Raw genomic sequence first — 57,671 nt, 5'->3', positions numbered from 1 at the left:
GTGCTGGCCGACCTTGGCGAAGATGGCGTCGCGCAATTCGGAGAACAGCAGCGACAGCACCCGGGCCGCGCCATAGCCCAGGATGATGCCCAGCGGCACCGTGATCAGCCCATTGGGCTGCGGGCCGCCCAGGTGGTCGACGGCGTGCTTGTACAGGATGGGCACGTAGGCCTGGGCGATCTGCGCGCCCAGCAGGGCGAGCACGGCCGCCACGACGCGCCAGCGCAGGTCCTTGCGGCCCTTGGGCCACAGATAGGGCAGCAGGGGTTTCAGGGTGGCGAGGCGGCCTTGCGGGGCGGAATTGTCGGATTTGCTCATGACTGTTTCAAGGGGCGTGACAAGCCCGTGAGGCCGATGCGGCACGCATTATGCTATACAGGCCTGTCATCCTGCCGGATGGCGCCATCATCCGATGACGCCGTCCCGCATGGCATTCATCAGACTCTCGCGCAGAACGTCCGGGCCGGCAATGAGCGCTCTTGCGGCCCTGGCGCCGTTCTCGATGCGGCAACACGATTTTCAGGGAGGTTGTATGGCGCAAGTCCCCGTATTCAAGTTGAACGATGGCAACGCGATGCCCCAGTTGGGGTTCGGCGTCTGGCAGGTGCCGAACGACCAGGCCAGCGCTGCCGTCCAGGAGGCCCTGGCGGCGGGCTACCGCTCGATCGACACCGCGGCCATCTACGGCAACGAACCGGGCGTGGGCGAGGGGCTGCGCGCCGCGCGCGTGGGCCGCAAAGACCTGTTCGTCACCACCAAGCTGTGGAACGACAAGCACGGCTACGACGACGCGCAGCGCGCGATGGACGAAAGCCTGCAGAAGCTCGGCCTGGCTTACGTCGACTTGTACCTGATCCACTGGCCGGTTGCCGGCAGCGACCGTTTCGTCGATGCCTGGCGCGCCATGGTGGCCATGAAGGAAGACGGCCGCGCGCGTTCGATCGGCGTGTCCAACTTCACGAAGGCCAATCTGCAGCGCCTGATCGACGAAACCGGCGTGGTGCCCGCCGTGAACCAGATCGAGCTGCATCCTGGCTTCAACCAGCGCGAACTGCGCGCCTTCCACGCCGAGCACGGCATCGCTACCGAGTCCTGGAGTCCGCTGGGCCAGGGCGGCACGCTGCACGACGAGACCATCGCCGGCATCGCGCGCAAGCATGGCAAGACGCCCGCCCAGGTCACGCTGCGCTGGCACGTGCAGAACGGCCTGATCGCGATTCCGAAGTCGGTGACGCCGGAACGCATCCGCGCCAATCTCGACGTGTTCGGTTTCGAGCTGTCGGCCGATGAGATGGCTGCCATCGACGGCATTCCCGACAGCGGCCGCCTGGGGCCGGATCCGGAAAGCTTCAAGTAAAGCGTCGGGCCGTAAAGACATCGCCGCCCACGGAACCGCTCGAAGCGGTCTCGTGGGCGGCGATGTGTTTTGGGCGTACGCCGGGTGGTCGTGGGCAGGCTTATTCGCGTTCGCGGCGCACCGGACGCAGCCAGTAGCGGGCGATCACCACCAGCAGCCAGGCCAGCGACAGCCACGAGGCCCAGTGCCAGATGCCGGTGCCCAGCAGGGCGGCCAAGAGGCCGAAGGTGCTGAGAATGCCCAACAGGATGGGCATGCCCCACACGAACATGAAATGCGAGCGCGCGGCGGTCATGCCGGGCTCCGTTGCGGTTGCGCGGCGGCCTGGTGGCGGCGCACCAGCTCGGCGATACGGGCATCGGTGGCCTTGCGGCGTGCCAGCCACAGGTACAGTCCGCTGCCCAGCACGACGATGGTGATCAGGTCGAGCAGGGCCCAGAGGATCTTCAGGGGCATGCCGGCGTAGTCGCCGAAGTGCAGCGGACGGGAAAGTTCCAGCGCCGTCAGGTACCAGGGCATCTGCGCGACCTTGGTCAGGTCGCCGGTGACGGCATCGACCAGGACCGGGGTGTTGAGCTTGGACGTCAGGGGCGTGCTGCCGCGCAGCCAGACCAGGTAATGGTGCGGACTGCCGTAGGCGTTGCCGGGGAACACGACGCTGGTCAGTTCGCGGCCGGGCACGGCCTTCAGGGCCGTGTCGGCGGCGGCCTGTGGCGAGGCCAGCTCGGTCGGCACGGGCTTGCCCTGGTACGGTTCGAGCAGTGGCGGCAGTTCGGACGACTGCCACAGCGCGAACATGGGCGTGGACAGTTCGTTGATGACGCCGGTGACGCCCACCACCATACCCCACACCAGCGTGACGATGCCCAGCAGGTTGTGCAGGTCCAGCCACTTGACGCGGTTGGAGCGCCCGGCGCGCACGGTGCCGAAATCCAGCTTCTTCATGAAGGGGCCGTACAGCACGACGCCCGACACGATGGCCACGACGAACAGCAGGCCCATGAAGCCCAGGAACAGTTCGCCGGCCAGGCCCGCGTACAGGTCGGTGTGCAGCGCCAGCATGATGCCCATGAAGCTGAACTTGTCCTCGGCATACAGCGGGCCGTCTTCGAGCACGTCGGCGGTGCGGGCGTCCAGTTGCACGGCGTGGCCCTGGGCGACGCCGTCGCCCAGCTTGGGCGTCATGCCGACGTAGACCTTCGGGTCGTGGTCGTCCATGTAGACGTAGTCCACGAATTCCTTGGGATACAGGGACTTGGCGCGGGCGACGTAGCTATCGACGGAGGCGTTCGGCGTGCCCGCTGGCAGTTCCGCGACAGGCTTGCCGTCGCTGAGCAGGTCTTCGATCTCGTGGTGGAAGACCAGCGGCAAGCCGGTGATACAGATGATCAACAGGAAGACGGTGCAGACCAGGCTGGTCCACTTGTGAACCAGATACCAGGTCTTGATCTTGGAGGCGGTGCTCATGGGACGGCCTTGCAGGCGAGGGGGCGCGAAAAATAGCAAGAATAATAGTTATTCTCAGCCCAGCGCGCAAATGCTGACGGGAAGCTGATCCGCTTCCCGCTGGGGTATTTCAGGCCAGCCTTGGCGGCTGTTGCACAAGGCCTACAGCGGCTGGGGCGATAGTGAACCGGCCGTGTCGACGGGGCGGGTGCGCATGGCGCCGTCGGGCAAGCGGGCGGGCCCCGAGGCCGACAGGGATGTGGCGGGCGTACCGGCGACGGGCATCGCCGATCCGGCGGCCGCCGTGGCGTTCACCGGGAAGCGCATCTCGGGCGTGCCCAGGTCGGCGCTGGGCACCGGAATGGGCGGAATCGGCACGCGGTCGCCCGACGACGAGGAGGGTTGGCCGGGTTGCGCCGGCGGCACCTGGTAGCCCGGCTGGTTCGGCACCTGGTATTGCGGCTGGCCGGGTTGCTGCGCGGGCTGCTGGCCCGGCTGCAGGACGCGGCTGGGCGAGTCGTCGCTGGGGCGGTAGTTGTTCAGGAAGTCCTGCAACTGGTCGCCCGTGGAGAGGTCCACGGCGGCGACCGCCTGCCCCGGCGGGAACTCGGAGAAGTAGTAGTCGCCGTCGGCCACGATCAGGCCCTGCGGGCGCGGCGCCTGCGGCGATTGCGGGATGCCCTTGAGCGCCGGTTGCGAATAGTCGAGCCAGGTCGACAGGGCCAGGCCGCTGCCGAACTCGTTGGTGCCCAGCGAGCGCGGCTGGTCGAAGCCCATCCATACGGTGGTGGCCAGCTTGGGCGTGTAGCCCGAGAACCAGACGTCGACCGCGCCGTTGGTGGTGCCGGTCTTGCCGCCCACGTCGTTGCGGCCCAGCACCTTGTGCGCACGCGCGCTGGTGCCCTGCACGGTGGCGCCGCGCAGGATGTCGTCCATGACCCAGGCGGTGCGCGGGTCGATGGCGCGCACGGTCTCGTCGCCGGCCTGCGGCGGTTGCGCTTGCATCAGCACCTTGCCCGCGCGGTCGGTGACGTGGTCGATCAGGTAGGGCGTGACGCGGAAGCCGCCGTTGGCGAACACCGAGTAGGCGCTGGCGACCTGCAGCGGCGTGGCGCTGCCCGCGCCCAGCGCCATCGGCAGCACGGCGGGCCAACGGTCTTTCTCGAAGCCGAAGCGCGTCAGGTATTGCTGGCCATACTGCGGGGTGATGGCCTGCAGGATGCGGATCGACACCATGTTCTTGGACTTGTACAGGCCCTGGCGCAGCGTCAGCATGGGTTCGTAGCGGTCGCCGTCGTTCTTGGGGCTCCAGTCGCGCGAGCCGGTCTGCGCGGCGCTCAGGAAGAACGGTTGGTCGGAGATCTGCGTGCCGGGCGTCATGCCGCGCTCCAGCGCGGCGGCGTAGATGAACGGCTTGATGTTCGAGCCCGGCTGGCGCCAGGCCTGCACCACGCGATTGAAGGAGCCGCGATAGAAATCGAAGCCGCCGATCATGGCGCGGATGGCGCCGTCCTGCGGGGCCAGGGAGACCAGCGCGGCCTGCAGGGCCGGCATGTTGATGACTTCCCAGTTGTCGCCGTTCTTGCGCACGTAGACCACCGAGCCGCGCTTGATGCGCACCTCGGGCTTGGCGCGGTCGCCCAGCGCGCGGGCCACCACGGCCAGCGCCTTCTTGTCGTCGATGGTGATGATCTGGCGGGCGCTGCGCGCCACCTTGATCTCGGTCGGACTGGCCGACAGCACCACGCCGGACAGCAGGTCGTCGCTGTCGGGGGCGTTTTCCTGCACGCCATCGAGCACTTCGTCCAGGGCGGCGCTGTCGCTCTCGATGCCGTCGGGCAGTTCGATCTGGTCTTCGGGGCCGGGGTAGGGCGCGCGGCGCGTGTAGTCGAGCACGCCGTCGCGCACGGCCTGGTAGGCGGCCTGCTGGTCTTTCGAGTCGATCGTCGTGTAGACGTCGATGCCCTGCGTGTAGGCGTTTTCCTGGAAGACGCCGTACATCAGCTGGCGCACCATCTCGGCGGGGTATTCGCCGTGCACCGAGAAACCGCGCGCCGGGCCGCCTTCGGAGCCGCGCACCACCAGCGGCTGCGCCATCGCTTCCTGCACCTGCTCGGGCGTGAGCTTGCCCAGCGCCTGCATGCGGGCCAGCACGTAGTGCTGGCGGGTGCGGGCGCGCTCGAGGTTGGTGATGGGGTTGGCGCGCGACGGCGCCTTCGGAATGCCGGCCAGCACGGCGGCTTCGGCCGGCGTGATCTCGGACAGCGGCTTGCCGAAGTAGGTGCGCGAGGCGGCCGCGAAGCCGTAGGCGCGGTGCCCCAGGTAGATCTGGTTCATGTACAGCTCGAGGATCTGGTCCTTCGAGAGCTGCGATTCGATCTTGAACGTGAGCAGCAGTTCGTAGAACTTGCGCGAGTACGTCTTATCGGACGACAGGTAGAAGTTGCGCGCCACCTGCATGGTGATGGTGCTGGCGCCCTGCGACTTGCGCATGTTGACCAGATTGGTCAGGCCCGCGCGGATGACGCCGGTCCAGTCGATGCCGCCGTGCTGGTAGAAGCGGTCGTCCTCGGCGGCGAGGATCGCGTCCTTCATCACCTGCGGGATTTCGTCGAAGCGCAGCACGTTGCGGTGTTCTTCGCCGAACTCGCCGATGAGGACTTTATCGGCGGTGTAGACCCGCAGGGGCACACGCGGCCGGTAATCGGTCATCGCGTGCAGTTCGGGCAGGTTGGGCCAGGTCAGCCCGATGGCCAGGCCGCCCAGCAGGACGCCGCACAGGCCCAGTCCGGCGACGGCGACGCCGGCCTTGATGAGCAGGCCGCGCAGCCGGGTGCGCCGGGATTCTTTTGAGGTTTCGGAATTCTTCATTGCAGGCGATTTTAGGGGAGACTTCCCCTGGCCGGAGATAGACATCGTCACGGCGATAAGGTTTCCGTAACTAAATTTGGCTGGGTTGCGGGTCGATCGCAGATTTGAGGGGAGTTGGTGGCGAATCTGGTTCTTTAGGCGCGGGGTGCGTACCTGCGAAGTCTCGTCCTCGCACTTTCGTGCTCCGGGCGCGACTTCTCCGGCACGCACCCCGCTCCCAGTATCTTTATGCGTCGATCAAAACCCGTTCTGTTGCCGCGTTTACGCAGTTCCGCAGCGAATGGGGCACGATCGGCATGTCGCGCGGCAGTGTGCGCTTTGTTGCGATGTCATCGCGCAACGTGGGGCGGAGAGTGTCTCAATAATGGGAAATCGTGCCATTCCGAGCAGCGTAGAACACTCGTTCAGTGGCGATCGGCATCAACGATGCGGCGGCCTGTAAGGCGTGATGATGTGTTCAGTATCCAGACAGTTTTAGCGGGAGCGTGTTGTCTTGCGACCGTGGTCTGTCGTTGCCGTGAGCCAGGGGCATGACGGAGAACTTGCGCCCGCAGCGCGAGAGCGCGAGGACGTAAGTACGCAGTCATGCCCCTGGCGCCAGAAGAACACTGAAAACGTCCCAGGCGCCCACCCATCAGACGCAAAAAAGCCGGGCATCCTTCACAGGACAACCCGGCCGATGAGATAAGCAGGAAGCCTGAAATCAGGGCTTCAAATGCTCGGTGAAGAACTTTTCCATCGCCGCATAGAACTCGAACTTGTTCTCGTCGTTGTGGAAGCCGTGGCCCTCGTTTTCCTTCACCATGTACTCGACTTCGACGCCCCGTTTCCGTAAGGCTTCCACCACCTGGTCGCTTTCGGCCTTGTTCACGCGCGGGTCTTTCGCGCCCTGGGCGATGAACAGCGGCGTGGTGATGCGGTCCACGTGCAGCGCCGGCGACGTAGCCGTCAGGCGGTCGCGGTCGCGTTCCGGGTCGCCCACCATGTCGTGCATCTTGTCCAGCAGGGGCTTCCAGTAGGGCGGGATCGTGTTCATGAAGGTGAACAGGTTCGACACGCCCACGTAGTCCACGGCCGCCGCGTACAGGTCGGGCGTGAACGTGACGCCGGCCAGCGTGGCGTAGCCGCCGTAGCTGCCGCCGTAGATGCCCACGCGCTCGGGATCGGCGATGCCCTGGTCGATCAGCCACTTCACGCCGTCGGTGATGTCGTCCTGCATCTTCAGGCCCCACTGGCCGAAGCCGGCTTCCCAGAACTTGCGCCCGTAGCCGGTGGAACCGCGGAAGTTCATCTGCAGCACGCAGAAGCCGCGGTTGGCCAGGAACTGGGCCTCGGCGTTGTAGCCCCAGCCGTCGCGCGCCCACGGGCCGCCGTGCGGGTTGACGATGCACGCCAGGTTGCGCGGATCGCGGCCCACGGGCAGGGTCAGGTAGCCGTGGATGGTCAGGCCGTCGCGGCTGGTGTAGCTGATCGGCTTGACTTGCGCCATGTCCTTTTCAGGCAAGGCGGGGTTGATGTCGGCCAGCTTGTGCAGCGTGTCGGCGCGCTGGCTGTACAGGTAGCGCGAGCCGGGCGTGCGGTCGTTGTAGGCGGCCACGATGAAGGTGTCTTCCTCGCGGTTCCAGCCCTGGATCGCCAGGTCGTAGCCCGGCAGCAGCTTGCCCAGGCGGCCGTACAGGTCTTCCGTCTGCTTGTCGAAGAAGTGATAGCGCGGCTTGTCGGTCTGGTAGGCCGCCATCGTCAGCACGCGGCGCTTGCGCGAGTAGCCGGCGGCGTCCAGGTCGACCTGCTCGGGCTCGTAGACCAGGTCTTCCTGCTCGGGCTTGGCGGGATCGAGCACCGCCAGCGCCAGGCGGTCGCGGCCGCGGTTGCTCAGCACGTACAGCTTGCGGTCGTCGAAGGTGAACAGGGCGGGGCTGACGCTGGTGCGGTAGTCGGTGGTGACCAGGGGACGGAATTCGGATTTCTCGTCGTCGCGGTACAGCAGCGTGGTGTTCAGGCCGTCGCTGGTGACGGCGGCGCGCACGCGGCCGGCGTGGTCGGTCTGCCAGCCCACGACGTTGCCGGGGTTCTGGGCGACCAGGTCGGCGCGGCCCGTGCGCACGTCGACGCGGTAGACGTCGAAGACTTCGGGATCGCGGTGGTTGTGGCTGATCAGGACGTGGTCGGGATCATCGGGCAGGTCGTCCTCGATGTGGGCGCGGGCGCCTTCGAAGGGCGTCAGGTCGGTGATGGCGCCGGATTTGGCGTTGACGGCCAGCACGTGGAAGTTCTCGTCGCCGCCGAAGTCTTTCTGGAACAGCACGATGTCCGAGCCTTTCCAGAAGAAGTTGCTGATGTCGCGCTCGGTTTCGGCAGTGAGGCGGCGCGGTTCACCGGTGGGCTTGCCGTCGCGCAGTTCCTGCACGTGGATGTTCATGCGGGCCGGATGGCCCTCGATGGCCACGGGCTGCATGAAGCCCAGCGTGGCGCCGTCGTCGGCCAGGCGGAAGAAACCGCGTTCGGGATTGCGGAAGAAGTCCTGCAGGGGATAGAGGCGCGGCGGTTGGGCGGCGGCGCCGGCGGATGCGGCGGTCAGGCTGGCAGCCAGCAGGGTGCGCAGCAGCGTGAGTTTCAGCAAGGGGACATCTCCGTGGGTCGCGGACGGCGCGAGGGCGGGTCTTGCGCGGCGTCGTGCCTGGGCTCGCGGGCGCCGCGCCGTCCTGGGAATCGCGTTCGATCATGCCACAGCGCGCGCGGCGGTGTCGAACCGGGGCCTGGCCGCGGCGCGGTGAACGCGGCCGGGCCGAGGCGGCAGACCGGCGCCGGGTCGGAAGGGAAACGGAAGCGGGCGGTTTTGCGGGATAATCGCCGCCACGACTGTTGGAGGAATCATGGCTGGAAAATGGATCGCGGCAAGCATGGCGGCGTGGGCCCTGGCGGGCTGCTCGGTGGGCATGGAGCCGGGCGGCGGCGCCTTGTCCGGCTCGTTCGACGCGAACGTCAGCCTGCGGCAGGCGGTGCAGTCCGCGCGCCAGCAGGCCGAAATGTGCCTGGTGGGCGACGGCGGCTACGCGGTTGCCAGCAACCTGGACGACGCCGCCCGGCGCGGCGAAGTGCGCATCACCGGCAAGCTGACGTCCAGCGACGTGGCCACCGTGGCGCTGACCGCCATCGACGGCGGCCGCACGCGCGCCACCGTCAACATGTGGGGCCGGGGCATCTGGGACGAAACCGCGATGCGCGCCATGCACGACGCCATCCTGTTCGGCACGCCCTCGTGCACCAGTTACATGCCGCGCGACAAGGGCAGCGATCCCAACGCGTGGTTCACGCGGCGGCAGTGACGTCCGACGGCCGGCGCGCGCGGCGCGCCTGAAGAAGACCCTGGCGTTGCCCGTGGGTCAGCCCAGCAGCACGATGCCGCCGGGCAGCCGCGTCAGCGGGGCGCCGGAGAGGTCCTGGATGAGAGTCAGGGCGTCGTCCAGGCGGTCCAGCGAGAACGTCGCGCGGACTTGCATGCGGCCCAGTTGGGCGTTGCGCAGGATGATGCGTCCAGGCCGGTAGCGATTGAGTTCGTCGACGACGTCGGCCAGCGGCTCGTCGTCGAAGCGCATCTGGCGCTGGCGCCAGGCCGACACCGCGTCGACCTTGGCCGGCTGCGGCGCATCGACCCGCGCGTCGTCGTAGCGCACCTGCTGGCCCGCGGCCAGCGGCAGGCGGCGCAGCGGATGATCCAGCTCGGCGTTGCCGGCCAGGCAGGTGACGATGGTGTGCGCGCCGGTGTGGCGCACGTTCAGGCGCGCGGTCCTGGCCAGCACGCGGCCGCGCCCGGATTGCACCGCGCAGCGCGGGCCGGAGGACGCGGCCCTGTCGCCCGCCGCGCCGGACAGGGGCTCGCCCGCGACGATCTCGGCCTCTCCGGCGACCAGTTCGATCGTGCGCACGGCATCCTGGGCATGCAGATTGATCTGCGTGCGCGTGTTCATCTCCACCTGCACGCCGTCGGCCAGCGCGAGCGCGCGCTGTTCGCCGGTGCCGGTGCGGTAGTCGGCCGTATAGGCGTCCAGGCCGGGCCACAGCTCCAGCGGCGGGCGCCATACGATCCACGCCGCGCCGGCGGCCAGCGCGCCGCCCAGCAGGGCGCGGCGTCCCGGCCGTTGCAGCGCCGGACGCAAGGGCGCGCGCGGCGCCTCGGCCGGCGCCCGCAGCCGGGCGGGCATCGCGGCCATGGCCGCGTCGGCGGCCCGCAGCGCGCGGCCCAGCTCATGCACCGCGGCCACGTGCGCCGGATGGCGGTCGCGCCACTGCTCGAAGGCGCGCACGTCGGCCTGCGTGGCGCGCGGCGAACGCAGACGCAACAGCCAGCGGCGCGCCTGTGTGCGGGCGCGCGCCTGTTGGAACGGAAAGAGGAGCATGTCGCGCATTTTGCCTCAGATTCCCCGGGCGCCGCGCTGCCGCGTATAGGCGGGTTGCCCGACCGCCTGCTGGCACGCCTGCAGGGCGCGGTGCAGTTCTTTCTCCACCAGCCGCGCCGAGATGCCCATGGCCTGGGCGATCTCGCGGTTGGACTGGCCGTCCCGTTTGGCGGCGACGAAAATCGCCAGGCAGCGCGGCGTGAGCGAAGCCAGCGCCAGGTCCACCGCGGCGATGTCGCTGCGCGCGCTGGCCGTGCGTTCGGGGTTGGCCGAGGCGTCGGGCGCGTGGAACAGCGCGTCGATGTCCTCGGGCGCGACGGGGTCATCGTCGCGGCGGTGCTGGTGCGCGGCCACGTTGACCGCCATGCGCAGCAGATAGGCGGCGGGATTGCGGACCGTGGTGGCGTCGCCGATGTTCTCCAGGCGCACCCAGGTTTCCTGCAGCGCGTCGTGAGCGCCGTCGCGCGAGCCGACGATGCGCTCCAGGTTGTGGCGCAGGTGCGCATAGCGCGATTCCAGCACATGGCGCAAGCGCGTCCGCAGGGCTTCCGGCATCAACGTCCTCCCGCGATGGCCGATGCGCAGTCGTCGGGGACGCCGGCGCCGTCGGGCCGCAGCAGCAGCGTGATGGGCTGGGGCAGCGAAGGCGGCGGCGGATCGAGCGGCAGGCCGTCCAGGATGTCCAGGATCACCGCGTCGCGCGCGGCATCACCGGTGGAACCGGCCCTGCGCGGCGCGGCAATGGCGCCCGAGGGCGCGATGTGAAAGCGCAGCGCCATGCGGTACGCGCCGGGCCGCGCAGCCGTATTGCGGCACAGGGCATCGATCACCCGGCGTTGCACCTGGCCGACGTAGATGGCGGCCTGCGGTGTGTCGATGCCGTCCACGCCATAGGGACCGGGCGCCGGCCGCGGCCCGGCGGGACGGCCCGGCGCGGCGGGCTGCGCCGGCCGGTAGATGGCCACCGCGTCGCCGCCGGGAAAGCGCGCCATCAGGTTGGTGCCGGACAGCAGCATGCCGATGGCCTGGCGCGGCGTGTAGGCGCCGTGCAGCCCGGCGCTGCGGTGACCGCGCAGCACGCTGCTCTGGGCCAGCACCGACAGGCCGCTGGCCGCGCCGAAGGCCTGCACCGCTTCGGGCAGCGGCTGGGCGGGAATGTCGAAGCGGATCGTTTCGGACAGTGCGGGAACGGGCATCGGCAGGGCAGGACGATCGGTCTGGGATAAAGCGGGTGCGGCAGCGCCGGCCAGCCATCCTGTTGCGACGAGCATGCGGAAGGTTGCCGGAAAGCCTGCCATGGGTGCGCTTGGCCGGGGCGGATTCGCCACGGCGTTGAGACGGACGGAAAAGGGCCGGAAAGACGTGTCTGCCCGGCTTGGACGCGGCGCTAGGCTACGTCGGCGTAATGACATTCTGATGACTGCCGGCCGTCGGATCCATGGGCGAAACGGCTGCGCAGAATTGTCAATTTGAAACAAAATGAAAAAAATGTGCGTGGGCGTGCGGCAGGTCGGCGGCGGCCGACTCTTGCAAGTAGACCGCCCCGGCGAGCGCCCCGCAAACGTCTCGCAGGCGCCACGCCGTCACGCACCGTTAATACGTAGGAAGGATCCTCGCCTCATGAAGCGTCACCACCGCCTGCGCGACTCCGTCGCATCGTCCATCCATTCCGCCGCCTCGCTGTCCAGCGTGGACCCGCGCGGCGCCGGACTGCTGCGCGCCACGCCGCTGGCCATTGCCCTGGCGTTGATGGCCGCCGGCTTGCCGGCGGGGCCCGCGCAGGCCTCGGCCGGCGCCTGGTTCGCACAGGCGGGCGTCAAGCAGGCGCCCGGCATGAATCCCGCGGCCCGGCTGACGGGCGGGATCGCGGGGCAGGGCCGCAGCACGGCCCAGCAACAGGCCGCGGCGCGTCAGAAGCTGCAGCGTTCGATCGACAACCTGAACCGCACGGCCGGCTCCATCGCCGCGCAGCAGGCGGCCCAGGCGGCGGCGCGGCAGGCCGCGGGGCAGGCGCCCTCGGTGCCGGACGGCCTGGCCGAGGGTGGGCTGAAGATCGACGCCAATCCGGCCTCGGCCGGCTGGCTCAATGCGCAGGCCCCGACGCAGACGGTGTCCGGCGGCAAGACCACCGTAACGGTGCAGCAGACCGCCGACCGCGCCATCCTGAACTGGGAGTCTTTCAACGTGGGGCGCGATACCACGGTGGACTTCCGCCAGCAGTCCGACTGGGCGGTGCTCAACCGCGTCAACGACCCGCAGGCCCGGCCCTCGCAGATCCAGGGGACGATCCGCGGCGACGGCACGGTGATGGTGGTCAACCGCAACGGCATCGTGTTCAGCGGCACGTCGCAGGTGGACGCGCGCAGCCTGGTAGCCGCGGCGGCCAGCATCGAAGACCGGCAGTTCGCCGACCAGGGCCTGTACGGCACGCGCAGCGGCAACGACTACATGCCCTCGTTCACTGGCGCGATGGGCAACGTGCGCGTCGAGGCCGGCGCGCGGCTGGCCTCGCGCGAGCCCGCCTCGGTGACGCAGGGCGGCGGCTACGTGCTGCTGCTGGGCCGCGAGGTGGACAACGCCGGCACGATCCAGACGCCGCGCGGCCAGGCGCTGCTGGCCGCCGGCGACAGCTTCGTGATCCGCAAGGGCCTGACCACGGACACCGCGCAGGGCGGCACGCAGTATTCGACCACGCGCGGCAATGAAGTCGCGCCGCAGATCGCGGTGGACGGGACGACGGGCAGGGCGGCCAACACCGGCCTGATCCTTGCCCGCGAAGGCGACATCACGCTGGCCGGGCGCGAGGTGCGCCAGGACGGCGTGGCGGTCGGCACGTCCAGCGTCGATACGCGCGGCACCATCCACCTGCTCAACAGCGCCGGCGACGCCCAGGGCCGTGTCGCGCTGGGCGCCGGTTCGCTGACGGCGGTGGTGGCCGGCGATGTCGTACTCGGCGAAGACGGTTCGGTCACGCTGCGCGACAACGGCCAGACCGCGCTGGACAGCCAGCGCGCGCAATTGATTTCCGAATCAGGCGCACAGGATCTGGCGCGCGCCGAGGCCGCCACGACCGGCGAGCTGCGCGTGGGCGGGGCCTTCGACAATCTGTGGACGGGCCAGGACCGGCGCGACCTGTCGCGCATCGAGATCGTCAGCGGCGGCATCGTCGACGTCGAGGGGGGCGCCGGGCAGGGCGCGCTGGCGCTGGCCACGGGCGGGCAGATCGCGGTGGCGGCCGGCAGCGATCCGGCGGCCGGCGCGGGCCGGGTGCAGGTGCGCAACGGCGCGCAACTGGACGTCTCGGGCGCGGTCGGCGTGACGCTGACGATGGCGTCGAACAACGTGCTGGTCAACATCCAGGGCAACGAGCTGCGCGACGCGCCGATCAACCGCGACAGCGACACGCGGAACAACCGCAGCTACCTGAGCAGCCTGGACCTGTGGGTGGACCGCCGCACCCTGGTGGCCGACGACGGCCGCTGGTACACGGCCGGCGGCCTGCTGGAAGTCGGCGGCTGGGTGGCCAACCAGGGCCACGGCATCGGCGAATGGACCGCGCAGGGCGGCACGGTGGTGCTGCGCGGCGGGCAGGTCATCACGCAGCAGGGCTCGCGGATCGGCGTCGCCGGCGGCACGATCGACGTGCAGAGCGGCTACCTGAACCAGAGCTGGCTGCGCGGCGCGGACGGCCGGCTGTACGAATTGTCGTCGGCCCCGGCGGACATGCTGTACGCGGGGGTGTACAACGGTTTCGAGGACGTGCACGCGCGCTGGGGCGAGCGTTCCACGCGCCGCTATTTCAGCCCGCTGATCGCGCCGGCGCGCCGCTACGAGGCGGGCTACACGGTGGGCCGGGATGCGGGGCAGCTCGTGCTGGACACGCCCACCGCCATCCTGCAGGGCGAGGTCGATGCCGGCGTCTACCAGGGGCCGCGCCAGACCGGCACGCCGGACGCCGCGCTACTGGATGCCTATCTGCAGCGCCACTACGCGGCGGCGCGCGCCGGCGCCTTGGTGCTGGGCCGCCACGGCTATTCGACCGGCCGGTTCGCGGGCCGCATCGGCGTGTACGACAGCGATCTGGTCATCGGCCAGATCGAGCCGGTCGCCTTCGACCTGGACGCCATCGACGCCTTGCACGAGCATCCGGAACGGGCCAATACCGTGTGGCTGGACACCGGTTGGGTCAATGCGCAGCAATTCGGCGCGCTGGATCTGGCGGTGGGCGGCACGATCACGGTGGGCGGCGCGGGGGCGGCCGGCGTCGCGCCGGCGCTGCGCGTGGCCGACGGCGGTTCGGTCGTGCTGACCGGCCCCGTCGTCGACATCGCGGGCGACATCGTCGCGCGCGGCGGCCGCATCGTGGCGACCAACTGGTTCAACGGCACGGGCGTGGCGGCATCTGGCGGCACCCGGCCCACCACCGAATTGCTGCGCGACGGCACGGCCTCGGTCACGCTGGCCTCCGGGGCGACGCTGGACGTGCGCGGCATGTGGGTCAATGCCTCGCTCGACCCGGCCTCGGCCTCCGGCCTGGCCTGGCTGGACGGCGGTTCGGTGACGTTGTCCAGCTCGCGCGACACGGCCCTGTCCGAGGGCGCGCTGATCGACGCCTCGGCCGGCGCGGCACTGTTGGTGGATGGCTCGCCGCGCGGCGGGGCGGGCGGCAGCGTGTCGCTGCTGGCGGCGCAGGGCCCCGGCATGAGCACGGGCGTCTTGACGCTGAACGGCGAAGTGCGCGGTTATGGCGTGGAGGGCTCGGGCAGCGGCACGCTGACCCTGCGCACGGGCGAGGCCTGGCGGATCGGCCCGGTGGCGGGCGATTCCCTGGATGCCGCCGAATCTTCCGAGCGCGCGCTGGATACCGACCGCTGGCTGTCCACGGGCTTTTCCCGCTACGTCATCGATTCGACCCAGCGCGTGACGGTACTCGAAGGCGCGCACGTGCAGCCGCGCACGGCGGTCTATCGCCTGGCGCCGGACGTCCTGGCCGATGTCGCCACGGGCAGCGATCCGGTCCTGGGCCGGATGCTGGCAAGCGACCTGCCCCTGTTCGGCGAGGACGCCGGCAGTGCCAGGATGACGCAGCGCGCCGGGGCCAGCCTGGCGCTGCGCGCGGGCGTGAACTATGCCGCGACGGACCTGCGCAGCGGCGGCGAGATCGCCGTGCGCCAGGGCGCGGAAATCGTGGTCGATCCCGGCCAGCGCGTCGAACTGGGCGCGGGCGGGCAGATCACGGTCGACGGCCGCATCGAGGCGCCGGGCGGCGAGATCGCGGTGCTCAATCTCAAGCCCCGCTCCACCAGCATCGACGACAAGCCGGACGGCCGCTCGGTCTGGATAGGCTCGACCGCGCAGCTGGACGCGGCCGGCCGCGCCTGGACCGCATTGGACGCCCTGGGCCTGCGCTACGGCGCGGTGCTGGCCGGCGGGCGCATCGTACTGGGCAGCGAGGACGGCGATGCCTACAAGTTCACCGACGACGACAACACCGGGCTGGAGAACGCGGCCGATGCCTTCGTGGTGGTGCGTCCCGGCGCGCTGCTGGACGCCTCGGGCGCGCAGGTCGTCTTCGATACGCGCGCCGGCCTGGACGTTTCGTCGCTGTTCCTGACGAATCCCGACGCCGGCCGCATCGTTTCCACGCCGGTCGCGGTCGCCACCGACGGCGGCACGATCGCGATGCGTTCCTACTATGGCATCTACAACGAAGGCACGCTGCTGGCGCGCGCGGGCGGCACGGGCGCGTCCGGCGGCGCGCTGGCGATGAGCCTGGAGGCGCTCGGTTACAACCGGCCCAGCGGCTACTGGGACGACAGCTGGCCCATTCCCGCGGAGCTGGCCGCCGGCCGCGTCCTGACCCTCAGCCAGGACGCGCCGGCCTGGCGCCTGGATGGCGACGTCGCCGCGGGCCTGGCCGACGACAGCCTGGCCGTGGGCCGGGCCAGCGTCGGCGCCGCGCAGATCGCCGCTGGCGGCTTCGACCGCGTGTCGCTGATGGCGCGCAGCGCCATCGCCTTCGACGGCAATGTGGACCTGTCGGTGGGCCGCAGCCTGACGCTGCGCCGCGGTCCGCTGGTGGCGGCGCAGCCGGGGGCCACGGCCGCGCTGTCGGCGCCGTATGTGCTGCTCGACGGCCAGACCACCGTGGCGCCGCCCGCGTACGGCAAGCTGACCCAGGCCCTGGCGGACTATGCCTACGACGGCGCGCTGACGCTGCACGGCGGCCTGATCGACGTGCAGAACCGTGTCCAGGTCCTGTTCGACCAGACCGCGCTGTCGACCGATTCGGACCTGCGCTTTCTTGGCGGCATCCTGGCCGTGCCGGGCGACCTGTCGCTGACCGCCGGCCAGATCTATCCGGGCACCGGCGCCTCGGGCACCCTCTACGCAGGGTACCGTTTCAACACCGCCCTGACCGGCAACACGGGCACGACCTACGTGCGCGACGCGAAGATCGAGATCGCCGCCACGCCGGGCGTGGCGCCGTCCACGCCGTACTCCGTGTTCGGCAGCCTGACGCTGATGGCCAACACCATCCTGCAGGGCGGCACGCTGCGCGCGCCGCTGGGCACCATCCAGCTCGGCAGCACGACCAATTTCCCGCAGGAGAAGACGCTGCGCATCGAGCTGCTGCCCGGCAGCCTGACCTCCGTCAGCGCGGCCGGCCTGGCGATGCCGTATGGCGGCACGGCCGACGGCGTGAACTACACCGTCGACGGCGCGGATCCCTATACGGTGCAGGCGCTCACCGGCATGCTGCTCGAAACCGCGGACGCCGTGCCGACCTTCCAGTCGGGCATTCCGCAGGGCATCGGGCTGGGCGCGGCCAACATCGTCGGCCATGTGGGCTCGGTGCTGGACCTGTCCGGCGGCGGGGAACTGCTGGGCGCGGCCTTCGTGGAGGGCCGCGGCGGTTCGCGCGATACCCTGGTCAACGCGCGCCAGCCGGGCGGCCGTGTCTATGCCATCGTGCCGGGCGCCGGGTCCGGGGCCGCCGCGCCGGTTGCCGGCGGCTACTACGCGGCCTGGACCGGCGACGTGCCGGGCATCGGCCAGCAGATCACCCTGGACACGGACATGCCCGGCCTGCCGGCCGGCACTTATACGCTGCTGCCGGCCAACTACGCGCTGCTGCCGGGCGCATTCCGCGTCGAATTGGGCGCCAGCCAACTGTCCGGCGCGAAACCGGTGCGGCTGCGCGACGGCTCGTGGAGCGTGTCGGGCGTGACCAGCGTGGCCGGCACGGCCGTGCGCGACACGCGCCATACCCAGGTCAACGTCGCGCCGGGCGCGCTGTTGCGCACCTGGTCGCAATACAACGAGACGAGCTACGACGCCTACCAGCTCGGGCAGGCCGCCACGTTCGGCGGCGCGCGGCCCATCCTGCCGCGCGACGGCAAGTTCCTGACGCTGGGCATCGAGTTCCTGCCGGAAGGCAAGGGCAGCCTGGACGAACCCGCCCTGCGGTTCGACGGGCAGACGCGCATGAACAGCGACGCCGCCCATGACGACGCCTATGGCGCCAGCCTGGTGGTGATCCCCGGGCTGTCGCACGGCAATTCCACGTATTCCAGGGCCGAATTCATCATTACCGGCCCGGGCAGCACGACGGCGCGCCGGACCGGCGTGGTGCCGATCTCGGCCGACACCCTCAATGCGTTCAACGCGCCCAATCTTTACCTGGGCGGTACGCCGACGGTCGATCTGGTCAACGACGGATCGGTGGTCGATTTCAGCTGGCTGGGCCAGCGCAGCGCGGCGCAGGCGGTCACGCTCGAATCCGGCGCGGTGCTGCGGGGTTCCCAGGTCATCCTGACCGCCAGGAACGGCATCACGCTGCAGTCCGGGTCGGGCATCGACACGCTGGGCCGCGGCGTCGCGGCGCCCGACACGCCGCAGACGGGATTCTTCTACGGGGCCAGCATTCCCGTGCTGGTGGCGTCCAACGGCGACATCGCCATGGGCACCCAACTGCGCAATGTGGCCGGCAGCATCACGCTGAACGACGGCGCCTTCATCCGCACCGACGGCACCATCGGCTTCATGGCCGCGTCGGGGCTGTCGGTCGTCGGCACGCCCCGGCTGGCCACGCGCAGGCTGGAGCTGTCCGTGCCCGCCCTGAACGTGGGCCGCGCCGACACGCTGGCGCAGGCGGCCGCGCAGCTGCCCACCGGCATGAACCTGAGCCAGGAAGTGCTCGAAGCCCTGCTGGCCGGCGACCCGGCCACGGGCGCGCCCGCCGTCGAGCGCCTGTCGCTGGCCGTGCGCGATTCGATCAACTTCTATGGCGACGTCGCGCTCGACACCTACGGCGCCGACGGCGAGTCGCGCCTGGACGAACTGCTGCTGCGCACGCCCGCCATCTACGGCTGGGGCCAGGCGCAGGACACGGTGCGGCTGGCCACCGATACGCTGGTCTGGCAGGGCGGCGTGAACGGCACCTCCACCGCCAGCGCCAAGCCGGGCGCGGTGCCGGCCGGCGGCGCGGGCACGGGCAGCGGCCGCTTCGAGGTCGATGCGCGCCGCGTCGTGCTGGGCTATCCCGAGCAGGGCCGTGCGCGCGGCGACATCGCCTTCGACCGCCTGATGCTGGGCTTCGCCGGCGTGACGCTGGGCGCGCGCGAGCACATCATCGCCAACGGCACCGGCAACCTGTCGGTCTACCAGTCCGGCCCGAGCCCGGACGCGAACTACGATGCCGACGCCTACGCCGGCACGGGCGGGCGGCTGGACCTGGCCGCGCCGCTTCTGAGCGGCGAGGCGGGCTCGGTCTCGACCTGGCGCACGGGCGGGGCGCTGACGCTGTCGGCCCCGGCCGGCGCGGCCGCCGCCGACGATGCGGCGGCCGGGCAGGGCGCAACGTTGCGGCTCATCGCCGATAGCGTCGCGCTGGACAGCGCCGTCGTGCTGCCCAGCGGGCAATTGGCCGTGCAGGCGCGCGGCGACGTGACGCTGGGCGGGCAGAGCCGGCTCGACGTGGCGGGCCGCGCCACGCGCCTGTTCGACGTGGACGCCTACGGCTGGGGCGGCGAGGTCTCGCTGGAAAGCGAGCGGGGCAACATCGTCCAGCAGGCCGGTTCGCTGATCGACCTGTCCGGCGCCAGGACGCCGGCGCGGGGCGGCACGGACGCCGACCCGGCGTACACGTATCACAACGACGCCGGCTGGCTGACGCTGACGGCGCTGGACGAATCCGGCACGGCCGGCAGGGTGCTGCTGGGCGGCGCGTTGCGCGCCCACGGCGGCGAGGACGCCGCCGGCGGCACCCTCGTGCTGCGCGCCTGGCAGATCGGCGACGAGGCGGACCGCCTGAGCACGGACTTCGCTGTGCTGAACACGACGCTGAACGACGCCGGCTTCACCGCGCAGCGGCGCTTCGCCTTCAAGCGCGGCAACCTGGACATCACCGGCGATGCCCTGCGCGCCCACGCGGTGGACGTATCGGTCGACGGCGGCTGGCTGACGGTGTCCGGCGCCATCGACGCCAGCGGCGCCATACCCGGCAGCATCCGCCTGGCCGCGCGCGACGATCTCACCCTGGCCGCCGGCGCCGTGCTGGACGTGCGCGACACCGACGGCGCCTTGCAGGTCGACAGCTACGGCCAGCCGATCGAGGCCTCGAACCGGGGAACCATCGAACTGACCGCCACGCAGGCGGGCTGGCTGCGCATCGACGGCGGCGCGACGCTGGAATTGTCCTCGCCCGACGGCGTGAGCCGCGGCCAGGTGGACCTGAACGCCTGGCGCGCGGACGAGACCGGCGGCGACGTGCGGATCAGCGCGCCCGACGCCGTGACGATCCGCGGCGCGCAGGCGGTGTCGGTGTACGGCTTCTGGCGCTACTCGCCCACCGACGCGGACGGCACGGTGGTGCAGGACAACGGCGGCGCCGCGCCCGTGGGCGCCGACGGGTCCGTGGGACTGGACCAGATCCACGCGCGCAGCCGCCAGTTCATGGACAACGCCTACGGGTCGGCGGGCGCGGGCCTGCGCCAGCGGGTGGCCGGCCTGGCCGGCGCATCGCTGCGGCCCGGCGTGGACATCACCAGCCCGGCCGCCGGCGCGGGCAAGCTCACAGTCAAGGGCGACATCGACCTGGCCGGATACCGCTATGGCCCCGGCGCCGATACCGATCCGGCTTCCGCGGCCTACGGCGCCGGCCAGCCGGGCAAGCTGCTGCTGCGCGCGGCCAGCGACCTGGCCGTCAACGGCAACATCAGCGACGGCTTCGGCGCGGCGGCCACCGGCGTCGAGTTCCGGGTGGTGGAAGAGGCCGTCACCCTGGGCGCGGACCGGACAGTCACGGCGGGCGGCCAGACGCTGGGCGTGAATTCCCGCATCCCGAACAGCGGCACGCTGAATTTCGACGTCGTGGCGGGGCAGTCCACCCGGCTGACCAAGGGCGGGGTCACCACGGCCGAAGCCGTCGTGTCCGGCAATGCCACGATGCCGCTGAACATGGTGGTGACGGCCGACGTGTACGACGCCGCAGGCAACCTGAAATGGGCCAGCGGCACCGTGCTGTCCAGCACCATCGCGCTAGACCGGCGGCTGAGCATCGGCGACCGGATCGGCGCCGGCTTCACCGCGCCGACCGCCGCGACCGCGAACATCTTCGTGGTGGGCACGCGCATTCCCGCCGGCACCAACCTGGCGATGTTCCAGTACGCCACCAGCCCGTACTTCCAGATCGACGCCGTCGCCCTGTCGGCCGGCAACGTGTTGCCCGCGGGCACCTACATCTCGACGCTGTCCGAGGACATGCCCATCATGGCGGCGGCCCGCATGCAGGCCGCCGGCACGCAGTCGTGGGCGCTGCGCCTGGCCAGCGGAGCCGACCTGGGCGCGGCCGATGCGCGCGCCCTGCGCACCGCGGCCTCGCTGGCCGGCGCCGGCAACCTGCGCTTCAGCAATCCGCTCGTCGGCCTGTCGGGCGCGCCGGTGCCCAGCGTGGTGCGCACCGGCACCGGCAGCCTGGAGCTGCTGGCCGGCGGCGACCTGTCGGTGGATTCGCTGTACGGCATCTACACCGCGGGATCGCAGGTGGCCCTGCCCGACGGCGTGTCGGTGCCGGATGGCAGCTACGTCAGCGACCACGGCGGCGACCTGCGCATCGCCGTCCAGGGCGACATGAGCGGGTTCCTGTATTCCGACAGCAACAACTCGATGGTGGATTCCTATCCGGTCAACCATTGGCTGGTGCGCCGCGGCGACGCGGAACTGGGCCAGGCGGCCACCTGGTCGATCCGCTACGGCCAGTACGTGCCCACCGTCAACGGCGCGACCTCGTATTTCTTCGGCTTCGCCGGCCTGGGCGCGCTGGGCGGCGGCAATGTCGCCATCGACGTGGGCGGCGATGCCGGCGTGCTGGCGCCGGCCGCCGTGCCGTCGAACTACGTCAGGCAGACGCAGGGCCTGGTGGTCGCGGTGGGCGGCAGCGGCTACGTCACGCAGGTGGCCACGGACGCGTCCGGCGCGGTCATCGGCGGCACGCTGGCGCAGACCGGCGGCGGCAACCTGACACTGCGCGTGGGCGGGCGCCTGAACCCCGAGCATGGCGATTCGACCTCCAACAACATGCGGGGCGACGACCTGAACGGTTCGCTGACCAACCTGCGCGGCGATGTCGATCTGCTGGCCGGCGCGATCGGCGAACTGCAACTGCAGTACGGCACCGCCACGAAGGACGATCCCCGCGCGCTGGATCCTTACGAAGCGGCCTTGCTGCGCACGACCACGGCGCTGGGCGGCCCGGTGCTGGTGCTGGGCGATGCGGGCGCGCAGCTGCGCGCCCGCGGCGACCTGGTGCTGGGCGGGGTGGGCGACCCCGGCCAGTTGGCCGACGGCGACGTGCCCGCCAGCCGGGGCCCCAACAGCCTGTTCAGCCTGTGGCGGCCGCATACCGCCATCGAACTGGTGTCGGCCGGCGGCAACCTGACTCCCCTGAACGCCGTCCCGTCCACCACCAGCAATGAAAATATCGGCAGGGCCGGCGTCGGCGCGCTCAGGAATGCGCCGCAGATGCTGCCGGCGCGCTTTTCCGCCACCGCGGCCAGCGGCAGTATCTACTACGGCGGCGGCACGCTGGTCGAGCTGGCGCCGTCCGAGGGGCCGGGCCTGCTGCAACTGCTGGCCTGGGATTCCATCTACGGGTCGGCCTACCTGACGGAGGCCTTCGGCAGGCTGGTGGCGGGCGACGCCACACGCTGGCTGGTCTCGGGCGCCCCGGCGTCCGCCGACGCGATTCCCAACCCCTTCAAGCCGCACGCGGCGTCCAGCCAACAGTCGTACAAGCATTTCTTCACGTATCAGGCCAACCTGCCCGCAGCGGCGGGCGCGGGCGGCGATCCCATCCGCCTCTACGCGGTCAATGGCGACCTGCTGAACGTGTCGCTGGGCGGCATCGGCGCCACCACCTTCGATCCGGTGACGCTCGTCGATCAGACCGACTACATTGCCGCCCGGCCGTCGCGCATCCTGGCCGGCCGCGACATCGTCAACTTCGGCCGCGGCGACGGCGTCCTGTTCGACACCGGCCTGATCCTGAATAACTCGCCCACGGACGTGTCGATGGTCGCGGCCGGCCGCGACGTCTTCTACGCCAACGTCCAGATCGCCGGCCCCGGCACGCTGGAAGTCAGCGCGGGCCGCAACCTCTATCAAGGCAACCAGGCCAGCCTCGTCAGCATCGGCCCCATCGTCGAGGGCGACACGCGCCCCGGCGCCGAGATCGCCATCCAGGTCGGCCTGGGGGCGGGCAGCGTCGGAGAGGGGCAGGCCGACTACGCCGCGCTCGCCGACCGGTATCTGGACCCGGCCAACCAGGCCGACACCCGGCCGGGCTATCCGCTGGCCGAGCAGCCGGGCAAGGTGGCGCACACCTACCAGGACGAGCTGGCCGCGTGGCTGCTGGAACGCTATGGCCGGGACGCCGACGGCAACGCCCGGGCCGCCGGCCTGCGCTTTGCCGACGACGGCTCGCCGGTGGTGTTCGACGCCGCCGCGCAGTCCCCGCAGGCCTTCTTCGCGCGGCTGGCGCCGGAGCACCAGCGCATCTTCCTGCGCCAGGTCTACTACGCCGAGCTCACGCAGGGCGGCCGCGAATACAACGACCCGGACAGCACGCGCTACGGCAGCTACCTGCGCAGCCGCCAGATGATCGCCACGCTGTTCCCCGCCGATCGCGCCTATGCGGGCGACATGACGCTGTTCCAGGGCGCCGCCGCCAACGCCGGCGTGCGCACCGTGCTGGGCGGCGGCATCCAGACGCTGGTGCCGGGCGGCGAGACGCTCATCGGCATCGAGGGCGTGCGGCCGGCCGAAGGGGCGGACGTGGTGCCCGCGGGACTGGTCACCCAGGGGGCCGGCAGCATCCAGATGTATTCGAGCGGCAGCATCCTGCTGGGCCTGTCGCGCATCATGACCACCTTCGGCGGCGACATCTTCGCCTGGTCGAATCATGGCGACATCAACGCGGGACGGGGCGCCAAGACCACCATCGTCTATACGCCGCCCAAGCGCCTCTACGACAACGTGGGCAACGTGGCGATCTCGCCGCAGACGCCGTCGTCCGGCGCGGGCATCGCCACGTTGCGGCCGATACCGGAAGTGCCGAGCGGCGGCATCGACCTGCACGCGCCGGAAGGCACCATCGACGCCGGCGAGGCGGGCATCCGCGCGTCGGGCAACGTCAATATTTCGGCGTTGCAGGTGGCCAATGCGGCCAATATCCAGGCGCAGGGCGAAACGGTGGGCGTGCCGGTGACGGCGGCGGTGAACACGGGCGCACTGGCCAGCGCCAGCTCGGCGGCATCCAGCGCGGCGACCGCCGCGCAGGATGCCGTGGCGCGCACGCGGGCGGCGACACGGCAGAACCTGCCGTCGGTCATCAGCGTGCAGATCCTCGGCTTCGGCGATCCGCGCGCGCCGCAGGAGCCGCCGCCGCGCCCGCGTACGGGCCGCATCGAGCCCGTGGGCGCGCGCCCGGCCGGCACGGTGATGGTGTTGGGCGCAGGCGCGGAAGGGCCGGTGCAGCGCGCCGTGCTGACGGCCGCCGAGCGCGCGGCGCTGGGCGACTGAAGCGGCGCCGCGAAAAACCGAGATGGCCACGACGCCCGACTGATCCGACCGGAGTTCGACCATGTCCGTGATCGACACCGCCCCGTACGCGGGCAGCGGGCGGGAACGTGCCGCCCGCCGCTCGCTGCAGGACTACCTGTGCGAGCACTATCGCGATCTGGCGCAGCGCCTGGCCCGGCGGCTGGGCTGCGCCGATCTGGCCAGCGAGGCGCTGCACGACACCTGGCTGCGGCTGCAGGCCGGGTGCGAGCCCGAGGGCATGCAGGGGCAGGCCGACGTGCCGTCCGGGGCCCCGCAAGCGGTGCGCAGCCCGGCCGCGTATCTGTTGCGCATGGCGTACTGCGCGGCCATCGATGGCCTGCGCGCGCAGGCGCGCCAGCCCGCCGTGGCGCTGGACGACAACGCCGAGGCCCTGGCGCTGCCCGATCCCCTTGCCCGTACCGACGAGGAGGCCGCCGGGCGCGAGGGCCTGCGCCTGCTGGCCGATGCCGTCGAGTCCCTGCCGCGCCGCCGCCGGGCCATCTTCGTGGCCGCGCGCATCGAGCAGCGCGGCCGGGGCGAGATCGCCGCGATGTTCGGCGTGTCCGAGCGTATCGTGGACAACGAATTGCGCCGCGCCCACGCGGGCTGCGCGGCGCGGCTGGGACGCGCCATGCCGGCGCCGGTCAGTCGCCGCCCGGCCGCTTGCGGATGACCTTGAAGGTGGCGGTGGCGCGCACCACCAGTTCGCCCTGGACGTCGTGGGCTTCGCCTTCGCAGAAGGCGATCGATTTGCCGCGCCGCAGGCAGCGGGCGGTGAACGTGAGATCGCCGCGGCCCGGCGACAGGAAGCTGGTGGTCATGTCGATGGTCGCCATGCCCACCGAGCGGTCGGCGCCGCGCGCGGCGGCGCTGAGCGTGAAGTCGAGCACGCTCATCAGCGTGCCGCCGTGGATGTCGCCGCGGCTGTTGGTCAGTTCGGCGCGCCAGGGCAGGAAGGTGCGCGAGCCGGTTTCGTCGGCATGCTGCGGCACCAGGCCCAGCAGGTCCATCAGGGGAATGGTCAGGCCGAAGTAATCGGTGGGAGTCGAGGACATCGCGAAAGGCCCGCTGGACGCGGGCGCAGGATTGGCTAAGCGCGCCATAATATGGGGTTTTGGCTTTCCGCGTCTTTCGTTTTTCCCGCATGGTCCCTTCCGTGGTCGTTTATTCCGGCTTCGCGCCTGATCTGGCTCGCGGCGCCTGTCCCGGCGTTGCCTCTGGCCTTGCTCATGGCATGGGGCGGGGGGCGCGATGACCGGCCCGGCGCGCAAGATCGTGCACGTCGACATGGATGCGTTCTATGCCTCGGTCGAGCAGCGCGATCGCCCCGAACTGAAAGGGCTGCCGGTGGTGGTGGCCTGGACCGGACCGCGCTCGGTGGTGTGCGCGGCTTCGTACGAGGCGCGCCGTTTCGGCGTGCACTCGGCGATGTCCGCCATGCGCGCCGAGCGCCTGTGCCCCGATGCCGTGTTCGTGCCGCCCGATTTCAACCGCTATCGCGCGGTGTCGCGCCAGGTGCGCGAGATTTTCTCCCGGCACACCGACCTGATCGAGCCGCTGTCGCTGGACGAGGCCTACCTGGACGTGACGCAGAACAAGCGCGGCCTGGCCACGGCCACCGAGGTGGCCCGCGCCATCCGCGACGAGATCCGCGCGGAAACCGGCCTGACCGCCTCGGCGGGCATCGCGCCCAACAAATTCCTGGCCAAGATCGCCTCCGACTGGAACAAGCCCGATGGCCAGTTCGTGATCCGGCCGCATCGCGTGCTGGAATTCCTGCGGGAACTGCCCGTGCGCAAGGTGCCGGGCGTGGGCAAGGTGACGCAGGCCAGGATGGAGACCCTGGGCATCCGCACGGTGGGCGACCTGCGGCAACGCCCGCTCACCGAACTGGAACTGCATTTCGGCCGCTACGGCTATCGCCTGCACGAGCTGTCCAACGGCATCGATGAGCGCGAAGTCGAGCCCGACCAGGTGGCGCAACAGGTGTCGGCGGAGACCACCTTCAGCACCGATCTGCTGTTGCACGAACTGGGCGAATCGCTCGACCGCCTGGCCGCCAAGGTCTGGGAGCAGGGCCAGCGCAAGGGCATGCTGGGCCGCACGACGGTGCTGAAGCTGAAGACGGACCGCTTCCGCATCCTGACGCGCAGCCTGACGCAGTTGCAGCCGCCCCAGTCCGCGGTGCAACTGGCCTCGGTGGCGCGCGCGTTGTGCGACAAAGTGACGCTGCCCGCCGAGACGCGTTATCGCCTGGCGGGCGTGGGGATGAGCAACTTCGCGGATCCGCAGGAAGAGAACCGGCAGGCGGATCTGTTCTAGTCGGCCATGGCAGGGGCCCGGCGTGCAATCACGACAGGCGTGCCTTCAGTTGCGCGGACACGGCGGACATATCCGCGCGGCCGGCCAGTGCAGGCTTCAGGATCGCCATCGCCTTGCCCATCGCCGGCGCGCCGGTGACGCCCTGGGCGGTCACTTCGGCGATGGCCGCGTCGATGGCGGCGGTCACTTCCTCGGGGCTGGCGGCCTGGGGCAGGAACTCCTGCAGCACGGCCAGTTCGGCCTTTTCCTGTTCGGCGGTTTCGGTGCGGCCGGCCTGTTCGAAGGCGGCGATCGATTCGCGGCGCTGCTTGACCTGCTTTTCGATGATGGCCGTGATCTCGGCGTCGGCCAGGTCGCGGCGCTCGTCCACTTCCTTCTGCTTCACGGCGGCCAGCAGGAAACGCAGCGTCGTCAGGCGCGCGGTGTCCTTGGCGCGCATGGCGTCTTTGACGGAGTCGGACAGTCGGGTCTTGAGCGTGGCAGTGCTCATGGTGGAAATCCTGAAATGTTGCTGCAAAGCCGGTGTTTTAACCGCCGGGTGGGCATGGCGGCAAGTTGAGGGACGGGTTGCGAAGGGCAGGACGGGCGCATTGGTCTTTTAAAAGATGTAAAATAAATACATCTTTAAGGGCCGATGCCCGCAACCCCTCTCAGGAGTCCAGCATGCTCAGCGAAAACGTCCGTGCACAAGTCAAGGCCACGGCGCCCGTTCTTCAGGTCCATGGCGAAGCGTTGACGCGCCATTTCTACCAGCGGATGTTCCGCGGCAATCCCGAGTTGCGGCAGGTCTTCAACCAGGGGCACCAGCACAGCGGCCAGCAGCAGCAGGCGCTGGCCATGGCGGTCGCGGCCTATGCGCAGCACATCGACGATCCCTCGGTGCTGCTGCCGGTGCTCGAGCGCGTGGCGCACAAGCACGTCAGCCTGGGTATCCGGCGCGAACACTACGACGTGGTGGGCCTCCATCTGCTGGCCTCCATCCGCGAGGTGCTGGGCGAGGCGGCCACCGACGAGCTGATCGACGCGTGGGCGCAGGCCTACGGGCAACTGGTGGCGTTGATGGCCGGCATGGAATCTTCGATGTATGCGGCCGCGGCGGCGCGCCAGGGCGGCTGGACGGGCTGGCGCGCCTTCCGCGTGGCGGGCAAGGTGCCCGAAAGCGCGGAAATCACCTCGTTCTACCTGGCGCCGGCCGATGGCGGCGACGTGCCGGGATTCCTGCCGGGCCAATACATCTCGGTGCGCGTGTTCGTGCCGGCGCTGGGCATCATGCAGCCGCGCCAGTACAGCCTGTCGGATGCGCCGGGCAACCACTGGCTGCGCATCTCGGTCAAGCGCGAGGCCGCGGCCGGCGGCAGCCCCGCGGGCATGATCTCGAACCTGCTGCACGACCAGTTCAACGAAGGCGACATCCTGGACGTGGCGCCGCCGCAGGGCGAGTTCACGCTGGACCCCGAGGCGGCCACGCCGGTGGTGCTGATCAGCGGCGGGGTGGGGCTGACGCCGATGATGTCCATGTTGAATTCCGTGGCGTCGCGCGGCGATGGCCGCCAGGTGCGCTTCGTGCATGGCTGCCGCGATGCGTCGGTGCACGCCATGCGCGACCATGTGAACGGCCTGGCCGAACGCCTGCCCAACGTGCGCCACGTCGTGTTCTACGAGAACGTGGGGCCGGCCGACCGGCAAGGCGTGGATTACCACCATGCCGGACGCATCGACCTGCGCGCCATCCAGGATCAGGCCCTGCTGCCCGACGCCGATTACTACTTGTGTGGCCCGCTGCCTTTCATGCAGGCGCAGCGCCGTGTGCTGGGCGAACTGGGCGTGCCGCCGCAGCGCATCCACGCCGAGGTGTTCGGCACCGGCGGCGCGGGCGCATAGACCTTTGGGCGGTGGGCGGACGTGTATTCTTGCCGCTTGCCCCGCCAACGAGTCCGACCATGCAATTGAACCGATTCACCGACTTCGGCCTGCGCGTCATGATGTACCTGACGCAGTGCCGGGACCGCGATCGCCCCGTGACGATTCCCGAGATCGCCGAGCGATTCCAGATCTCGCGCAACCATCTGGTGAAGGTGGTGCATTTTCTGTCGCAGCAGGGCTGGGTGGCGGCGACGCGGGGCAAGGGCGGCGGGCTGGCGCTGGCGCGATCAGCCGATACGTATCGCGTCGGTGAACTGGTGCGGGTGCTGGAGCACCAGGGGGCGCTGGTGGATTGCGCCGATCCGCCCTGTGCGCTGAATGGCGCCTGCCGGCTGGCGGGCGTACTGAACGACGGGTTGCGCAATCTGTTCGAGACGCTGGACCGCCATACGCTGGCGGATCTGGTGCGCGCGCCGACCGAGGCGGCGATCATCAGGCTGCATCGGGCGGCTTAAGGCCGGGCGGAATTGGCCCGCGCCCGGCCCTGTGCCGTGGCGTCGGCGATGCGGTGTCCCGTCAATGGAAATTCCGGCTGCGCGCCGGCAGGTTCCCCAGCAATTCCGTCAGGTCCACCAGGCGCTGCGCCATCAGGTGCTGCACGCCGTCGCGCGATTGCCAGGTGCCGTAGATACCCAGCAGGGTGGACCCCAGCAGTTCGCGGCGCTGGCGTTCGATCAGTTCGGGACGCACCACCGCGTTGACCGGGCCGGTCTCGTCCTCGATGGTGACGAAGATGGTGCCCTTGGCCGTCTGGGGCCGTTGCCGCACGGTGACGATGCCGCAGGCGCGCGCCGCACGCCGGTCGGGATAGGTGTGCAGCACGCTGGCGGGCTGGAAATTGCGGGCGGCCAGTTCTTCGCGCAGCAGGGCAACGGGATGGCGGCGCAGCGTGAGCCGCGCGCTGCGGTAGTCGGCGGCGATGTCCTGGCCTTCGGAGGGCTCGGCCAACTGGGGCATGGTGGGTTCGGCCAGCGGCGCGGCGCGCAGCAGGTCGCGGCTGGGCACGGCGCCGGCGGCCGCCCAACTGGCGTGGCGGCGGTGCCCGGCCAGCGTGCGCAGCGCGTCGGCGGCGGCCAGGGCGTCGAGTTCCTGGCGGCCCAACTGGGCGCGCAGCGCCAGGTCCCGGGTGTCGGTGTAGGGGCGTTCGGCACGGGCGTCGGCGATGCGGCGCGCGGCGGCTTCGTTCAGGCCCTGCACCAGGTTCATGCCCAGGCGTACGGCGGGGCGTGCCGCGCCGGGCAGGGGCTCCAGCGTGGCGTCGAAATCGCTGGCGGTGGCGTCGATGGGCAGGACTTCGACGCCGTGGCGGCGGGCATCATGCACCAGTTGCGCAGGGGCGTAGAAACCCATCGGCTGGGAGTTGAGCAGCGCGGCCAGGAAGGCCTCGGGCTCGTGGCATTTGATCCAGGAACTGGCATAGGCCAGCAGTGCGAAGCTGGCGGCGTGGCTTTCGGGGAAGCCGTATTCGCCGAAGCCCTGGATCTGGCGGAACAAAGATTCGGCGAATTCAAGAGTGTAGTTTTTCTTCAGCAGCCCTTTGATCAGCTTGTCTTCGAAGGTATGGATGGTGCCGCTGCGTCGCCAGGCAGCCATTGAGCGGCGTAGCTTGTCGGCTTCGCCGGGGGTGAAGCCGGCTGCCTTGATGGCGATTTGCATGACCTGTTCCTGGAATATGGGAACGCCAAGGGTGCGCTCCAGGACCTCCTCGACTTCGGGGCCAGGATAAGTAATCAAGTTTCTGTCTTTTCGGCGCGCCAGGTAGGGATGCACCATGCCGCCTTGAATCGGCCCAGGCCGCACAATAGCCACCTGCACCACCAGGTCGTAATACTTTTCCGGACGCAATCTCGGCAACATGCTCATCTGTGCCCGCGACTCGATCTGGAACACGCCGATGGTGTCCGCCTTGCAGATCATGTCGTAGGTGGGCTTGTCGCCTTCCGGAATCTCCGCCAACTGTATCGGCCGGGGCAGATTCCTGCGCAACGACACCAGCTCCAGCGCCCGCCGCAGCATGCTCAGCATGCCCAGCGCCAGGATGTCCACCTTCAGCAGCCCGATCGTATCGAGATCGTCCTTGTCCCACTGCACCACGCTGCGGTCCGGCATGGCCGCGTTCTCGATGGGCACCAGCCGCGACAACTGATCGCGCGCGATGACGAAGCCCCCGGGATGCTGCGACAGATGGCGCGGAAACCCCATCAGTGTTTCCGCCAGTTCGGCCCAATGCCGGGCCACGGGCGCTTCGGGGTCCAGCCCGTTGGCCTGCAGCGTGCGCCGCAGGGCAGCCTTGCCGTCCCACCACTGATGCGCGCGCGCCACCGCGTCGATGATGACGGGGTCCACCCCCAATGCCTTGCCCGTATCGCGCAGCACGCTGCGCGGACGATAGCTGATGACCACGGCCGTCAGCGCCGCGCGGTGCCGGCCGTATTTCTTGTAGATGTACTGGATGATCTCTTCGCGCCGCTGGTGCTCGAAGTCGACGTCGATGTCGGGCGGTTCGCCGCGCTCTTTGCTGATGAAGCGTTCGAACAGCACGCTGCTGCTTTCGGGCGACACGGCGGTGATGCCCAGGCAATAGCACACGACCGAGTTGGCGGCCGAGCCGCGGCCCTGGCAGAGGATGCCGCGTTTGCGGGCCTCTTTCACCACGTCGTAGACCGTGAGGAAGTAGGCCTCGTACTGCATCTCTTCGATCAGTTTCAGTTCTTTCGTGATCTGCGTGGTGACCGATTCCGGCACGCCCTGGGGATAGCGCCGCTTCGCGCCAGCCAGGGTTTCACGCTTCAGATACGACGTGGGGTTATGCCCGCGCGGCACGATCTCGTCCGGATACTGGTATCGCAGCTCGTCCAGCGAGAAGCGGCAGCGCTGCATCACCGCCAGGGTCTGGGCCAGCGCCTCGGGCGGATACTGGTTGGCCAGCCGCAGGCGCGAACGCAGATGGCGCTCGGCGTTGGCGGCCAGGTCGTAGCCGCATTCGGCCACGGGCCGGCCCAGCCGGATGGCGGTCAGCGTGTCGTGCAGGGCACGGCGCGAACGCACGTGCATCTGCACCTCACCCAGCGCCACCACGGCCAGGCCCGTCTTGCTGGCGGCATGCGCGATGGCCGCGCGGTGCAGGTCGTCGCGCGCGTTGTGCAGCAGCGTCAGGCCCAGCCAGGCGCGGTGCGGGAAGGTGCGCGCCAGCCAGCGCGCCTGCGTGGCGATGAGGGCGGCCTCGGTGCCGTGCGGCGGCGCCAGGATGGCCAGGCAATCGGGCAGGCCGTGCAGGGCCTTGATGTCCTGGGTGTCGAGCTGGTATTCGCCCTTCGTGGTGCGCATGCGGCCCAGGGTGATCAGTTCGCACAGGTTGCCGTAGCCCACGCGGGTCTGCGCCAGCAGCACCAGCCGGATGCCGGCGGCATCGGGGCCTGCCTGCAGGGTGAAGCTGGCGCCGATGATGAGCTGTATGCGCTGGTCGCTGCCCGCGTCCTGCGCGGCCTTGTTCTGATCCTTCGCTTCGGCATGCGCGCGCACCACGCCCGCCAGCGAGCATTCGTCGGTGATGGCCAACGCGGCATACTGCCGTGCGAAGGCCTGTTCCACCAGTTCCTCGGGCTTGGAGGCGCCCACCAGGAACGAGAAGTTGGACTGGCAGAACAGCTCGGCATACGGGGGCAGTCCGCCTGTGGGGGCTTGGGAAGGGTCGAGCATGATGGCGATGTCTCAGGCGTAGCGCCCATGCAGGAACCAGCGCGCATCCAGTTTGTCGCGCTCGCGGTATACCCAGTAGCGCGCCGAGCCGGCATCCTCGGCGACGAAGTAGTCGCGCTGCGTGTCGCCGCCGTCCCACCAGCCGCTTTCGATGCGTTCGGGGCCGCGCAGCAATTTCAGTGGCTGGCCCGCGTAGACGGGATTGTCGCGGTCGACGCGCAACTCCACCGGCGGATCGCACAGCCAGAAAGGGCGTTCCAGGCTCGGCGGCAACGCTGGCGTGCGCGGCTTGCCGCCCGCGGCTTGCGCGTCCTGCCAGGCATTGGCTTGCTCGGGCCGATGGTCGGCCCGAGGACGTGCGAGGCGCACGCGTTGCGCGCCCAACCGCGCTGTCAGCAGGTCCAGCAGGCGCGCGTGGTCCGCCGGCTGCGTGGCCGGATCGGGAAACAGCGTGGCGCTGGCATCGGGGCGTTCGACGGTTTCAGGGGCGTGCAGCGTGACGGCGATGACGGGCGCCTGCAGTTCGAGCCGGCCCAACCGCTCGCGCAGCAGGTCGATCAGGTGGCCGCCATGCCAGGCGGGCTGGGCCATGGCCAGCAGCAGTTCGGTGGGCGGCCGGGCATGGCGGCCGCGTTCGTGCGACAGCTCGAGCGTGATGCGCTGCACCGCGCGCTGATGCGCGGCCAGCCAGCCGCAGAGCTGGTCGGCCAGGCGGCGCGCCACGGCCAGCAGGGCGTCGGCCTGCTCCAGGTAGTCGGGCAGTTCGATGCGCTGGTGGAAGTCGGGCGGCGGCGTGATCCAGGGGTGCGGCTCGGGCGCGGCGCCGTAGGCGGCATCCAGGGCCTTGAGCAGGGGGCCGCAGCCGCGCCGTTGCAGCCCCGCGCGGGGCAGATGCCGCGCCTGGCCCAGCGTGTGGCAGCCCAGGTCGTGCAGCCAGTCCAGGCGTTCGCGGGCCTGCGGCAGCAGCAGGATGGGCAGGGCATCCAGCCGGCGTTCCAGGCTGTCCTGGCGCAGCGCGACGCGCAGGATGGCAGGCCGCCGCGCGCGCCGGGACAGAGGCTCGCCGACGGCCTGCAACGGCTGGCCGCCCGTGGCGTGGGCCTTGCCGCGCACGGGCCGCGGCGATCCGTCGGGGGCCAGGTCGGCGGTCGGATCGGTGGGCGCGCCCGTGGCCACCTGCGCGCCGCGCCGCGCCGGCTGATGCGCCAGCAGCCATGCGCCCAGCGCGGTGGGCGCCAGCCCCAGCGTGGCCTGCACCCCTTGCGCGGCCAGCGTGGCCGCCACCCGGCGCGCCAGCGCGCGCGGCCCGCCGAACAATTGCAGGCTGGCGCCTACGTCCAGCAGCAGCGCCGAGGCGTCGGGCATGGCCAGTTGCGGCGTGTATTGCAGCAAGGCAAAGGCCGCGCCTTGCTGCGCCTGCGCTTCGGCTGCCGGCTGCCGCTCGATCTGCTCGCATTGCGGCGCGATGGCGGACAGGCTGGCGCGGCGCATGCCCAGTTGCGCGCCGGCGCGCTGCGCCGCCGGCGTCAGTGCCGCCACGCGGGCCGCGTCGAGCACCGCGCAGCCCGCGCCGCCGTCGTCACGGAACCAGTACGGGCGTACGGCGTCCAGCGGCAGGCTGTGCAGGAACACGGCGATCCAGAGGCGCATGGGGAACGGGCAGGGCGCCCGGCTCGAAAGGAATGAAAAACGGGGTGTCGGTGACGGGGCCACGTCGCTTGAGCACGCGTACCGACAGGCCGGCTCGTGCGCTGTCCAGCGCCAGCCGCAGCGGCGCGGGCGAGGCCTGGCGCGCCGCCGCCGCCGGCCGCAGCGCGAAGAACAGCGTGTCGCTGCCCGCGGCGGCCAGGTGCAGGCGGCGCAGGGCGTCGTGGCGCGCGCGCGGCAGCCAGCACACCAGCGCGCCGCAGGTGCCGTGCCGCAGGATCTGCTCGGCGGCCCACAGCGCATCGTCGGGCGTGGCGGGGTCGACCCATAGCAACTGCGCGGGATCCAGTTGCCATTGGCTCCAGCAGGCGATGTGCGGCACGTGGGGCGGCTGCACCAGCGCGATGGCGCGGGCGGCATCCAGCCGCGTCAGGGCGGGTTGAAGCAGGCGGACTTCGCCGATGCCGGGATGAGGCTGCAGCAGTTCGATCAGCGCGCCCTGCGGCCAGCCCCCGCCCGGCAACTGGCCGGACAGGGCGTCGTGGCCGGTCGCCACGCAACGCGCGGAACCTTGCGCCAGTTGCGTGGCGCGCCAGAGGGCAGGGTGGATGTGTTCGGGGCGCATCGATCAAAATCATGTTTACTGTATAAATATACAGTATTTTGCATGGGCTCGGCGCCACCCGCCATCCCGGCCCGTGGCCAGACCAGGCATGCCCCATCGTCTGGCCTGATTGCTCCATTGTGGTGCCGGTGCATCGCCCTGGCGACGGTGCGCCGGCATTTTTCTTGTTCGTGTCACCCGTGTGAAACACAGCGCGTGAAGGGGCTTGTTTCTTTCAAACGGCAAGTTGGCACGCATCGTGCTTGAGCAGACTCAAGACTGTCTCCTCGTTCAACTCGTACCCGTTCGAAAGGAGTAAGCAGCATGGCGCATCATCCGGAAATGATTGTCGAACTGTCCCGCCGCGTCGAGAAGATCTCCAACGAGAAAATCTCGAACATCGTCGACATCAACCAGCAGGCCAAGTACCTTTCCCTGAACGCCCGCATCGAGGCCGCCCGCTCGGGCGAGGCCGGCCGCGGCTTCGCCGTGGTGGCCAACCAGGTGCAGCAGGTGTCCGAGCAGATCACGCACATCGCCGACGCGCTCAAGCTCGAACTGGCCGGCTCCATCGCCGACCTGATCCGGCTGGGCGAGAACACGCTGCAGGAGATCCGCGGCTACGAGGGCCGCCGGCTGGGCGACCTGGCGCTGAACATGGTCGAGACCATGGACCGCAACCTGTACGAGCGTTCGTGCGACGTGCGCTGGTGGGCCACCGATTCGTCGCTGGTCGAGCTGCTGCAGGCCCCCACGCAACCGGCCGCGCAGCACGCCTGCGACCGGCTGGCCGTGATCCTGGACAGCTATACCGTGTACCTGGACCTGTGGGTGGCCGATGCCCAGGGCCGCGTGCTGGCCACGGGGCGTCCTGACCGCTACGCCAAGGCGCTGGGCGCCAACGTGTCGCAGGAAGAATGGTTCCGGCGAGGCCTGGCCACGCAGGACGGCGGCGACTACGCGGCACTGGACATCCGCCCCGAGCCGCTGCTGGGCGGCGCCCACGTCGCCGCCTACAGCACCGCCATCCGCGAAGGCGCCCAGCGCAATGGCAAGCCGATCGGCGTGCTGGGCATTTTCTTCGATTGGGCCAGGCAGGCCGAGACGGTGGTGCGCTCGGTGGGCCTGAGCGACGAGGAGTGGGCGCGCACGCGCTGCATGCTGGTCGACAGCCGCCAGCGCGTGATCGCCGCATCCGATGGCGCGGACCTGCGAGAACGCTACGTGCTGCTGAACACCGACGGCCAGACGCGCGGTTTCTATCCCGCCTCGGACCGCTTGGTGGGATACGCGCTGACGCCGGGCTACGAGACCTATCCCGGCCTGGGCTGGTACGGCGTCATCGAACAGCAGCCGCGCCGTTTCTTTGAATGATCCGGGCAGCGCCTTGGGGGAGGGCGCGCGGCGGCCGGGGCTAGAATGGATTCATCCGCGCCGGGTTTCCGGCGCGCCCTGTTTGTGGAGTCTCCCCAGCATGCCTGCTTCCAATTCCATCGAATTCTGGCCCAATCCCGGCACCGAGGTCCGGCAACTGTTCGTGCTGCTGCACGGCGTGGGCGATACGCCCGACGGCCTGGAATCCCTGGGGCTGGCGCTGCGCGCGGCGTTTCCCACGTCGGTGGTGCGTATCCCCGAGGGCTTCGAGGCCTTCGACGGCAGCGCGCGCGGCCGCCAGTGGTTCTCGGTGCGCGGCGTCACCGAAGAGAACCGGCCCGAGCGCGTGGCCCAGGCCCTGCCGGCCCTGGTCGAATACGTGCAGGCGGCCCAGCGCAGCCTGAAACTCAAGTCCTCGGACACCGCGCTGGTGGGTTTCTCGCAGGGCGCCATCATGGCGCTGGAGGCCGTGCAGGCCGAACCCCGGCTGGCGGGACGCGTGCTGGCGTTCTCAGGCCGCTATGCGCAACTGCCTACCGCCGCACCGCCGTACACCACCATTCACCTGCTGCACGGCGCCGACGACCCCGTGATGCCCGTGGCCCAGATCCAGGCCGCGCAGGCCCGGCTGGCCGAGTTGAAGGGTGACTCGACCATCGACATCGCCTCGCGCGTCGGACACGAACTGCATCCGGCGCTGGTGCAGCGCGCCATCCATCGCCTGCAGACCTGCGTGCCGCTGCACAGCTGGGCCGCGGCCATGCAGATGGATCCGGTGCCGCCGGAAGGCACGACGATGCATTGACAGGGGTATGGCGCCGCGGGGCCGACTTGCGGCGCAAGCGTCCATGCGGGCATGCGGGATTCCCGGCGTCAGTCAGGACATTCCTGTCGCAAGAGACAAATCCGCCCAATGTCGGAAAAGGCAGGTCGTCGCTAGAGTGCTTCCGGACATCTCGTCCTCCGATTCCAGGAAGCCCATTCCCTTGACGCCTTCTTTCTCCCACGGCAGGCCCCGCCGCCCGCGCCTGTCGAACGACATCGTCTTCAAGGCCTTGTTCAGCGGCCATCCCCACCTGCTGGCCGACCTGATCGATGCCATACGCCAGCCAGCCAGACCCACGATGGGGCTGCACATCCTGTCTCCCGATCTCTTGCCTGGGGCGCCGCAAGACAAACTCGCCTTGGCGGACATCCGCGCGCAGGATGCCGAAGGCCAGCAATACATCATCGAAATGCAGCGTTTCGGGCAACGGCACTGGCCTGCCCGTAACCTGTACTACCTGGCACACGCGCTGGCCACGCAGTTGCGTCGGGGAGCCGACTACGACATCCTGCGGCCCGTCATCGGCATCAGTCTGATGGGGTGGAACTTGTATCCCAGATGGTCGGATCAGTCTGATTGGCGCTTCACCCTGCGAGATGCCGGACGTCCCGCCCTAGAATTTTCGGACAGCCTGCAGCTCTACGTCGTCGAACTCGACAAACCCGAGTCGCTGGCTGCTTCACCTTCTGCCCTGAAAGCGTGGGCCAGTTGCCTGCGCGATAGCCAAGACGAGGTACTTATGAACGCCCTGACGCATCCCCCCGTGATCGAGGCCTTGCGGATACTCGACGAGATGTCGCTCAAAGACGAAAACTTTCGCTGGCAACTGTTGGCCCGCGACATAGCGGAGTTCGACCACAACACCCGTATGAAGCACGCTCGCGAGGATGCGCATGCGGAAGGCCATGCAGAAGGCCATGCAGCAGGTCATGCAGCAGGTCATGCAGCAGGTCATGCAGCAGGTCATGCAGCAGGTCATGCGGAAGGCCAGGCCGCCATGCTCGAACTCATGATCGCTCACCGGTTCGGCGCCGTGCCCGACGACATCCGGTCCTGCCTGCGTACCGCCGATGCGCGTCAGATCGAGTCGTGGGCGCGTGATGTCCTGGTGGCTCCCAAGTTGGAAGACGTCTTTCGGTAAGCGGCCGATCGCCTGTCGATCCGGCTGTTCGGGGCATATCGATTTCCCGACCGCCCACCCGGCATTCAACCACCCGTCTTTTCCCGCGTATCCTGCCACCCCCCACCCAGCGCCAGGAACACCGCCACCTGATCGCTGGCCAAGGTCGCGCGCGACGCGGCCAGGGCGCTTTCCGAACTGGCCAGCGTGCGCTCGGCATCCAGCACCGTCAGGTAATCCGTCTTGCCGGCCTGGAACAGCCTGCGCGCCTGGTCCGCCGCTCTCGCGCTCTGGTCACGCGCGGCCTGCAGCGCGGCATCGCGATCCAGCTGGCGCGCATACGACACCAGCGCGCTCTCGGTTTCGCGCAGGGCGGTCAGCACCGTCGAATCGAACTTGGCCAGCGTGCCGCGCGTGGTCGCTTCCGCCTGCGCGATACGGGCCTGCGCCGCGCCGGTATCCGGCACCGTCCACGAAATCAGCGGCCCCAGGCTCCAACTGAACGTGCCGCGGTCGCCGAGCATCGACATCGGCCCGGCCGAGCCGCCGTTCAACCCCAGCGTGATCTTCGGGTACAGGTCCGCCGTGGCCACGCCGATGCGTGCCGTGGCGGCTGCCAGGGCGCGTTCGGCCTGGCGCACGTCGGGCCGGCGGCGCAACAGCGCGGCGCCGTCCCCCACCGGAATGGTCTGGGCCAGACGCGGCGGCTGCTCGCACGACAGCAGCGTCTGCGGCATCTCGCCGGGCGCGCGGCCCGTCAGCGCGGCCAACTGATACAGCGCCGTGCGCTGCCGGGCCTGGAAGGGCGGCACCTCGGCGCGCAACTGATCCAGCTGGGCGCGCGAGCGCGAGACATCCAGGGCGGTGCCGCGGCCCGCGCGCTGCAGGCGCTGCACGGCGTCGGCGGATTGCTGCTGCACGTCCACCGAATGTTTGGCCGAGGCCAGTTGCATGCCCGCCGAACACATGTCCGCATAGGCCTGCGCCGTCGCGGCCACCACGGTGACGCGCGCGGCATCATAGGCGGCCTGCGCGGCCTGCGTATCGGCATCGGCGGCCTCGATGGCGCGGCGGATCTGGCCGAACAGGTCCAACTGATACGAGACCCCCACCGTGCCGGAGTAGCTGAATCGGTTGCGCGGCACCGAATCCGGCTGCAGCACCGATACACCGGAACTATGCCCGTACGTGGGCGATGCGTTGACGCTGACGCCAGGCCGCTCCTGCGAGCGCGCCTCGTCGGACACGGCCTGGGCGCGCTCCAGATTGGCGGCCGCCTGGCGCAGGTCGGTATTGGCATCCAGGGCCTGGCGCACCAGCGCATCGAGTTGCGGGTCCTGATACAGCCGCCACCAGTCGCCCGGCGGCTCGTCCCGGCCGAACAACCGGCCATCGCCGCCTTGCGCGAACGGCGCATTGGCGGCCGGCTTGCGCACCGCGGCCTGGTCCGGCAATGAGTAGTCGGGGCCCACGGCGGCGCAGCCGGCAAGCGCCAGGGCCAGGGTCAGGGGAAGAAGCAAACGGCGGGTAGTCATGGCAGTACGGCTCGATCGATTACGAACGCGAGGATGCCGTCGAGCCCGCGGGAGCGGCCTTGGCATCGTCGATCGACACGGTGGCTGTCTGGCCGGCCACCAGGCGTACGCCTTCGGGCACGCTGTCGATCTTCACGCGCACGGGAATGCGCTGCGCCAGGCGCACCCAGTTGAAAGTGGGATTCACGTTGGGCAGCAGGTTGGCGCTGGTGCTGCGGTCGCGGTCGGCGATGCCCATGGCGATACTTTCCACGTGGCCGGTGATGCGGCGATCCTCGCCCATCAGGATCACGCTGACCGCGTCGCCTTCGTGGATGCGCGGCAGCTTGGTTTCCTCGAAGTAGCCTTCGACGTAGAACGAGTTGGCATCCACCAGCGCCATCACGCCGCGTCCCACGGTGGCGTACGAGCCCACGCGCAGGTCCAGGTTGGTGATGCGCCCGTCGGTGGTGGCCAGCACGCGGCTGCGCTCCAGATTCAGGCGGGCGATGTCCAACTGCACCTGGGCCTGGGCCAGATCGGCTTCGCTCTGCTGCAGCTTGGTCTGGCTTTGCTCCACCAACTCGGCGGCCACCAACTGGCCCAGCGCGCGGTTGCGCTTCACGTCGCGTTGCGCCTGCGTCTGCGCCACCTGGCGGGCGGCCACGGCGGCGCGGGCCTGGTCGTACGCCAGTTGGAAGCGCGCGCGGTCGATCTCGAACAGCACGTCGCCCTTGTGTACGTCCTGGTTGTCCTGGACGGGCACGGCGGTGACCAGGCCGGACACGTCCGGCGCCACCTGCACCACATAGGCCTTGACGCGGCCGTCGCGCGTCCAGGGTTCGATTTCGTAATGGGCCCAGAGCTGCCAGCCCGCGTAGGCGGCGGCAGCCACGACCGCGATCGTGACGGCGAAGCGTCCGAGGGCGGCGGGACGGAGCATGTCGGGAAGTTTGCGACTCATGATGCTATCTCTGCAAAAAATAGGGGGCGGCCAACGAGATGCCATAAAGCAGCACGACGAACAGCGCCAGGTCGAACAGCGCGGGGTGCCACACCAGGCGATAGAAGCCGGCGCGCGCCAGCACGCGCCGCAACGCCCAGTTGGCGGCCCAGGCGATGACGCCCAACACCAGCAGCCAGGGAAAGTAGATGCCGTAGAAACTGAATTCGCCGATCATGGCGCGGACTCCGGTACTGAGGCGACGCGCGGCGCGGCATAGCCGTCAGCCTGCGGGTACAAGGCGCGGCGGATGCCGACCAGCGCCACCGCGGCGCGGCTGCGCGCCTGATCGGCGCCGCCGGTGGCGGTCACGCCGGCCAGGGCGCGGTCGATGGATTCGAGCAATTGCGGATCTTCGCGGCGGCCCGAGGCGCGCCGGCCGAAGAACACGGCCAGGCCGCGCAGCACGCGCTGGATGGCCGCATCGGCCACGGGCAACTGCCCGCGCGCGCGTTGCAGTTCGATGATGTCCTTGCCCACGCGCAGGTCCTTCAGCGCGTCGGCGGCCAGCAGGTCATCGCGCCGCGTGGCCATCGCCAGGCGCGGCTGCAACAGGCCCACGCGATCGAGGATGCGCGAGGCATAGGCATAGGCCTCGCTGCTGGAACGCGCCTTGGACGAGCCTGCCAGCTCGGCCAGCTCGTCCCAGTTGGCGGTCTGGATGCGGCGCGCGCTCCAGTCGGCGCTGGCCGTGCGGAAGATGGCGGCCACGATGGCCGCGGTGGCCACGCCCAGTACCTGCGCCACCGTGGAGTCGATGAAAGAGACCACGTCGGCGGTATTGGTGTCGTGCAGCGCCAGCGTGCCGGTGACGCCGAACAGCAGCGCCATGCCGGGCAAGGTGTACTTGGGCTGGGAGATCAGCGTGCCCATGACGAAGGCCACGGGAAACAGCGCCAGCGCCAGCATCTCGAACGAATGTACCGCCGGCATCACGACCAGCAGGTAGATCGCCGACAGCGGAATGGAATACACCGTGAATTTCAGGAACTGCATGATGCCCGGCACGGGGTTGTCCTGCGAGGCGAAGAAGCAGCTGAACACCACGGCCATCATCGCGGCGACCGATCCGTTGGTCCACGCCGTACCGATCCAGAAGCTGCAGCACACCGCGATGGCCACGCCGACCGACACGGCCGACCATAGCGCGATGCCGCGGTCGCGGTGCAGCACGGGACCGCGCGTCAGCGGGCGCATGCGCAATACCGAACGCGGCGAGCCCTGCAGGCCGTCGTTGATGTCCCGCCGCAGCAGCAGGCAGGCCTCGAAGGCGTCGATCAGTTCGCTCACGCGCGTCAGCAGGCTGAGCTGCAGCAGCGTGTGCCAGTCGGGAGAGTCCGTCAGCGCGGGCGTGAGCGCGGCCAGCTCATGGCGCAGTTCGGCGGCGCGTTCGGTGGTGGCCTCCTTGCCCTGGCCGACCCACTGCGAGACCTGCTCGAGCAATTCGGCGGTGGCCGGCGGCAGGGCCTGTCCGGCGTCCTGCAAGGCCTGCAGGCGGTCTTCCACGGCGGACACCGATGGCGTCAAGGCCGCCAGGCGGTCCTGCATGACGCGCAGCGCATTGGCCGTCCAGCGGATGTTGCCCGTGTCGAACGGCACGTGCGCGGACATCAGGCGCAGTTGCGTCAGGTCATTGGCCAGTTGGCGGCGATCGTTGTCCTGCCGGGCCGAGTCGCCGTGCAGCACGGCGCGCACCCAGTCGCGCGCATCGCGCAGCGTGGCGTCGAGCCGGCTGATGATGGCGCGGCCAATGCCTTGCGGCAAGATCAGGCTGTGGGCCAGCGAGGCGCACAGGATGCCCAGGGTGATCTCTTCCACACGCGCCAGGCCCGTGTCGAACACGTTGACGGGATCGGTCACGCTGGGAAAACCGATGAGCGCGGCGGTGTAGCCCGCCAGCATGAACATATACGAGCGCGGCGTGCGGTCCAGCACCGAGATGTACAGGCAGATGCCCACCCACAGCGCCATCGCCAGGATCATCAGCACCGGATAGTTGGCCAGGCGCGGCACACTGTAGACCACCATGGCCGAACCGAAGAAGGTGCCGCCCAGCCGGTACATGGCCTTGGAGCGCACCGCGCCCGACCAGGGCTGCGACACGACGTAGGCCGTGGTGACCGACCAGAAGGGGCGAGGCAGGCCGATCGTGTACGACAGGTACAGCGCCAGCATGGCGCCGATATAGCACTTCACGGAGAAGAGGCTGTCGTTCAGCGAGGGCAGGATGCGGTTCATGGCTTGCCGGACTCTTTTTCGTTGGGGGCCCGTTCCAGGGCAGGAACATCCTGCCCGGAGGGGGCGTCGGTCGGTTCGGGCTGCAGGTCGTCCGGCATGGGCAGGCCGTGCGACAAGGCAAGGGTGAGTTTCTCGAACACCCGCAGGCACGCGGCCACGTCGTCGGCGTCGATGCCCTTGAACAGCTCGCGGCGGATGCGGGTCAGCACGTCTTCCAGCTTGGCGCGCAGGGCCTGGCCGCTTTCGGTGAGGTGCAGGGTGCGGGCGCGGCGGTCGCTGGGATCTTCGCGGCGCTCGATCAGGCCGGCGCTGACCAGATGGTCCAGCAGGCGCACCAGCGACGGGCCCTCGATGCCCAGGGCCTCGGCCAGGGCGCCCTGGCGCACGCCATCGCCCAGCCGGCCAGCCAGGATGACGGGCCAGGCCGTGGCTTGGGACAGGCCGTAGCCGGCCAGCACCTTGTCGGCGGCGCTGCGGTAGGCGCGCGCCAGCACGGGCAGGGCGGCCGAAACGGCCATGAGTTGGCTATCGGTAGGCGTTTTCATTTTTTAATTGTAGCCTATTTATTAGCATCCTAATATTTAAATAAGCTAACAAATAGCTAACAACCGCGCGGCTGCGGGAGGATGGTGCGCTGCAAAAGCCATTTCGAAGCCATCGATCGCGCTTGGGGACGGATGAAGGAGGTGTTGCGCAAACGCACGGCGTAAAAAATGACAAACAATTACAATCTCACATCAGCGAGGCTGGCCTGGGCACGATTCAGGCACCGCCGGACATCCGATTCGAACAGGTGTAGTTGGTGCAAAATCCCGGAGAGTACTCATTGCCGCGTGGGCGGTTGGCGAGGTGGCTGACCGCGCCCGGCCAGGCCACGCCGCACGAGATCCGCGTCGCGCTGGTGGGTACGCTGTTCGGCACGCTGCCCATCTTCTTCGGGGGCGTCTTCAATACCGTGGCCGTGGCCGGCATCCTGGCCTACCGGCATCCGACCCTGCCGTTCCGTTTCTGGCTGGTCGCCGAGATCATCGTCTGCCTGGTGCGCTGGTATGTGCTGGTCGTGTCCCGGCGCCGCGCCGTGCAGGGCCGGCCCACGCCCACCGACCTGTACATCCTGCTGGCTCCCGTATGGGGCGCCACGGTGGGCTATGGGGCCTTCGTCAGCGCCGTCAGCGGCGATTGGGTGGCCGCCACGCTGTCTTTCCTGTCGGCCGCCGCCATGGTCGGCGGCATCTGCTTCCGCAACTTCGCGGCGCCGCGCCTGGTTGTGGTGATGATCGTGTTCTCGCTGGGGCCGTGCTGCCTGGGCGCCCTGGCGGCGGGCGAACCCGTGCTGCTGCTGACGCTGCTGCAGGTGCCGTTCTACCTGTTCGCCATGGGCGCCGCGGCGCGCCGCCTGAACGGCATGCTGATCACCACCATGACGGCCGAGCGCGAGCACAGCCACCGTGCGCGCCATGATGCGCTGACGGGCGCGCTGAACCGCGAAGGCTTGTCGAAGGCGCTGGAGCAGCGCGGCGCCGATCCTGGCAAGAAGGACATGACGCTGCTGTTCCTGGACCTGGACGGCTTCAAGCCGGTCAACGACGCCTATGGCCACGAGGCCGGCGATATGTTGCTGATGCAGGTGGCGCTGCGCCTGCGCGCGTTGGCCAGCCCGCAGGCGCTGGTGGCGCGCATGGGCGGCGACGAGTTCGTCGTGGTCGATGAGGTGTCCGAGGGACCGGCCCGGCACGATCTGGCCGCCGCCATCGCCGAGTCGATCCGCCATCCGTTCAGCCTGTCGCACGGTGTGGTGGCTTCAGTGGGTGTCAGCATCGGCAGCGCCACCGTGAAGTGGGACGGCACCGACATCGACGCCGCGCTGCGCATGGCCGATACCGCCATGTACGAGGCCAAGCGCACCAAGAAGACCGAGCCCGCCGTCAACGCCGGCTCGGACGCGATTCAGTTCGCCGACCGGGACCGCCGCCCCACCTGATCGCCGGCGCCGTGCGCCAGCCGCAGGCTGTCGCACAGGTCAGCAGCGACACCAATCCGACGATCACGACGGCCACGCGAACGGCATGGCCGGTCGCCCGTGCCCACCAGCCGCTCGCCCACGCGCCGCGTGATGGCGCCCAGCGCCAAGCCCAGTCCCTCGCCAACGGGAAGGCGGTCGAGAACCGCGTGTTCGCCGGGTTCATCTGCTCGCGCGGCACGTCGGCGAAGGCAATCGTGTTGAAGGCGGTGAACTGCATCGAGCGTGTCATGCCGCCCACGAACAGCACGAGGCAGATCCAGAGTACGGGCATGCCGGCCGAGAACAGCGCGCAGGCCGGCAGCGACAGGGCGTTCAGCAAGCCATTGACCAGCAGCGCCACGCCCGCCGCGCCGAAGCCGGCGGCCATGTGCGGGATGGCGGGCGTGATGACGGTGGCGTCCAGGATCGCATCCGAGCGCCGGGGCGCGGCGCTCAGGGCTTGGCCGCCCCGTCGCAGTCCGCCCAGCAATTGGGCGTTTCATACAGCCGTACGCGTTGCAGGCGCAACGCGTGGCCGTAGTGGCCGTGATAGTGCGGGGCGAGCGTTTCGAAGGCGATGGCGGCCAGGTTCTCGACCGTGGGAATGCGGTCGAGCACCACGGTCTTGTGGCCGGGCAGGGTATCGAGGAAGTTGCGCACGGCCTCGTCGCCCGAATACACCAGGAATGCATGGTCCCACACGTTGACCAGTTGGGCCTGGGCGATGGACTTGATTTCGGAAAAGTCCATCAGCATGCCGTTGTCGGACTCGCCGGGCGCCTGCACGACGTCGCCGCACAGCGTGATTTCCAGCACATAGCGATGGCCGTGCAGGTTGCGGCACTGGCTGCGGTGGTCGGGGATGCGGTGGCCTGCGTCGAATTCCAGCCTGCGGGTGATGGAGATCATCGGGCGCCCCGCGCGGCGTAGGGGGTCATCATGGAATGCCTATGTATTTATGGGTTTGCAGGCTCAGGCGCCATTGCGGATGCTGCATGCAGTACTGCACCGCGCGTTCGGTATGCGCGGCGCGCGCCGGACCGTCCATGGGCTGCAGGAAAAAATGCTGGAAATCCAGGTGCGCGAAGGCCTCGGGCCGGGCGTCGAGTTGCGGATAGACCAGCTTCAGTTCGTTGCCGCGCTCGATCACCACGGGCGACTTGCCCTTGGGGCTGACGCAGATCCAGTCGATGCCTTCGGGCGGCTGGATCGTGCCGTTGGTCTCGATGGCCACGGTGAAACCGCGCGCATGGACGGCGGCCAGCAGCTCGGCGTCGAGTTGCAGCAGCGGTTCGCCGCCCGTGAAGACGACGTAGCGCTTGTCCGTGCCTTCGCCCCAGGTGGCGGCGAGGGTGTCGGCCAGCAGGTCGGCTTGCGCGAACTTGCCGCCGCCTTCGCCATCGGTGCCGATGAAGTCGGTGTCGCAGAAGGTACAGGCGGCGGTGGCGCGGTCGCTTTCGCGGCCGCTCCAGAGGTTGCAGCCGGCGAAGCGGCAGAACACGGCGGCACGGCCTGCGTGGGCGCCTTCGCCTTGCAGGGTCTTGAAAAGTTCTTTGACGGCGTAAGTCATGGAGCACCGCCGGCCGGCAGCCGGGGCGGGAGAAAGAAAAGCAGGGAATCCGACATTTTAACCGGGGTTTGGCTCACGGCAGGAATCGGGGGTGAACAGGGACGGCATTTGTGGTGGCCGCGCAGGCGGGTAGACTTCCACGATTGCCTGTTTCGGGCACCCCTCAACATCCCGCCGCCCGGCGAGAAATCGCCGGGCGGGGCAAACGCTGGCGATGCGGCCTTGCAGGCCGCCGCCCGCGCAAGGTCCGATGGAATGCATGAACGCTTGAAGAACGTGTCGGCGATTTCGCTCGACCTGGACGACACCCTGTGGCCCTTCGCGCCCATCGTGGCGCACGCGGAAACGCGGCTGCACGCGTGGCTGCTCGAGAACGCCCCGCGCACGGCGGCCATCGTCGCCACGCCCGAGTCGCTGGCGCAATTGCGCAACGACTACGAGGCGGCCAATCCGGCGCTGTCCGGCAACTACCGGGCCCTGCGGCTGGGCTCCATCCACGCGGCGCTGGAGGCGGCGCGGGAAGACGTGGCCCTGGTCCGGCCCGCCTACGACGCCTTCTATGCGGCGCGGCAAGAGGTCGAATTTTTCGAGGATGCCTTCCCGGCGCTGGAATGGCTCAGCGCGCGGTTCCCGCTGGTGGCGGTGTCCAACGGCAATGCCCGGCTGGACATGACGGGCGGCCATCAGTTCTTCACCGGGGCGATTTCTGCCGCCGACGCCGGTATTGCCAAGCCCGAAGCGGCCATCTTCCATGCCGCGGCCGACATGGTGTCGGTCAGGCCCGAACAGATGCTGCACGTGGGCGACAACTTCGAGCTGGACGTGGTGGGCGCGCGCAACGCGGGCCTGCAGGCGGCCTGGCTGGTGCGGCAGGAACAGGGCCTGCCGCCCAGGATGGAATACGCCGACCACATGACGGTCTCGTGCCTGCTGACCCTGTGCGCCGCATTGGGCCGCAAGGAGTAGGCCGCCATGATGCTGCACGTCTCGGGCACGCTTTACCTGGATGAACGCGAGATCGTGTTCACCATGATCCGCGCGCAGGGGGCGGGCGGCCAGAACGTCAACAAGGTGTCCAGCGCGGTGCACCTGCGGTTCGACGTGCGCGCCTCGGCGCTGCCCGATCGGGTGAAAGAGGCCTTGTTGGCGTTGCGCGACTACCGCGTCACCAAGGAAGGCGACATCGTCATCAAGGCGCAGTCGCATCGCAGCCAGGAACTGAACCGTGCCGAGGCCATCGAGCGGCTGCTGGACATGGTGCGCGAGGCCGCCCGGCCCGTCGTGCTGCGCCGCGCGACCCGGCCGACGCTGGCGTCGAAGCGGCGAAGGGTCGAGGGAAAGACGCAGCGCGGGGCGGTGAAGCGCTTGCGGGGCAGGGTGCAGGACGGGGGGTAGTGGCGGTTTTGGCCAAGACAGAAAATGAGGCCATGAAGATAGGAAAATGGGGCGACAGCCTGGCTGTCAGATTGCCGGCAGAACTGGTCGAGACAATGGGCCTGAAAGAGGGCGACGTAATTGAGTTGGTGATCGAACCACCCATCTCGTTGTCTGAGATGGCGGTTCGCAAATCGCCGTCGCCTGCCGATGTCCAGAGAGAATTTCAGCGGTTTCGTGGACGGCTATCCGCCGATTTCACATTCTCTCGGGACGAGGCGAATGGGGCGGGCTAATCATTCGGCGCTATGTGTCGGTTGCGCACACACAGCAGCGAGGACGTGAGCAGCCTCGAGGTATCCGCTGCGCAATCCGCGCCATTAGTGTTGCTGGGGGACCTCAGGGCATTGATAGAGGCGTTTCGTAATCGAGCCGCCGTGGCAGTCGATACAGAGCTCACTCTGCTCTTCTGGCGTATCGGCTACCGCATTCACACGGAGACTCTGGACGGGCAGCCCGCCCGACACGATGGCCGAGGGTTTGGAGAAAAGAATCCACGTAGGATGGTCAAGTTCGCGGTCCTGTTTCCGGACGAGCCAATTGTCGCGACACTGTCGCGACAATTGAGTTGGTCTCATCTCGTGCTGTTACTCGTTCTCAAGGATCCCATGCAGCGTGAGTACTACGCGCAGAGGGCGAGCGCTGAGCGTTGGAGCGTGCACACCCTGCGCGGGCGCATGGACTCGATGCTGTACGAGCGTACGGCGCTGTCGCGAAAGCCTGATTGATCGATCAACGACGGCAGGGCGAAACCCGCTGACACGCGGGCAGTATCCAGGCGCCCGAAATGTCTCCGATCCAAGTTATCACGCCCGAAAATACGCCCGAATCCTGTCCAGCGACGCCCCGCTGGCCAACGCCAGCGCCAGCAGCCAGCGCGCCTTCGTCACGCTGTACACGCCGGCGCCTATCCCTTCCGGTTTCTCCGCCACCACGCCATTGCCCGTGCGCGTGGCACGTACCACCGGAAATCCCTGCGCTTCCAGTTCGCGGATCCGCGCCTTGGTCGTGGTACTGACCGACCCGTGCCCCGACGCCGCGATCACGATGCCTTGCGCGCCGTTGGCGATCGCCGCGTCGATCAGCAGATCATCCTGGTCCTGGTACGCATACAGGATCGCCACCTTGGGCAGCGTCTCGATACCCGACACGTCGAAGAACGGTTTGTTGACTGGCTTGGCGGCGTCAAACCAGAACCGCGCCCGCGTATTGATGAACACGCCCAGCGAGCCCTGCTCGTCGGCGCGGAATGTCTCCACCGCCGTGCTGTGCGTCTTGTTGGTGTAGAACGCCGAGCCGATGCGGTCGTTCAGCGCGATCAGCGCGCCCCGGCCCACGGCCTCGGGCGAGCCGGCCAGCGCAATGGCCTTCAGCAGATTCGACGGGCCATCCGCGCTGACCGCCGAGGCCGGGCGCATCGCGCCCACGAACACCACCGGCTTGTCGCTGGCCACCGTCAGGTCCAGGAAGAACGCCGACTCGGGCAAGGTGTCGGTCCCGTGCGTCACCACCACGCCGTCCACGCCGGGATCCCGCAGGCGTGTCGTGACGGCCTTCGACAGTTTCAACAGCAGCTCGGCGCCCACGTCCGAGCTGGGCAGGTTGGCGATCTGCTCGTGGCTGACGTCCGCGATCTGCGCGATCTCGGGCACGGCGGCCAGCAGGTCGGCGGCGGCGATGCCGACCTTGTAGTCCGTGGTGTTGGTGCGGCTGGCGGCGCTGCCGGCAATGGTGCCGCCCACGGCGTACAGGGTCACGCGGGCGCGGCGGCCGGTGTCTTCAGAAAGCGTATCGCTCATGTTCTTCCATCCAATCCGATAAGGGGATGATCCGATGCCATCGTCCGGAATGCCGGCCCTGATGGCCAGGTCGTGTCCTAAGTCGCGTCGCCGGTATACGGCAAAGGTTGCGGCGATGATTGCTCGATGTGTTCCACGGTCATTTCCAGAAAGCGCCGCGCGCTGTTGGGCAGTTCCCGGCCTTCCATGGTGATGATCTGCAGGTGCCGCTGATGCAACTGCGGTTCGTTGATCTGCAAGGCGATAAGCTTGCTCGTCTTGACGACCGACGTGGCGGTCAGTTCGCCGAAGAACACGACCGCATCCTCCCGTTCCAGGCAGAAGTTCTGCAGGGACGTCACGTTGTTGCTGATGAAGGTGGAGGACAGCGCCACGTTCTCCTGCATGCAGCACAGGTCCACGATGGTACGCACCGTCGTGCCCAGGCTCATCTGGCCCACGGGGTAGGGCTCCACGTCCTTCAGGGAAATGGCGGGGCGGCCGGCCAGCGGATGGTCGGGCCGCACCAGCGCCAGCACCCGCATGCGGCGCGAGTAGCGCAGGTTCACGTCCACCGCGGGCCGCAGGCTGTAGTAGAAGCCGATGTCGTCTTCGCCGTCCTGGATGCGGCGGTGGATCTCGCTGGCCCGCAGCAGCGTCAGGTTGAACGTGACGTCGGGCTCGGACTTCTGGTAGCGCGCGATCAGGTTCGGCAGCAGCTCGATGCCGAAGGCCTGGTTGGCGGAAATGCGGATCAGGCGTTTGCCGATCTTGCGCAGGTCGAAGATGTCCATGCGGGCATGCTCGGCCTCCAGCTGGCTGCGGCGGGCGCTGGTGGCCAGGATTTCACCGGCCTCGGTCAGCACCATGCCGCGTCCGTGGCGTTCGAACAGGTCGACGCCGTACTCTTCTTCCAGCTTGCGGATCATGCGGCTGACGGCCGAGGGCGCCACGTGCAGGCGCAAGCCGGCGGCCGTCAACGACCCGGCATTGACGACCTCGAGAAAGTATCGGAAAGCCGTATTCAGCATGAGGGTGCAGAAAAAAGATGTCCGGGCCCCGCCCGTTCGGCCGCAGCAAAGTATACGAGCGTCGGGCGGGCAGGGCGGCGGGCGTCAGAGCACCTTGCAGTCGAACACCGGGTTGCCGTAGGGGTAATAATCCGTCAGCGTCAGGTGTTCGTACTTCAGGGCGTCCAGGCGCACGGTGCCCATGAAGGGTTCCGGCGGCTCGACCAGCAGGATCGTCGGCGCATAGCCGCTGTCGTCGAAGCCCCGGCGGAAGTGCACGCGCGACTTGATGGCGACGATGTCGAAATCCTCGGGCGCCAGGCCCAGCGCCCACAGCTCGTTCGGGTCCTGCACCTGCACCAGGTACGGGCTGAGGATCAGCACGTTGCCTTCGCCGAAGCCGATCAGGTACCAGCGGTGGCCCTTGCTGCGGCCATGGGCCGATTCGCTGATCTTCAGGAGGGTGCCCTGCACGCGCACGGCCGGGCCGGCCGACTCGTCCACCAGGCCGCCGACCTCCATGTCGAAGGCGTCGCCAGCGCGGGCGCCGGCTTTCTCCAGCGCCTCATAGGCGCTGGCCGACGACAGCGTCGCGACCAGGGTGCGCTTGGCGTTCTGGGCCAGGATCTCGGTCAGCAGCCAGGTGGCGGCGCCGGAGCGGTCGCTGTAGTCGCCCAGCACCACCGGCGACTGGCCCGCGGCCACGGCTTCGGCGGCCTGGCGCACGCCATCCTTCATGTCGACGATGCGTGTGGTATTGAGCAGCGCCTCGCGCTTGCGCCACGTCCATTCGGCCATGTCCTTGGCAATGGCCTCGGCCAGCTCGGGCTTGCCGTTGGTCAGCACCTGGATCGTCATGCCGGCATCCGGCACGTCGGCCCACGGAAAGCCGAAGAACACGTTGACGAAGACGTCCGGTTCGCGCGCTTCCCAGGTCAGCGCGCGCTGCACCAGGTCCGACCACGGCGATGCGCCGGTCCACATCACCACGGTGGGGGCGATGATGGGCACACGGATCACGGCGTTGGTGGGCGCGAAGTCGCCGCGGATGGCGCGCACCAGCATGCGCGCGGCGCGCTGGCCCTGCAGGTGCATGTCGTAATGGGGAAAGTACTTCACGCTGAACGCCATGTCGGCGCTTTCCAGGAAAGCCTTGTCCTCGTTGCCGTGCGGATCGAAGGTGCCGCTGATGAAGGCTGCATCGCCGATCACCGCGCGCACGCGGCGCGCCAGTTCGGCCTCGGGGCGCGGCACGCCACGCACGGCGCTGGCGCCATGCACGGCCAGGAAAGCGCCGTCGAACGGGCCTTTCTCTTCCAGTTCCTTGACCATGATGGCCGTGAAGTGCTCGAACGCCTCTTCGGTGATCCAGCCCGAGCCGGTGCCGGTGCGCGGCCACAGCGGCGAGGTGATGCCGACCAGTTCGACGTCCGCGTACTCGCGCCCGACCTGGACGAAGCCGCCCATGTAGCCCTTGGGGTCCGTGCGCAGCAGGTCTTCGCCACCGGCCGGCGAACCCGGGTAGATGAAGTCGTCCAGCGTGGTGTCGTTGGGCAGGAAGGTGACGGTTTCGTGGGTGAATTGCAGTACGGCAATACGCATGGTGTTGCTCCAGCTTGATGCGGTGCGAAGTTGTCTCGGTGTTGTTCGTTCGGGGCGGATCAGTGCCGGGCCGCCGCGGCCAGCGGCTGCGATTCGCGGTAGTGTTCGATCACGGCCAGCGGATCGGGCCCGTTCTGCATCCGGGCGCGGCAGCGGTCCGATATGCGCGGATCGTTGCGCAGCGACGCGGAAATGTGGCATTGATCGCGGCCGGCGGGCGTCAGCGCCACCAGCCGGGCCGCGAAGGCCGCGCCCGCCATGGGGGCCCATACTCCCCAGGATGCCGACGAAGCAGGCGTCGCCGGCGTACGGCGTGCCGAAGGGGACGGGGCGGGCATGGCCGATGGCTCAGGCGTGGCGCAGCGTGTAGAACAGCGGCATCTGGGGCTGGAAGTCCTTCCACTCCTTGCGGATGGCCGACACGCCGTAGGTCGCGCCCAGCGGGATGTACGGAACCTCCAGGAACACCTGCTCCTGGATCTGCGCGCAGATCTTCTTCTGCGTGTCCAGGTCAGGCGCCTTGAACCAGGCGGTGCGCAGCGCTTCCAGGCGGGGACTGTCGGGCCAGCCGAACCAGGCCTTCTTGCCGTTGCCGCGGATGGCCAGGTGGCCCGCTGGATCCAGATTGTTCGTGCCGGTCAGGCCGGTGAACGCGATGTGCCAGCCGCCTTCCTTCGGCGCCGCCTGGCTGTTGCGGCGCTGCACGGCGGTGCCCCAGTCGACGCTCTGCACGTCCACGTTGAAGCCCAGCTTCTTTAGCAAGTCGGCGGCCACCAGCGCCGAGGCGTGGTGGGCGGGGAAGTCGACCGGATCCAGCAGCACGATGGGTTCGTTGTTGTAGCCGGCCTTCTTGATGGCCGCCTTGGCCGCTTCCAGGTCACGCTTGCCGGTCAGTTTTTCCATGCCGGCGGCGCTGTCCATCGGCGAGCCGGGTACGAACACGCCGCAGCGGTCGCTCCAGTATTCCGGGAACGTCGAACCATTGGCGGCGGTCATGAAGTCCGTCTGGTTGATCGCCGACAACACCGCGCGGCGGATCTCGACGTTGTCGAAGGGCGCATGCAGATGGTTGAAGCGCAGGATGTTGACGGTGGGCAGCGCCGACTTCACCAGGGTGATGTCGGGCATTTCCTTCAGCATGCCGATGAAGTCGTTGTTGACGCGCTCCACGCCGTCCACTTCGCCGGCCTGCAGGGCGGCGATGGCGGTGGCGCTGTCGGAAATCACGTTCCACTGCACGCCGGGCACGTGCGCAATCTTGGGGCCGGCCGTGAAGCTGGGTTTCTCGTCCTTGCTGCGCGGCACGTAGTCGGCAAAGCGCTCATACACCACGCGCGAGCCGGACAGCCACTTGTCGGCCACGAAGCGGAACGGGCCGCTGCCGATCATTTCCTTGATGGCGGCGTTGGACGGCTGGCTGGCCAGGCGTTCCGGCATGATCACCGCCATGCTGGTGGCCTGGCGGCCCAGCGCGTGCAGGATCAGGGGGAAGGGTTCGGTCAGCGTGATGCGCACGGTGCGCTCGTCGACGGCGTCCATCGACTTGGTCACGCCGATCAGCGAGCCACCCATCAGGTCGCGGCTGCCCCAGCGCTTGATGCTGGCGATCACGTCCTTGGCGCCGACCGCCGAGCCGTCATGGAACTTCAGGCCCTCGCGCAGCTTGATGGTCCAGGTCAGCTTGTCGTCGCTGACGGCATGGCCTTCGGCCATCTGCGGATGCGGCTGGTATTGCGCGTCCAGGCCGTACAGCGTGTCGAACACCAGTTGGCCGTGGTTCTGCGTGACCGAGGCGGTGGTGAACACCGGGTCCAGCAAAGTCAGGTCCGACTGGGGCACCCAGCGGAATACGCGCGGCTTGGCCTGGGCGAAGACCGACAGGGGCAGCGACTGGGCGACGGCCGCCACCAGGGGGGACAGGATGAAGGTTCTACGGTTCATGCGGTTTCTTCCTTGTATGGTTTTGGGGGCCTGTTGACGCGGATTGACCACTCGCGCCGGGGCATGCTCCCGGCCCTACTGTCGATCGGCATCAACAGGCCCTGTGGTGGCGTCTACAGCGCGCCGACCTTGTGACGTGCAACGAAATGATCGGGGCCGACCTTGACCAACGGGGCCAGTTCGGGTTGGAAATCGACGGGGCGCACGGGGCTCGGGATCTCGCTGACTTCCAGCGTGCGCTCGCGGCGCTTCGTGGGATCGGCGATGGGCACGGCCTGCATGAGCTTGCGGGTGTACGGGTGCTGCGGATTCTCGAAGATGCTCTGGCGCGGACCGATCTCGACGATCTGGCCCAGGTACATCACCGCCACGCGGTGGCTGATGCGTTCGACCACGGCCATATCGTGCGAGATGAACAGATAGGCCATACCGAATTCGCGTTGCAGGTCGATCAGCAGGTTCACGATCTGGGCCTGGATCGACACGTCCAGCGCCGACACCGATTCGTCGGCGATCAACACCTTCGGGTTCACCGCCAGGGCGCGCGCGATGCATACGCGCTGGCGCTGCCCGCCCGAGAATTCGTGCGGCCAGCGCTCGGCCATCTTCGCGGTCAGCCCCACGCGCTCCAGCAGCTCGCCCGCGCGGCGGTCGGCATCCTTGCCCTGCGCGATGCCGTGGATCAGCATCGGTTCCTTGATGCTGTCGCCCACGCGCATGCGCGGATTCAGCGAGGCGAACGGGTCCTGGAAAATGAACTGCATGTTGCGGCGCAGGTGCGATATCGAGGCCGGATCGCGGCTGTCGATCATGCGCGAGTCGAATTCCACGCTGCCCGACAACGGTTGGGCCAGGCGCATCAGGCTGCGTCCGGTGGTGGTCTTGCCGCAGCCGGATTCGCCCACCAGCGACAGCGTTTCGCCGGCGCGCAGTTCGAAGCTCAGGTGTTCGACGGCGTGCACGCGTTTCTTCACGCGCGACAGGATGCCGCCGCGCACGTCGAAGCGGGTCACCAGGTCCTTCACGCGCAGGATGACGTCGCCGTCGCCCTGGGAGGCCGGCAGCCTGGCGGGCGCCGGCGCCTCTTTTTCGGGATCGCTGGACAGCAGGTCGAAGTGCGCGGGCAGGGCGGTGCCTTGCATGGCGCCCAGGCGCGGTACCGCGGCCAGCAGCGCGCGCGTGTATGGATGGGTCGGGTTCTCGAAGATCTTGCCGACGCTGTTCTGCTCGACCACGGCGCCGTGGCGCATCACCATGACGCGGTCGGCCACTTCGGCCACCACGCCCATGTCATGGGTGATGAAGATCACGCCCATGTCCATTTCCTGCTGCAGCTCGCGGATCAACTGCAGGATCTGGGCCTGGATGGTCACGTCCAGCGCGGTGGTGGGTTCGTCGGCGATCAGCAGCGAGGGCTTGCAAGACAGCGCCATGGCGATCATCACGCGTTGGCGCATGCCGCCCGACAGTTCGTGCGGATAGCGCTGCAGGATGCCGCGCGAATCCGGGATGCGCACCTGGTCCAGGATGCGGCGGGCGTTTTCCGTGGCGGTGGCGGCGTCGCAGTGCTGGTGCAGGCGGATGGCCTCGGTGATCTGCTGGCCCACGGTCAGCACCGGGTTCAGCGAGGTCATGGGTTCCTGGAAAATCATGGCGATCTCGCTGCCGCGGATCTTGCGCATGTCCTGCTCGGGCACGTCCAGCAGGTTGGTCGTGCCGCCGGGGCGCTGGAACAGGATGCGGCCGGCCGTGACGCGGCCGCCGCCGAATTCCACCAGCCGCATGGCGGTCAGCGAGGTGACCGACTTGCCGGAACCCGATTCGCCCACGATGGCGAGGGTCTCGCCGCGGTGCACCTGCAGGCTCAGGTCGCGCACGGCGTGCACCGGCTTGGACAGGCTGCCGAAATCCACGGACAGGCCCTGGACTTCGAGCACGCGCTTGGAGGCGTCGAAGGAAGTGGTGTTCATGTTCATTCACCGCTCCTGCGGGTCATGCGAGGATCGATGGCGTCGCGCAGTCCGTCGCCCAGCATGTTGATGGCCAGGATGGTGATCGACAGGAACAGGGCGGGGAAGGCGATCAGGTAGGGCTTGATCTGCCACAGGGCGCGGCCTTCGGCCATGATGTTGCCCCACGACGGCGTGGCGGGCGGCACGCCCGCGCCGATGAAGGACAGGCTGGCCTCGGCCAGGATCGCCACGCCGCAGATGTAGGTGGCCTGCACCGTCAGGGCCGCGACCGTGTTCGGGAAGATGTGCTTGGCGATGATGCGCATCGTGCTGGCGCCCGAGGCCACGGCGGCTTCCACATAGGGCTGCTCGCGCAGCGTCAGCACCAGGCCGCGGATCAGCCGCACCACGCGCGGCACTTCCGCGATGGTGATGGCGACGATCACGTTCTTCATCGACGGGCTGGTCACGGCGATCAGCGCGATGGCCAGCAGGATGGTCGGAATGGACATGAAGCCGTCCATGATGCGCATCACGATGGCGTCCACCCACTTGGTGAAGCCGGCGGCCAGGCCGATGACCGTGCCGATGAGGGTCGAGAAGATGGCCACCGAGAAGCCCACGATCAGCGACACGCGGGCGCCGTAGACGACACGCGAGTACACGTCGCGGCCCAGCAGGTCGGTGCCGAACCAGAAGTCGGCGCTGGGGCCTTGCGTGCGCTTGACGGGGTTCAGCGCGGTGGGGTCCAGGGTGCCCACCCACGGCGCGAGGACGGCCATCAGGATGAGGGCGATGAGCAGCAACAGGCCGATCAGGATCGTCGGCTGCCCCTTGAGGAAAGTCAGGAGGCGTTTCATCAGTATTTGATCCTCGGGTCGAAGGCGCGGTAGAGCAGGTCGACAAGCAGGTTCACGATCACGTAGAGGAAGCTGAACAGCAGCACGGTCCCCTGGATGACGGGATAGTCGCGGCGCAGGATGGCGTCGACGACGAGTCGGCCCAGACCCGGAATGGAGAAGACGGTTTCGGTGACCACGGTGCCGCTGATCAGCAGCGCCACGCCGATGCCGACCACGGTGACGATGGGCACGGCGGCGTTTTTCAACGCATGGCGGAACAGCAGGGTGCGGTTGTCGACGCCCTTGGCGCGGGCAGTGCGCACATAGTCCTGCGACAGCGTCTCGAGCATGGTGGCGCGCGTGATGCGGGTGATCAGCGCCACGTACACGCTGCCCAGCGCCAGGGCCGGCAGGATCAGCGTGTGCAGCGAGGCGAAGAAGCCGGACGAGAAGGGCACGTAGCCCTGCACCGGGAACCAGCGCAGTTGCAGGCCGAACACCCAGGCCAGGATGTAGCCGACCACGAACGAGGGCACCGAGAAGATCAGCACCGCGAAGATCATCACGCTGCGGTCCTGCCAGCGGTTGTGCTTCCAGGCGGCCAGCGTGCCCATCGGGATGGCCAGGATCACCGAGATCAGCAGCGTCATCACCATCAGGGTGAACGTCGGCGTGATGCGCTGGGCGATCATCTGCGACACCGGCAGGCCGGTATACATGGACTGGCCCAGGTCGCCATGCGCCACGGCGTAGATCCAGTGGCCGAAGCGAACGGGGAAGGATTGATCCAGGCCGAGGTTGGCGCGGATCTGGGCGATGTGCTCGGGCGTGGCGTCTTCGCCCGCGAGCAGGGCGGCCGGATCGCCGGGAGCAAGGTCAAGCAGGCCGAAGACGAAGACGGCGACGAACAGCATGACCGGAAGCGTCATCAAAAGACGCCTACAGGTGTAGGAAAACATATCCCCTCGAGACGAGGCGAGTGGCGGCGGTATCCCTACCGACGCTCCCCTTGTTGTGGTTTGGCAGTCACGCCGTTCCTGGCCTGCTCCGTTGTCGGAACCTGCGGAAAAGTGCGCTGCCCCCTGATGTGTAAAAA

At 69.0% G+C, this 57,671-nt stretch carries 44 protein-coding genes (1 of these 44 running past the window's edge); 15 read left to right on the top strand and 29 right to left on the bottom strand.

From position 1 onward, the window contains the following. Positions 1–318, bottom strand: the 5' end (the start) of a protein-coding gene (locus A7W11_RS22870) for an ABCB family ABC transporter ATP-binding protein/permease (protein ID WP_066419744.1). Its footprint begins 1,488 nt before the window's first position; only the first 318 of its 1,806 coding nucleotides appear in the window; it begins with the start codon at positions 316–318; its stop codon lies beyond the left edge, outside the window. Positions 319–532: 214 nt separating this feature from the next. Between A7W11_RS22870 and A7W11_RS22865 the strand changes: the two genes are divergently transcribed. Continuing rightward, positions 533–1,357: an aldo/keto reductase gene (locus A7W11_RS22865; RefSeq protein ID WP_066419742.1), complete on the top strand. Its 825-nt coding sequence runs from the start codon at positions 533–535 to the stop codon at positions 1,355–1,357. 100 nt (positions 1,358–1,457) lie between these two features. On the opposite strand, the gene A7W11_RS22860 is transcribed toward A7W11_RS22865, so the two are convergent. From A7W11_RS22860 to A7W11_RS22845, 4 genes are all read right to left on the bottom strand, one after another. After that, positions 1,458–1,652: a hypothetical protein gene (locus tag A7W11_RS22860; protein ID WP_066419739.1), complete on the bottom strand. Its 195-nt coding sequence runs from the start codon at positions 1,650–1,652 to the stop codon at positions 1,458–1,460. Next, positions 1,649–2,824, bottom strand: a complete 1,176-nt coding sequence (locus A7W11_RS22855) for a PepSY-associated TM helix domain-containing protein (protein WP_066419737.1) — start codon at positions 2,822–2,824, stop codon at positions 1,649–1,651. The genes A7W11_RS22860 and A7W11_RS22855 overlap by 4 nt, the downstream gene beginning before the upstream one ends. A 141-nt stretch (positions 2,825–2,965) precedes the next feature. Next, positions 2,966–5,674, bottom strand: coding sequence for a penicillin-binding protein 1A (locus tag A7W11_RS22850; RefSeq protein ID WP_066419735.1), 2,709 nt, complete (start codon positions 5,672–5,674; stop codon positions 2,966–2,968). Between the two features lie 703 nt (positions 5,675–6,377). Next, complete coding sequence (locus A7W11_RS22845; RefSeq protein ID WP_066421626.1) at positions 6,378–8,291, bottom strand: S9 family peptidase; 1,914 nt, start codon at positions 8,289–8,291, stop codon at positions 6,378–6,380. A 256-nt stretch (positions 8,292–8,547) separates the two neighbouring features. Between A7W11_RS22845 and A7W11_RS22840 the strand changes: the two genes are divergently transcribed. Further along, a complete protein-coding gene (locus A7W11_RS22840) occupies positions 8,548–9,000 on the top strand; it encodes a BPTD_2524 family lipoprotein (protein WP_066419732.1) in 453 nt (150 codons plus the stop codon). A gap of 57 nt (positions 9,001–9,057) precedes the next feature. On the opposite strand, the gene A7W11_RS22835 is transcribed toward A7W11_RS22840, so the two are convergent. From A7W11_RS22835 to A7W11_RS22825, 3 genes are read right to left on the bottom strand one after another with little or no spacing between them, the layout of a single operon-like run. Next, positions 9,058–10,080: a FecR family protein gene (locus A7W11_RS22835; RefSeq protein WP_082887439.1), complete on the bottom strand. Its 1,023-nt coding sequence runs from the start codon at positions 10,078–10,080 to the stop codon at positions 9,058–9,060. Positions 10,081–10,086: 6 nt separating this feature from the next. Further along, positions 10,087–10,626, bottom strand: a complete 540-nt coding sequence (locus A7W11_RS22830; protein WP_066419730.1) for an RNA polymerase sigma factor — start codon at positions 10,624–10,626, stop codon at positions 10,087–10,089. Next, positions 10,626–11,342 carry an STN domain-containing protein gene (locus A7W11_RS22825; protein WP_156523208.1) on the bottom strand — a complete coding sequence of 239 codons (717 nt, stop codon included), beginning with the start codon at positions 11,340–11,342 and terminating at the stop codon, positions 10,626–10,628. Before A7W11_RS22825 ends, A7W11_RS22830 begins: the two co-directional genes overlap by 1 nt. Before the next feature lie 349 nt (positions 11,343–11,691). Here A7W11_RS22825 and A7W11_RS22820 point away from each other — a divergent pair, with 349 nt between their 5' ends. Then, positions 11,692–24,153, top strand: coding sequence for a filamentous haemagglutinin family protein (locus A7W11_RS22820; protein ID WP_162270306.1), 12,462 nt, complete (start codon positions 11,692–11,694; stop codon positions 24,151–24,153). Between the two features lie 61 nt (positions 24,154–24,214). Beyond that, positions 24,215–24,847, top strand: a complete 633-nt coding sequence (locus A7W11_RS22815) for an RNA polymerase sigma factor (RefSeq protein WP_066419726.1) — start codon at positions 24,215–24,217, stop codon at positions 24,845–24,847. On the opposite strand, the gene A7W11_RS22810 is transcribed toward A7W11_RS22815, so the two are convergent. Then, positions 24,819–25,229: a PaaI family thioesterase gene (locus A7W11_RS22810; RefSeq protein ID WP_066419724.1), complete on the bottom strand. Its 411-nt coding sequence runs from the start codon at positions 25,227–25,229 to the stop codon at positions 24,819–24,821. The genes A7W11_RS22815 and A7W11_RS22810 overlap by 29 nt on opposite strands. A gap of 196 nt (positions 25,230–25,425) precedes the next feature. On the opposite strand from A7W11_RS22810, the gene dinB reads away from it, so the two are divergent. Further along, positions 25,426–26,496, top strand: coding sequence for a DNA polymerase IV (dinB, locus tag A7W11_RS22805; RefSeq protein ID WP_066419721.1), 1,071 nt, complete (start codon positions 25,426–25,428; stop codon positions 26,494–26,496). A 28-nt stretch (positions 26,497–26,524) separates the two neighbouring features. Here the strand turns inward: dinB and A7W11_RS22800 are convergent, their stop codons facing one another. Further along, on the bottom strand, positions 26,525–26,986 hold the full coding sequence (locus tag A7W11_RS22800) for a GatB/YqeY domain-containing protein (protein ID WP_066419719.1): 462 nt from the start codon (positions 26,984–26,986) through the stop codon (positions 26,525–26,527). A 173-nt stretch (positions 26,987–27,159) separates the two neighbouring features. Here A7W11_RS22800 and hmpA point away from each other — a divergent pair, with 173 nt between their 5' ends. Both hmpA and A7W11_RS22790 read left to right on the top strand, forming a co-directional pair. Then, a complete protein-coding gene (gene hmpA, locus A7W11_RS22795) occupies positions 27,160–28,377 on the top strand; it encodes an NO-inducible flavohemoprotein (RefSeq protein ID WP_066419717.1) in 1,218 nt (405 codons plus the stop codon). 59 nt (positions 28,378–28,436) lie between these two features. Beyond that, positions 28,437–28,874, top strand: coding sequence for an RrF2 family transcriptional regulator (locus tag A7W11_RS22790; protein ID WP_066419715.1), 438 nt, complete (start codon positions 28,437–28,439; stop codon positions 28,872–28,874). 61 nt (positions 28,875–28,935) lie between these two features. Here A7W11_RS22790 and A7W11_RS22785 read toward each other — a convergent pair whose 3' ends face one another. The 3 genes from A7W11_RS22785 to imuA are packed head-to-tail and all read right to left on the bottom strand — an operon-like array spanning position 28,936 to position 34,390. Continuing rightward, a complete protein-coding gene (locus tag A7W11_RS22785) occupies positions 28,936–32,118 on the bottom strand; it encodes an error-prone DNA polymerase (RefSeq protein WP_066419710.1) in 3,183 nt (1,060 codons plus the stop codon). 12 nt (positions 32,119–32,130) lie between these two features. Continuing rightward, positions 32,131–33,768 (bottom strand): Y-family DNA polymerase, encoded by a 1,638-nt coding sequence (locus tag A7W11_RS22780; protein WP_066419705.1) that lies wholly within the window; start codon positions 33,766–33,768, stop codon positions 32,131–32,133. Continuing rightward, a complete protein-coding gene (gene imuA / locus A7W11_RS22775; RefSeq protein ID WP_066419703.1) occupies positions 33,698–34,390 on the bottom strand; it encodes a translesion DNA synthesis-associated protein ImuA in 693 nt (230 codons plus the stop codon). Before imuA ends, A7W11_RS22780 begins: the two co-directional genes overlap by 71 nt. Positions 34,391–34,648: 258 nt before the next feature. On the opposite strand from imuA, the gene A7W11_RS22770 reads away from it, so the two are divergent. The 3 genes from A7W11_RS22770 (at position 34,649) to A7W11_RS22760 (ending at position 37,710) form a co-directional block, all read left to right on the top strand. Next, positions 34,649–35,743, top strand: coding sequence for a methyl-accepting chemotaxis protein (locus A7W11_RS22770; RefSeq protein ID WP_268874748.1), 1,095 nt, complete (start codon positions 34,649–34,651; stop codon positions 35,741–35,743). Between the two features lie 100 nt (positions 35,744–35,843). Then, on the top strand, positions 35,844–36,548 hold the full coding sequence (ypfH, locus tag A7W11_RS22765) for an esterase (protein ID WP_066134114.1): 705 nt from the start codon (positions 35,844–35,846) through the stop codon (positions 36,546–36,548). Positions 36,549–36,729: 181 nt separating this feature from the next. Beyond that, positions 36,730–37,710 (top strand): PD-(D/E)XK nuclease family transposase, encoded by a 981-nt coding sequence (locus A7W11_RS22760; RefSeq protein WP_066419698.1) that lies wholly within the window; start codon positions 36,730–36,732, stop codon positions 37,708–37,710. Between the two features lie 65 nt (positions 37,711–37,775). On the opposite strand, the gene A7W11_RS22755 is transcribed toward A7W11_RS22760, so the two are convergent. From A7W11_RS22755 to A7W11_RS22735, 5 genes are read right to left on the bottom strand one after another with little or no spacing between them, the layout of a single operon-like run. Further along, positions 37,776–39,224: an efflux transporter outer membrane subunit gene (locus tag A7W11_RS22755; RefSeq protein ID WP_066419695.1), complete on the bottom strand. Its 1,449-nt coding sequence runs from the start codon at positions 39,222–39,224 to the stop codon at positions 37,776–37,778. A gap of 19 nt (positions 39,225–39,243) precedes the next feature. Further along, complete coding sequence (locus A7W11_RS22750; RefSeq protein ID WP_066419692.1) at positions 39,244–40,167, bottom strand: efflux RND transporter periplasmic adaptor subunit; 924 nt, start codon at positions 40,165–40,167, stop codon at positions 39,244–39,246. Between the two features lie 4 nt (positions 40,168–40,171). Continuing rightward, positions 40,172–40,384 carry a DUF1656 domain-containing protein gene (locus A7W11_RS22745; RefSeq protein ID WP_066419691.1) on the bottom strand — a complete coding sequence of 71 codons (213 nt, stop codon included), beginning with the start codon at positions 40,382–40,384 and terminating at the stop codon, positions 40,172–40,174. Continuing rightward, entirely contained in the window at positions 40,381–42,444 is a 2,064-nt protein-coding gene (locus A7W11_RS22740) for an FUSC family protein (RefSeq protein ID WP_066419690.1), read from the bottom strand. Before A7W11_RS22740 ends, A7W11_RS22745 begins: the two co-directional genes overlap by 4 nt. Continuing rightward, entirely contained in the window at positions 42,441–42,989 is a 549-nt protein-coding gene (locus A7W11_RS22735; RefSeq protein WP_082887436.1) for a MarR family winged helix-turn-helix transcriptional regulator, read from the bottom strand. Before A7W11_RS22735 ends, A7W11_RS22740 begins: the two co-directional genes overlap by 4 nt. Before the next feature lie 257 nt (positions 42,990–43,246). Between A7W11_RS22735 and A7W11_RS22730 the strand changes: the two genes are divergently transcribed. Further along, on the top strand, positions 43,247–44,425 hold the full coding sequence (locus A7W11_RS22730) for a GGDEF domain-containing protein (RefSeq protein WP_066421613.1): 1,179 nt from the start codon (positions 43,247–43,249) through the stop codon (positions 44,423–44,425). On the opposite strand, the gene A7W11_RS22725 is transcribed toward A7W11_RS22730, so the two are convergent. From A7W11_RS22725 to queE, 3 genes are read right to left on the bottom strand one after another with little or no spacing between them, the layout of a single operon-like run. Beyond that, positions 44,370–44,936, bottom strand: a complete 567-nt coding sequence (locus A7W11_RS22725) for a hypothetical protein (RefSeq protein ID WP_066419689.1) — start codon at positions 44,934–44,936, stop codon at positions 44,370–44,372. The two genes, A7W11_RS22730 and A7W11_RS22725, sit on opposite strands and share 56 nt — an antisense overlap. Then, positions 44,900–45,355 carry a 6-carboxytetrahydropterin synthase QueD gene (gene queD, locus A7W11_RS22720; protein ID WP_066419682.1) on the bottom strand — a complete coding sequence of 152 codons (456 nt, stop codon included), beginning with the start codon at positions 45,353–45,355 and terminating at the stop codon, positions 44,900–44,902. The genes A7W11_RS22725 and queD overlap by 37 nt, the downstream gene beginning before the upstream one ends. 28 nt (positions 45,356–45,383) lie before the next feature. Further along, positions 45,384–46,016: a 7-carboxy-7-deazaguanine synthase gene (queE, locus tag A7W11_RS22715; RefSeq protein ID WP_066419680.1), complete on the bottom strand. Its 633-nt coding sequence runs from the start codon at positions 46,014–46,016 to the stop codon at positions 45,384–45,386. Between the two features lie 255 nt (positions 46,017–46,271). On the opposite strand from queE, the gene A7W11_RS22710 reads away from it, so the two are divergent. From A7W11_RS22710 to A7W11_RS22695, 4 genes are read left to right on the top strand one after another with little or no spacing between them, the layout of a single operon-like run. Beyond that, on the top strand, positions 46,272–46,982 hold the full coding sequence (locus tag A7W11_RS22710; protein WP_066419678.1) for an HAD family hydrolase: 711 nt from the start codon (positions 46,272–46,274) through the stop codon (positions 46,980–46,982). Positions 46,983–46,991: 9 nt separating this feature from the next. Next, positions 46,992–47,411 (top strand): alternative ribosome rescue aminoacyl-tRNA hydrolase ArfB, encoded by a 420-nt coding sequence (arfB, locus tag A7W11_RS22705; protein WP_066421611.1) that lies wholly within the window; start codon positions 46,992–46,994, stop codon positions 47,409–47,411. A 32-nt stretch (positions 47,412–47,443) separates the two neighbouring features. Next, the gene (locus A7W11_RS22700) at positions 47,444–47,686 is read left to right on the top strand and encodes an AbrB/MazE/SpoVT family DNA-binding domain-containing protein (RefSeq protein WP_066419675.1); all 243 of its coding nucleotides are present in this window, start codon (positions 47,444–47,446) and stop codon (positions 47,684–47,686) included. Positions 47,687–47,731: 45 nt separating this feature from the next. Then, positions 47,732–48,178, top strand: a complete 447-nt coding sequence (locus A7W11_RS22695; RefSeq protein WP_082887518.1) for a DUF1016 N-terminal domain-containing protein — start codon at positions 47,732–47,734, stop codon at positions 48,176–48,178. A 78-nt stretch (positions 48,179–48,256) separates the two neighbouring features. Here the strand turns inward: A7W11_RS22695 and A7W11_RS22690 are convergent, their stop codons facing one another. The 8 genes from A7W11_RS22690 to A7W11_RS22655 form a co-directional block, all read right to left on the bottom strand. Next, a complete protein-coding gene (locus tag A7W11_RS22690; RefSeq protein ID WP_066419671.1) occupies positions 48,257–49,249 on the bottom strand; it encodes an asparaginase in 993 nt (330 codons plus the stop codon). 77 nt (positions 49,250–49,326) lie between these two features. After that, the gene (locus A7W11_RS22685) at positions 49,327–50,259 is read right to left on the bottom strand and encodes a LysR family transcriptional regulator (protein ID WP_066419669.1); all 933 of its coding nucleotides are present in this window, start codon (positions 50,257–50,259) and stop codon (positions 49,327–49,329) included. 84 nt (positions 50,260–50,343) lie between these two features. After that, positions 50,344–51,840 carry a M81 family metallopeptidase gene (locus A7W11_RS22680; RefSeq protein ID WP_066419663.1) on the bottom strand — a complete coding sequence of 499 codons (1,497 nt, stop codon included), beginning with the start codon at positions 51,838–51,840 and terminating at the stop codon, positions 50,344–50,346. Positions 51,841–51,899: 59 nt separating this feature from the next. Continuing rightward, the gene (locus tag A7W11_RS22675) at positions 51,900–52,100 is read right to left on the bottom strand and encodes a hypothetical protein (RefSeq protein ID WP_066419661.1); all 201 of its coding nucleotides are present in this window, start codon (positions 52,098–52,100) and stop codon (positions 51,900–51,902) included. A gap of 88 nt (positions 52,101–52,188) precedes the next feature. Continuing rightward, positions 52,189–53,781, bottom strand: coding sequence for an ABC transporter substrate-binding protein (locus A7W11_RS22670; protein WP_066419659.1), 1,593 nt, complete (start codon positions 53,779–53,781; stop codon positions 52,189–52,191). Between the two features lie 113 nt (positions 53,782–53,894). Then, complete coding sequence (locus A7W11_RS22665) at positions 53,895–55,751, bottom strand: dipeptide ABC transporter ATP-binding protein (RefSeq protein WP_066421608.1); 1,857 nt, start codon at positions 55,749–55,751, stop codon at positions 53,895–53,897. A 2-nt stretch (positions 55,752–55,753) separates the two neighbouring features. Further along, positions 55,754–56,593, bottom strand: coding sequence for an ABC transporter permease (locus tag A7W11_RS22660; RefSeq protein WP_066419656.1), 840 nt, complete (start codon positions 56,591–56,593; stop codon positions 55,754–55,756). Continuing rightward, positions 56,593–57,534: an ABC transporter permease gene (locus tag A7W11_RS22655; RefSeq protein ID WP_066419654.1), complete on the bottom strand. Its 942-nt coding sequence runs from the start codon at positions 57,532–57,534 to the stop codon at positions 56,593–56,595. Before A7W11_RS22655 ends, A7W11_RS22660 begins: the two co-directional genes overlap by 1 nt. Between the last annotated feature and the right edge of the window lie 137 nt (positions 57,535–57,671).

It is taken from the genome of Bordetella ansorpii (assembly GCF_900078315.1).
In the GTDB taxonomy this organism is placed as follows: Bacteria; Pseudomonadota; Gammaproteobacteria; order Burkholderiales; family Burkholderiaceae_B; genus Bordetella; species Bordetella ansorpii.
Note: the sequence above shows the minus strand (reverse complement) of the source record. Positions and strands in the feature narration are given on the sequence as shown.

Bases quoted from the DNA above. Each gene is read 5' to 3' on its own strand.
- A7W11_RS22740 (WP_066419690.1), bottom strand. From the start codon at position 42,444: ATGAACCGCATCCTGCCCTCGCTGAACGACAGCCTCTTCTCCGTGAAG.
- A7W11_RS22745 (WP_066419691.1), bottom strand. From the start codon at position 40,384: ATGATCGGCGAATTCAGTTTCTACGGCATCTACTTTCCCTGGCTGCTG.
- A7W11_RS22680 (WP_066419663.1), bottom strand. From the start codon at position 51,840: ATGCGTATTGCCGTACTGCAATTCACCCACGAAACCGTCACCTTCCTG.
- A7W11_RS22850 (WP_066419735.1), bottom strand. From the start codon at position 5,674: ATGAAGAATTCCGAAACCTCAAAAGAATCCCGGCGCACCCGGCTGCGC.
- A7W11_RS22820 (WP_162270306.1), top strand. From the start codon at position 11,692: ATGAAGCGTCACCACCGCCTGCGCGACTCCGTCGCATCGTCCATCCAT.
- A7W11_RS22710 (WP_066419678.1), top strand. From the start codon at position 46,272: ATGCATGAACGCTTGAAGAACGTGTCGGCGATTTCGCTCGACCTGGAC.
- A7W11_RS22840 (WP_066419732.1), top strand. From the start codon at position 8,548: ATGGCTGGAAAATGGATCGCGGCAAGCATGGCGGCGTGGGCCCTGGCG.
- A7W11_RS22670 (WP_066419659.1), bottom strand. From the start codon at position 53,781: ATGAACCGTAGAACCTTCATCCTGTCCCCCCTGGTGGCGGCCGTCGCC.
- A7W11_RS22855 (WP_066419737.1), bottom strand. From the start codon at position 2,824: ATGAGCACCGCCTCCAAGATCAAGACCTGGTATCTGGTTCACAAGTGG.
- A7W11_RS22750 (WP_066419692.1), bottom strand. From the start codon at position 40,167: ATGAGTCGCAAACTTCCCGACATGCTCCGTCCCGCCGCCCTCGGACGC.
- A7W11_RS22700 (WP_066419675.1), top strand. From the start codon at position 47,444: ATGAAGATAGGAAAATGGGGCGACAGCCTGGCTGTCAGATTGCCGGCA.
- imuA (WP_066419703.1), bottom strand. From the start codon at position 34,390: ATGCGCCCCGAACACATCCACCCTGCCCTCTGGCGCGCCACGCAACTG.
- A7W11_RS22690 (WP_066419671.1), bottom strand. From the start codon at position 49,249: ATGAGCGATACGCTTTCTGAAGACACCGGCCGCCGCGCCCGCGTGACC.
- queE (WP_066419680.1), bottom strand. From the start codon at position 46,016: ATGACTTACGCCGTCAAAGAACTTTTCAAGACCCTGCAAGGCGAAGGC.
- A7W11_RS22825 (WP_156523208.1), bottom strand. From the start codon at position 11,342: ATGCTCGTCGCAACAGGATGGCTGGCCGGCGCTGCCGCACCCGCTTTA.
- ypfH (WP_066134114.1), top strand. From the start codon at position 35,844: ATGCCTGCTTCCAATTCCATCGAATTCTGGCCCAATCCCGGCACCGAG.
- A7W11_RS22800 (WP_066419719.1), bottom strand. From the start codon at position 26,986: ATGAGCACTGCCACGCTCAAGACCCGACTGTCCGACTCCGTCAAAGAC.
- A7W11_RS22685 (WP_066419669.1), bottom strand. From the start codon at position 50,259: ATGCTGAATACGGCTTTCCGATACTTTCTCGAGGTCGTCAATGCCGGG.
- A7W11_RS22735 (WP_082887436.1), bottom strand. From the start codon at position 42,989: ATGAAAACGCCTACCGATAGCCAACTCATGGCCGTTTCGGCCGCCCTG.
- A7W11_RS22780 (WP_066419705.1), bottom strand. From the start codon at position 33,768: ATGCGCCTCTGGATCGCCGTGTTCCTGCACAGCCTGCCGCTGGACGCC.
- A7W11_RS22755 (WP_066419695.1), bottom strand. From the start codon at position 39,224: ATGACTACCCGCCGTTTGCTTCTTCCCCTGACCCTGGCCCTGGCGCTT.
- A7W11_RS22865 (WP_066419742.1), top strand. From the start codon at position 533: ATGGCGCAAGTCCCCGTATTCAAGTTGAACGATGGCAACGCGATGCCC.
- dinB (WP_066419721.1), top strand. From the start codon at position 25,426: ATGACCGGCCCGGCGCGCAAGATCGTGCACGTCGACATGGATGCGTTC.
- A7W11_RS22790 (WP_066419715.1), top strand. From the start codon at position 28,437: ATGCAATTGAACCGATTCACCGACTTCGGCCTGCGCGTCATGATGTAC.
- A7W11_RS22665 (WP_066421608.1), bottom strand. From the start codon at position 55,751: ATGAACACCACTTCCTTCGACGCCTCCAAGCGCGTGCTCGAAGTCCAG.
- A7W11_RS22675 (WP_066419661.1), bottom strand. From the start codon at position 52,100: ATGGCGGGCGCGGCCTTCGCGGCCCGGCTGGTGGCGCTGACGCCCGCC.
- A7W11_RS22835 (WP_082887439.1), bottom strand. From the start codon at position 10,080: ATGCGCGACATGCTCCTCTTTCCGTTCCAACAGGCGCGCGCCCGCACA.
- A7W11_RS22830 (WP_066419730.1), bottom strand. From the start codon at position 10,626: ATGCCGGAAGCCCTGCGGACGCGCTTGCGCCATGTGCTGGAATCGCGC.
- arfB (WP_066421611.1), top strand. From the start codon at position 46,992: ATGCTGCACGTCTCGGGCACGCTTTACCTGGATGAACGCGAGATCGTG.
- A7W11_RS22785 (WP_066419710.1), bottom strand. From the start codon at position 32,118: ATGCTCGACCCTTCCCAAGCCCCCACAGGCGGACTGCCCCCGTATGCC.
- A7W11_RS22660 (WP_066419656.1), bottom strand. From the start codon at position 56,593: ATGAAACGCCTCCTGACTTTCCTCAAGGGGCAGCCGACGATCCTGATC.
- A7W11_RS22655 (WP_066419654.1), bottom strand. From the start codon at position 57,534: ATGTTTTCCTACACCTGTAGGCGTCTTTTGATGACGCTTCCGGTCATG.
- A7W11_RS22810 (WP_066419724.1), bottom strand. From the start codon at position 25,229: ATGTCCTCGACTCCCACCGATTACTTCGGCCTGACCATTCCCCTGATG.
- queD (WP_066419682.1), bottom strand. From the start codon at position 45,355: ATGATCTCCATCACCCGCAGGCTGGAATTCGACGCAGGCCACCGCATC.
- A7W11_RS22815 (WP_066419726.1), top strand. From the start codon at position 24,215: ATGTCCGTGATCGACACCGCCCCGTACGCGGGCAGCGGGCGGGAACGT.
- hmpA (WP_066419717.1), top strand. From the start codon at position 27,160: ATGCTCAGCGAAAACGTCCGTGCACAAGTCAAGGCCACGGCGCCCGTT.
- A7W11_RS22860 (WP_066419739.1), bottom strand. From the start codon at position 1,652: ATGACCGCCGCGCGCTCGCATTTCATGTTCGTGTGGGGCATGCCCATC.